54 protein-coding genes (2 of these 54 running past the window's edge) are annotated in these 57,671 nt (G+C 40.4%); 25 read left to right on the plus strand and 29 right to left on the minus strand.

Translation table 11 applies throughout. The features are described 5' to 3' along the window. Positions 1 to 1,214, minus strand: partial view of an efflux RND transporter permease subunit gene (locus QQK00_RS06205; protein WP_284216613.1) — the 5' portion only. It extends 1,135 nt beyond the left edge of the window; only the first 1,214 of its 2,349 coding nucleotides appear in the window; its start codon is at positions 1,212 to 1,214; its stop codon lies off the left edge, out of view. Between the two features lie 100 nt (positions 1,215 to 1,314). Then, positions 1,315 to 2,067, minus strand: a complete 753-nt coding sequence (locus tag QQK00_RS06210; RefSeq protein ID WP_284216614.1) for a TetR/AcrR family transcriptional regulator — start codon at positions 2,065 to 2,067, stop codon at positions 1,315 to 1,317. Between the two features lie 250 nt (positions 2,068 to 2,317). On the opposite strand from QQK00_RS06210, the gene QQK00_RS06215 reads away from it, so the two are divergent. Continuing rightward, positions 2,318 to 4,018 (plus strand): 3-keto-alpha-glucoside-1,2-lyase-like domain-containing protein, encoded by a 1,701-nt coding sequence (locus tag QQK00_RS06215; RefSeq protein ID WP_284216615.1) that lies wholly within the window; start codon positions 2,318 to 2,320, stop codon positions 4,016 to 4,018. A 133-nt stretch (positions 4,019 to 4,151) separates the two neighbouring features. Here QQK00_RS06215 and QQK00_RS06220 read toward each other — a convergent pair whose 3' ends face one another. From QQK00_RS06220 to QQK00_RS06245, 6 genes are all read right to left on the minus strand, one after another. Further along, positions 4,152 to 7,415: a methyl-accepting chemotaxis protein gene (locus tag QQK00_RS06220; protein ID WP_284216616.1), complete on the minus strand. Its 3,264-nt coding sequence runs from the start codon at positions 7,413 to 7,415 to the stop codon at positions 4,152 to 4,154. Between the two features lie 235 nt (positions 7,416 to 7,650). Continuing rightward, positions 7,651 to 8,019 (minus strand): MmcQ/YjbR family DNA-binding protein, encoded by a 369-nt coding sequence (locus QQK00_RS06225; RefSeq protein ID WP_284216617.1) that lies wholly within the window; start codon positions 8,017 to 8,019, stop codon positions 7,651 to 7,653. 18 nt (positions 8,020 to 8,037) lie between these two features. Beyond that, the gene (locus QQK00_RS06230) at positions 8,038 to 8,445 is read right to left on the minus strand and encodes a GFA family protein (protein ID WP_284216618.1); all 408 of its coding nucleotides are present in this window, start codon (positions 8,443 to 8,445) and stop codon (positions 8,038 to 8,040) included. A gap of 115 nt (positions 8,446 to 8,560) precedes the next feature. Beyond that, complete coding sequence (locus QQK00_RS06235; RefSeq protein ID WP_284216619.1) at positions 8,561 to 9,184, minus strand: outer membrane beta-barrel protein; 624 nt, start codon at positions 9,182 to 9,184, stop codon at positions 8,561 to 8,563. A gap of 142 nt (positions 9,185 to 9,326) precedes the next feature. After that, positions 9,327 to 10,097, minus strand: coding sequence for a metallophosphoesterase family protein (locus QQK00_RS06240; RefSeq protein WP_284216620.1), 771 nt, complete (start codon positions 10,095 to 10,097; stop codon positions 9,327 to 9,329). Between the two features lie 149 nt (positions 10,098 to 10,246). Further along, positions 10,247 to 10,981, minus strand: a complete 735-nt coding sequence (locus tag QQK00_RS06245) for an SIMPL domain-containing protein (protein ID WP_284216621.1) — start codon at positions 10,979 to 10,981, stop codon at positions 10,247 to 10,249. Positions 10,982 to 11,125: 144 nt separating this feature from the next. Between QQK00_RS06245 and QQK00_RS06250 the strand changes: the two genes are divergently transcribed. From QQK00_RS06250 to QQK00_RS06265, 4 genes are all read left to right on the plus strand, one after another. Then, positions 11,126 to 12,673, plus strand: coding sequence for a S41 family peptidase (locus QQK00_RS06250; protein ID WP_284216622.1), 1,548 nt, complete (start codon positions 11,126 to 11,128; stop codon positions 12,671 to 12,673). Positions 12,674 to 12,805: 132 nt separating this feature from the next. Then, positions 12,806 to 13,360 (plus strand): RNA polymerase sigma factor, encoded by a 555-nt coding sequence (locus QQK00_RS06255; RefSeq protein WP_284216623.1) that lies wholly within the window; start codon positions 12,806 to 12,808, stop codon positions 13,358 to 13,360. After that, positions 13,360 to 14,022: a hypothetical protein gene (locus QQK00_RS06260; RefSeq protein ID WP_284216624.1), complete on the plus strand. Its 663-nt coding sequence runs from the start codon at positions 13,360 to 13,362 to the stop codon at positions 14,020 to 14,022. Before QQK00_RS06255 ends, QQK00_RS06260 begins: the two co-directional genes overlap by 1 nt. A 289-nt stretch (positions 14,023 to 14,311) precedes the next feature. Beyond that, positions 14,312 to 14,665 carry a RidA family protein gene (locus tag QQK00_RS06265; protein ID WP_284216625.1) on the plus strand — a complete coding sequence of 118 codons (354 nt, stop codon included), beginning with the start codon at positions 14,312 to 14,314 and terminating at the stop codon, positions 14,663 to 14,665. Positions 14,666 to 14,737: 72 nt separating this feature from the next. On the opposite strand, the gene QQK00_RS06270 is transcribed toward QQK00_RS06265, so the two are convergent. From QQK00_RS06270 to QQK00_RS06295, 6 genes are all read right to left on the minus strand, one after another. Then, on the minus strand, positions 14,738 to 16,588 hold the full coding sequence (locus QQK00_RS06270) for a 4Fe-4S binding protein (protein WP_284216626.1): 1,851 nt from the start codon (positions 16,586 to 16,588) through the stop codon (positions 14,738 to 14,740). Continuing rightward, positions 16,578 to 17,927, minus strand: coding sequence for an NAD(P)/FAD-dependent oxidoreductase (locus QQK00_RS06275; RefSeq protein WP_284216627.1), 1,350 nt, complete (start codon positions 17,925 to 17,927; stop codon positions 16,578 to 16,580). The genes QQK00_RS06270 and QQK00_RS06275 overlap by 11 nt, the downstream gene beginning before the upstream one ends. Positions 17,928 to 18,296: 369 nt before the next feature. Further along, positions 18,297 to 19,046 (minus strand): carbon-nitrogen hydrolase family protein, encoded by a 750-nt coding sequence (locus QQK00_RS06280; protein WP_284216628.1) that lies wholly within the window; start codon positions 19,044 to 19,046, stop codon positions 18,297 to 18,299. 99 nt (positions 19,047 to 19,145) lie between these two features. Continuing rightward, the gene (locus QQK00_RS06285) at positions 19,146 to 19,403 is read right to left on the minus strand and encodes an EF-hand domain-containing protein (protein WP_284216629.1); all 258 of its coding nucleotides are present in this window, start codon (positions 19,401 to 19,403) and stop codon (positions 19,146 to 19,148) included. A gap of 96 nt (positions 19,404 to 19,499) precedes the next feature. Beyond that, complete coding sequence (gene trhO / locus QQK00_RS06290) at positions 19,500 to 20,507, minus strand: oxygen-dependent tRNA uridine(34) hydroxylase TrhO (RefSeq protein ID WP_284216630.1); 1,008 nt, start codon at positions 20,505 to 20,507, stop codon at positions 19,500 to 19,502. Between the two features lie 139 nt (positions 20,508 to 20,646). Further along, positions 20,647 to 21,180 carry a hypothetical protein gene (locus QQK00_RS06295; RefSeq protein ID WP_284216631.1) on the minus strand — a complete coding sequence of 178 codons (534 nt, stop codon included), beginning with the start codon at positions 21,178 to 21,180 and terminating at the stop codon, positions 20,647 to 20,649. A gap of 162 nt (positions 21,181 to 21,342) precedes the next feature. Between QQK00_RS06295 and QQK00_RS06300 the strand changes: the two genes are divergently transcribed. Then, entirely contained in the window at positions 21,343 to 22,992 is a 1,650-nt protein-coding gene (locus QQK00_RS06300; protein ID WP_284216632.1) for a response regulator, read from the plus strand. A 46-nt stretch (positions 22,993 to 23,038) separates the two neighbouring features. Here the strand turns inward: QQK00_RS06300 and QQK00_RS06305 are convergent, their stop codons facing one another. Continuing rightward, entirely contained in the window at positions 23,039 to 23,563 is a 525-nt protein-coding gene (locus tag QQK00_RS06305) for an SLOG cluster 4 domain-containing protein (RefSeq protein WP_284216633.1), read from the minus strand. Between the two features lie 57 nt (positions 23,564 to 23,620). Further along, a complete protein-coding gene (locus tag QQK00_RS06310) occupies positions 23,621 to 24,205 on the minus strand; it encodes an NUDIX domain-containing protein (RefSeq protein WP_284216634.1) in 585 nt (194 codons plus the stop codon). Between the two features lie 82 nt (positions 24,206 to 24,287). Here QQK00_RS06310 and QQK00_RS06315 point away from each other — a divergent pair, with 82 nt between their 5' ends. After that, a complete protein-coding gene (locus tag QQK00_RS06315) occupies positions 24,288 to 25,046 on the plus strand; it encodes a DeoR/GlpR family DNA-binding transcription regulator (protein WP_284216635.1) in 759 nt (252 codons plus the stop codon). Positions 25,047 to 25,136: 90 nt separating this feature from the next. Continuing rightward, on the plus strand, positions 25,137 to 25,370 hold the full coding sequence (locus QQK00_RS06320) for a hypothetical protein (RefSeq protein ID WP_284216636.1): 234 nt from the start codon (positions 25,137 to 25,139) through the stop codon (positions 25,368 to 25,370). Positions 25,371 to 25,519: 149 nt separating this feature from the next. Here QQK00_RS06320 and QQK00_RS06325 read toward each other — a convergent pair whose 3' ends face one another. After that, positions 25,520 to 26,440: a DMT family transporter gene (locus tag QQK00_RS06325; protein WP_284216637.1), complete on the minus strand. Its 921-nt coding sequence runs from the start codon at positions 26,438 to 26,440 to the stop codon at positions 25,520 to 25,522. 58 nt (positions 26,441 to 26,498) lie between these two features. Beyond that, complete coding sequence (locus QQK00_RS06330) at positions 26,499 to 27,356, minus strand: DUF6279 family lipoprotein (RefSeq protein ID WP_284216638.1); 858 nt, start codon at positions 27,354 to 27,356, stop codon at positions 26,499 to 26,501. A 221-nt stretch (positions 27,357 to 27,577) separates the two neighbouring features. Between QQK00_RS06330 and QQK00_RS06335 the strand changes: the two genes are divergently transcribed. Next, positions 27,578 to 28,573 carry an ATP-dependent 6-phosphofructokinase gene (locus tag QQK00_RS06335; RefSeq protein WP_284216639.1) on the plus strand — a complete coding sequence of 332 codons (996 nt, stop codon included), beginning with the start codon at positions 27,578 to 27,580 and terminating at the stop codon, positions 28,571 to 28,573. A gap of 34 nt (positions 28,574 to 28,607) precedes the next feature. Here the strand turns inward: QQK00_RS06335 and QQK00_RS06340 are convergent, their stop codons facing one another. Next, entirely contained in the window at positions 28,608 to 29,069 is a 462-nt protein-coding gene (locus tag QQK00_RS06340) for an Mpo1 family 2-hydroxy fatty acid dioxygenase (protein WP_284216640.1), read from the minus strand. A gap of 202 nt (positions 29,070 to 29,271) precedes the next feature. On the opposite strand from QQK00_RS06340, the gene QQK00_RS06345 reads away from it, so the two are divergent. The 3 genes from QQK00_RS06345 to QQK00_RS06355 all read left to right on the plus strand — a co-directional run bounded on the left by QQK00_RS06345 (position 29,272) and on the right by QQK00_RS06355 (position 33,778). Then, positions 29,272 to 29,517: a hypothetical protein gene (locus tag QQK00_RS06345; protein WP_284216641.1), complete on the plus strand. Its 246-nt coding sequence runs from the start codon at positions 29,272 to 29,274 to the stop codon at positions 29,515 to 29,517. A 209-nt stretch (positions 29,518 to 29,726) separates the two neighbouring features. Beyond that, positions 29,727 to 31,823: a S9 family peptidase gene (locus QQK00_RS06350; protein ID WP_284216642.1), complete on the plus strand. Its 2,097-nt coding sequence runs from the start codon at positions 29,727 to 29,729 to the stop codon at positions 31,821 to 31,823. A gap of 134 nt (positions 31,824 to 31,957) precedes the next feature. Next, the gene (locus tag QQK00_RS06355) at positions 31,958 to 33,778 is read left to right on the plus strand and encodes a M61 family metallopeptidase (protein WP_284216643.1); all 1,821 of its coding nucleotides are present in this window, start codon (positions 31,958 to 31,960) and stop codon (positions 33,776 to 33,778) included. Here QQK00_RS06355 and QQK00_RS06360 read toward each other — a convergent pair. The 3 genes from QQK00_RS06360 to yejK are packed head-to-tail and all read right to left on the minus strand — an operon-like array spanning position 33,770 to position 36,496. Next, positions 33,770 to 34,573 (minus strand): M23 family metallopeptidase, encoded by an 804-nt coding sequence (locus tag QQK00_RS06360; RefSeq protein ID WP_284217572.1) that lies wholly within the window; start codon positions 34,571 to 34,573, stop codon positions 33,770 to 33,772. The two genes, QQK00_RS06355 and QQK00_RS06360, sit on opposite strands and share 9 nt — an antisense overlap. 19 nt (positions 34,574 to 34,592) lie before the next feature. Then, complete coding sequence (locus tag QQK00_RS06365) at positions 34,593 to 35,468, minus strand: 6-carboxytetrahydropterin synthase (RefSeq protein WP_284216644.1); 876 nt, start codon at positions 35,466 to 35,468, stop codon at positions 34,593 to 34,595. Continuing rightward, the gene (yejK, locus tag QQK00_RS06370) at positions 35,465 to 36,496 is read right to left on the minus strand and encodes a nucleoid-associated protein YejK (protein ID WP_284216645.1); all 1,032 of its coding nucleotides are present in this window, start codon (positions 36,494 to 36,496) and stop codon (positions 35,465 to 35,467) included. Before yejK ends, QQK00_RS06365 begins: the two co-directional genes overlap by 4 nt. 167 nt (positions 36,497 to 36,663) lie before the next feature. Between yejK and QQK00_RS06375 the strand changes: the two genes are divergently transcribed. From QQK00_RS06375 to QQK00_RS06425, 11 genes are all read left to right on the plus strand, one after another. Further along, positions 36,664 to 36,882: a YejL family protein gene (locus QQK00_RS06375; protein WP_284216646.1), complete on the plus strand. Its 219-nt coding sequence runs from the start codon at positions 36,664 to 36,666 to the stop codon at positions 36,880 to 36,882. A gap of 60 nt (positions 36,883 to 36,942) precedes the next feature. Then, complete coding sequence (locus QQK00_RS06380; protein ID WP_284216647.1) at positions 36,943 to 38,466, plus strand: DUF3413 domain-containing protein; 1,524 nt, start codon at positions 36,943 to 36,945, stop codon at positions 38,464 to 38,466. 320 nt (positions 38,467 to 38,786) lie between these two features. Further along, entirely contained in the window at positions 38,787 to 39,650 is an 864-nt protein-coding gene (locus QQK00_RS06385) for a hypothetical protein (RefSeq protein WP_284216648.1), read from the plus strand. Next, positions 39,640 to 41,163, plus strand: a complete 1,524-nt coding sequence (locus tag QQK00_RS06390) for a glycosyltransferase (RefSeq protein ID WP_284216649.1) — start codon at positions 39,640 to 39,642, stop codon at positions 41,161 to 41,163. The genes QQK00_RS06385 and QQK00_RS06390 overlap by 11 nt, the downstream gene beginning before the upstream one ends. Positions 41,164 to 41,173: 10 nt before the next feature. Continuing rightward, entirely contained in the window at positions 41,174 to 42,568 is a 1,395-nt protein-coding gene (locus tag QQK00_RS06395) for an MptA/MptB family glycosyltransferase (RefSeq protein WP_284216650.1), read from the plus strand. 145 nt (positions 42,569 to 42,713) lie between these two features. Beyond that, positions 42,714 to 43,463 (plus strand): glycosyltransferase family 2 protein, encoded by a 750-nt coding sequence (locus QQK00_RS06400; protein WP_284216651.1) that lies wholly within the window; start codon positions 42,714 to 42,716, stop codon positions 43,461 to 43,463. Positions 43,464 to 43,495: 32 nt separating this feature from the next. Beyond that, positions 43,496 to 44,386: a DUF547 domain-containing protein gene (locus QQK00_RS06405; protein WP_284216652.1), complete on the plus strand. Its 891-nt coding sequence runs from the start codon at positions 43,496 to 43,498 to the stop codon at positions 44,384 to 44,386. Continuing rightward, the gene (locus QQK00_RS06410) at positions 44,386 to 45,114 is read left to right on the plus strand and encodes a TIGR04282 family arsenosugar biosynthesis glycosyltransferase (RefSeq protein ID WP_284216653.1); all 729 of its coding nucleotides are present in this window, start codon (positions 44,386 to 44,388) and stop codon (positions 45,112 to 45,114) included. The genes QQK00_RS06405 and QQK00_RS06410 overlap by 1 nt, the downstream gene beginning before the upstream one ends. Next, positions 45,107 to 46,183, plus strand: a complete 1,077-nt coding sequence (locus QQK00_RS06415; RefSeq protein ID WP_284216654.1) for a methyltransferase domain-containing protein — start codon at positions 45,107 to 45,109, stop codon at positions 46,181 to 46,183. The genes QQK00_RS06410 and QQK00_RS06415 overlap by 8 nt, the downstream gene beginning before the upstream one ends. Further along, positions 46,177 to 47,145, plus strand: coding sequence for a radical SAM protein (locus tag QQK00_RS06420; RefSeq protein ID WP_284216655.1), 969 nt, complete (start codon positions 46,177 to 46,179; stop codon positions 47,143 to 47,145). The genes QQK00_RS06415 and QQK00_RS06420 overlap by 7 nt, the downstream gene beginning before the upstream one ends. Positions 47,146 to 47,203: 58 nt before the next feature. Continuing rightward, positions 47,204 to 48,061 carry an MTAP family purine nucleoside phosphorylase gene (locus QQK00_RS06425; protein ID WP_284216656.1) on the plus strand — a complete coding sequence of 286 codons (858 nt, stop codon included), beginning with the start codon at positions 47,204 to 47,206 and terminating at the stop codon, positions 48,059 to 48,061. A gap of 115 nt (positions 48,062 to 48,176) precedes the next feature. Here the strand turns inward: QQK00_RS06425 and QQK00_RS06430 are convergent, their stop codons facing one another. The 5 genes from QQK00_RS06430 to QQK00_RS06450 all read right to left on the minus strand — a co-directional run bounded on the left by QQK00_RS06430 (position 48,177) and on the right by QQK00_RS06450 (position 54,120). Further along, the gene (locus tag QQK00_RS06430; protein ID WP_284216657.1) at positions 48,177 to 48,386 is read right to left on the minus strand and encodes a cold-shock protein; all 210 of its coding nucleotides are present in this window, start codon (positions 48,384 to 48,386) and stop codon (positions 48,177 to 48,179) included. A gap of 347 nt (positions 48,387 to 48,733) precedes the next feature. Next, positions 48,734 to 49,645, minus strand: a complete 912-nt coding sequence (locus QQK00_RS06435; protein ID WP_284216658.1) for a PEP-CTERM/exosortase system-associated acyltransferase — start codon at positions 49,643 to 49,645, stop codon at positions 48,734 to 48,736. Between the two features lie 194 nt (positions 49,646 to 49,839). Next, on the minus strand, positions 49,840 to 51,027 hold the full coding sequence (locus tag QQK00_RS06440; RefSeq protein WP_284216659.1) for an aminotransferase class I/II-fold pyridoxal phosphate-dependent enzyme: 1,188 nt from the start codon (positions 51,025 to 51,027) through the stop codon (positions 49,840 to 49,842). 151 nt (positions 51,028 to 51,178) lie between these two features. After that, positions 51,179 to 52,645, minus strand: a complete 1,467-nt coding sequence (locus tag QQK00_RS06445; RefSeq protein WP_284216660.1) for a sulfatase family protein — start codon at positions 52,643 to 52,645, stop codon at positions 51,179 to 51,181. Positions 52,646 to 52,665: 20 nt separating this feature from the next. Beyond that, positions 52,666 to 54,120 carry a sulfatase-like hydrolase/transferase gene (locus QQK00_RS06450; RefSeq protein ID WP_284216661.1) on the minus strand — a complete coding sequence of 485 codons (1,455 nt, stop codon included), beginning with the start codon at positions 54,118 to 54,120 and terminating at the stop codon, positions 52,666 to 52,668. A gap of 912 nt (positions 54,121 to 55,032) precedes the next feature. Here QQK00_RS06450 and QQK00_RS06455 point away from each other — a divergent pair. Continuing rightward, positions 55,033 to 55,419 carry a helix-turn-helix transcriptional regulator gene (locus QQK00_RS06455; protein ID WP_284216662.1) on the plus strand — a complete coding sequence of 129 codons (387 nt, stop codon included), beginning with the start codon at positions 55,033 to 55,035 and terminating at the stop codon, positions 55,417 to 55,419. A 48-nt stretch (positions 55,420 to 55,467) separates the two neighbouring features. On the opposite strand, the gene gmhB is transcribed toward QQK00_RS06455, so the two are convergent. After that, positions 55,468 to 56,022: a D-glycero-beta-D-manno-heptose 1,7-bisphosphate 7-phosphatase gene (gene gmhB, locus QQK00_RS06460; protein WP_284216663.1), complete on the minus strand. Its 555-nt coding sequence runs from the start codon at positions 56,020 to 56,022 to the stop codon at positions 55,468 to 55,470. Positions 56,023 to 56,083: 61 nt separating this feature from the next. Next, positions 56,084 to 57,250 (minus strand): enoyl-CoA hydratase/isomerase family protein, encoded by a 1,167-nt coding sequence (locus QQK00_RS06465; RefSeq protein ID WP_284216664.1) that lies wholly within the window; start codon positions 57,248 to 57,250, stop codon positions 56,084 to 56,086. 184 nt (positions 57,251 to 57,434) lie between these two features. Between QQK00_RS06465 and QQK00_RS06470 the strand changes: the two genes are divergently transcribed. Then, positions 57,435 to 57,671, plus strand: the beginning of a protein-coding gene (locus QQK00_RS06470; RefSeq protein ID WP_284216665.1) for a response regulator. The gene runs 1,386 nt beyond the window's last position; only the first 237 of its 1,623 coding nucleotides appear in the window; its start codon is at positions 57,435 to 57,437; its stop codon lies beyond the right edge, outside the window.

Genomic DNA, 57,671 nt, shown 5'->3' on the forward strand with positions numbered 1-57,671 from the left:
GTAGGCAATAAGACTCTGCGCTTAGACACCACGAAATCTGACAACTTAGACATATTGCTTACTTTAGAGCCATCATCCACTTTTACACGAATAGGTAAGACTCGTAACATTGCAGGAAATACAGTGACAGAAAAAACAAAAGCTAACATGACGCCCAATGCGACTAAATTGCCTAAATCTCGGAAAGGTGGAGAATCAGAAAAATTCATGCTTAAGAAACCAATCGCCGTAGTAACACTCGTTAAAAATATTGGTTGTAAGTTAACTTTAAGGCTACGTTTAATGGCATCCTCTTTTGATGCACCTTGACGCATTTCATAAAACATGGAAGTAAGCACATGTATGCAGTCGGCGACCGCTAGCGTCAAAATCATAGTTGGCGCAGAAGACGAAGGCCCAGTGAGATAAAAACCGGTCCAACCTGCAACTCCCATCGTTGTCGCAATACTCATAATGATAATAACAACCGTGGCAAATGTACCCGCAATAGTGCGTAGCAACACACCAATAACCACAACAACGATTAAAAACATCAAAGGCACTAAGGTGGCACTGTCTTCTAATGCCGATTCCGTAAACGAGGTGTTCATCATCACCATGCCCGAAAGATATACCTCCGCGTCAGGGTTTTGCGCAAGATAAATTTCTTTTATTTCACGCGCACTTTTTGCCACTTCAGGAACTTCTAGACCGACATCAATGCCAGGCAATTGCACGGTCACATTCACTACCGACACATGCCCACTTGGAGAGACTGTTTTATTGACTAAAAGTGGTTCATTTACTGCAACTTGTTTTATTTTCGCTAAGTCAGCGTCACTTAAGTTGCCCGTACTTAGCACAAGTTTTTCCACCGTCATATCATCTTCTTCAGCGTAGGTATGCTGAAAGTTTGTGACAGAGTCTACTCTTGTGGAATAAGGGATTTGCCAACTTGCTTTGGTCAATACCTTCAGCGATTCTAGATGCTCAGGGCTAAATACATTGCCGTCTTTGGGTGCCACAACAAACGCAACATTATCAGTCTTACTGTAGACATTCTGCATAGATTCAAAGGCGATCAATTCTGGGTTCTCATCCCCAAAAAATACGCGATAATCGCCTTTAAAAACTAAGTTTTGCGCACCTGACGCCACCAAGAAAGCGAACAATAAACTGGTGACAATAACCCATATTGGATGCTTGTTTATAAAATCAAAAAACCTGCTACCCATGACTCCGTTCTCCTTTTTTGTAATGACGAATCGTCACTTTAAAACCTTTAAAAACGACTCATCGAGTCGTCAATCTTTTTAAATTATAAGAATAAAGCTATTAAAAACGTAAATCTCTACCTAAGGCTTTTAATGCTTTTAACTCTTCTGAAAACACCAAATCAAAGTCTTTAAACATGGCGCTTTTATAATCTCTATCTTTTGACAAAGGTAACCACCCTAACCCGTCAAGTAACAAGTTGTTATTGTTAAACAACTCTAGCTCAACACTTAATCCTGCGCGCCCTTCGCAGGTTTCAACATGTTTCGACAACAAAGAGATAATCCCATAGCCCATAGACCAATTAGAAAAACAAATTTGTTGCACATCTATTGATTCAGGAAGGACTAAATAGCCTTGTTCAATTCCCTCCATAATAATACTACCAATAGTAAACATTAAATGGGTTTGCATAGCATCTTGCTTATCAATTCTGTCCTGTCCGCACTTTTCAATCACACTTGGGCTTCTAGCACATAAGTCAACCGTAAAGAGTACAGGGTGCAAAATTGAATAAATCAAATAAGCAAAATTTAATAACAACATTCTTTCTCTAGGGCAAGCATCAAATTTTGCGACACGCTCAAACAAATCACATAAAATGACTATAGCTTGATTATTAATTGCCAATATTACATCTTCTTTACCACTGAAATGCTTATATACAGTACCTTTTGAAAACGGAACCAAATCCACCACTTTATCAATGGTTAAGTTTTCAATACCTTCTCGCTCTATTACGATTAAGGCAGCGTCAATAATAAGCTGTTCTCTCGCGAGAAAACTTTGCTCGTCTAAGACTCTAGGTGGCATACGCTCTCTTTAATAATTTTACTGCTTTGTGCATATTAAAGCATTTATAATGACGAATCGTCAACATAACATTAAACCTTGAAATGAATCATGTCAAACAAAAATAGGAAAATTTAATGAACAATAAATTTTCACATATGAGAACACACATATAAGCATATTTAAAACATACTTTTTACATATAAACACACATTTGTTATGCTTAACGCTTAGTTTAGGCGCATATCTGTTTTTAATAGGTAATACTACAATGAAATTTATAACGTTAGTTATTCTAGCTGCTACCACTATCGCACTTGCTTCATGCTCAGTGGTGGATGAGCAAAGAAACGGCAGATATCAGCTCTCAGACAAATGGCTACCTTTACTCGATAAAGAGTTATCCAAATGGGAAGTTTGGATGGGTGTGCCACATGCTTCAGTCAAAGGCTTACCTTACGGCACATACACAACTAATAATATGAATGTACATGGCCAACCTGAACGAGCCATGGGCCTTAACAACGATGTAAAAAAAGTGTTTGAAGTGATTGAAGAACGCGGAAATCCAGTGCTAAAAATTTCTGGAGAAGTATACGGCGGCCTAACGACAAAAGCGAGCTATGGCAATTACCACTTAACAATGGAAGTAAAATGGGGTCAAAAAAAGTGGGAACCACGTTTAGATAAAAAGCGAGACAGCGGTGTTTTATTTCACTGCCAAGGCGCTCATGGTGCTTTTTGGAGAGCGTGGAAGGCCTGTCAAGAAATGCAAATCCAAGAATCCGATTTTGGTGACTACATTCCTCTAGCAGGACCATCTGGCGTAATACAGACGGCGACTGAAAAACCACTGCCTAACAATAATAAGTATGATCCTGACGGCAAATACAAACATATAATTTCAGGATACAGCCATGCTAGCTCTGAGCCAGATTTACCCAACGGCCAATGGAACAAAGTTGACATTTATGCTGTGGACGATAAGGCAGTGTTTGTTGTTAATGGCGTTCTGGTAATGGCGATAGAGGATTCAAAAGGTGCCAACGGCCTCCCCCTTACGTTCGGACAACTGCAAATTCAGTCAGAAGGCGCAGAAGTATATTATCGTGATATCAATATTAAGCGTATTAATAAATTACCGATGATATCAACAACACCACTCCAGTTAACTCGCCCACCAAAAGGGTTTACTGCGAATATTCCAGCGACTGAATTTATTAATCGTCAAAACCAGCAATTTCCACTGTCAGATCAACAAAACGTAGGTAATTGGACATTAAGAACTGATCTTACGGATGAATTCAATGAAAGCGAAATAAATACTCAACGATGGTTCCCAAACAACCCATATTGGAAAGGCAGGCAGCCCACTTACTTTGACAATAGCAATGTTAGTTTTAAAGAAGGAGAAGCTATTTTTAGGGTTAATCAGCATGGCGATTTGCCGCTGCCAGAAGGCTACACGCACAGCGCTGGCTTTTTGAAAAGCAAGCAACGAGTTTTGTATGGCTACTTCGAATCAGAGGCGAAATTAATGGATGCGCCATGGGTATCGGGGTTTTGGTTGACAATGGTCGAAAAAGACTGGTGGACAGAAATTGACATTGCCGAAAATTGCCCATGCGTAGACGGCCAACGTCAAACAATTAATAGCAATGTTCACGTCTTTAGAGCACCGGCAGATAAAGGAAATGTAAAAAAACATTTTTCGAAACCAAAAAAATACGTTTACCCAAAAGAACTTCAAAATGAATACCATGTTTGGGGACTTGAATGGACGCCTGATTTCATACGTTTTTACATAGACGGCTACATGTTTAGAGAAATAATTAACACGCATTGGCATCAAGCCTTAGCAATTAACCTCAATAATGAATCCAATAAGTGGTTTAACGCTATACCAGACGATAACCGGCTTGATCAAGAGTATCGCGTCAAGTATGTTCGGGTTTGGCAAAAACCCGAATAAAGTAGCTCACAGAATCTGTTACAGGCTCCAGAGATACAATCAATTTAACATTCAGTGGATTTAGACAAATGGCTGAACGTCTTTTCGCTGCATGGAAAAACTTCGAACCTAGTTCTGTTTAGTCAAACCACTCCTATTGCAGATAACAGGAGTCGGTTTCCTTATGTTCCAGACCTAAGTTATCCGCTATAAGTGGTTTAACATCATTGGTGTTAAAGAACCGCATTAGCTCTAGCAAGTTCCCTGCTTGTTCATCTAAAGATTCAGCTGACGCAGCCGCTTCCTCTACCAACGCTGCATTTTGCTGCGTCATATCGTCCATTCTTTCTATACTATGACTCACTTCTTGAATACTAGAAGACTGGCCTTGGCACGCTGAATCTATATCTTTAACGATACCTGAAACTTCGTTAACTGAACTCACAATATTCATTAACGTTTCACCAGATTGTCCAACTAAGCGAGTGCCATCTGATACTTTCGCGACACTTTCTTGAATTAGGCTCTTTATTTCTTTGGCTGCATCAGCACTTCGTTGTGCTAAAGTTCTGACTTCCGAAGCTACAACCGCAAAACCTCTCCCCTGTGAACCAGCTCTAGCCGCTTCAACCGCAGCATTCAACGCTAGTAAATTTGTTTGAAAAGCAATCTCATCAATTACGCCAATAATATCCGCAATCTTATTGGAAGAAGACTCAATCTCACTCATTGCGTCAACAGCATCACCGACAACTTCCCCCCCTTTTTGGGCGAGATCTTTAGTACTATCAGATACTTCTCTAGCCACACGCGCGTTTTGAGCGTTGTCTTTAACGGTGCTAGTAAAATTCCCCATACTCGCAGAAGTTTCCTCAAGGCTTGATGCTTGTTCTTCAGTACGTTGGCTAAGGTCTAAATTACCTTGCGAAATTTCTTTTGCCGCGCTTGCAACATGGCTCGCAGATTCAGTAATCTCAATGACCATTGATTTTAGCTTGTCCATCGAGTTATTCATTGCAATTTTTAAATCTTCAAAATCAGGATCGACGTCTTGATTAATCTTGTCGTTAACATACCCTTTAGACAAGGATATTAGTGCTCGCCGTATCACTAATATTGAATGTTTTCGAGCAGTGATGTCATTCGCATATTTTACGACTTTAACCGGCGTGCCGTTCATATCAAAAATGGGGTTGTAAGAGGCTTGGATCCACACTTCCTTTCCACCTTTACCAATTCGCTTGTATTCTCCGGATTGATACTCGCCATCATTGAGCTTTTTCCAGAAGTCTTTGTATTCCTCACTTTCTCTAACGCCAGAATCTACAAACATACCATGATGTTGACCTTTGATTTCTTCCAATGAATATTCCATTGCATTTAGAAAATTATCATTTGCATATTGAATGTAACCATTCATATCAAATTCTATCACGGCTGACGACTTACCAATGGCTTCAATTTGTCCTGAAAAATCTGCATTTCGCATTTTATCTTGCGTAACTTCTACAGCGTATTTAACCACCTTGTAAGGTTTACCATACATATCCAGAATCGGGTTATATGATGCTTGAATCCATACTTCTCGTTCACCTTTGGCAATGCGCTTATACTCGCCAGACAAAAATTCGCCCTGATTCAACCGCTTCCAAAAGTGCGAATACTCCTGACTCTCTCTCAATTCATCACTCACAAACATGCGATGATGCTTACGTTTAACTTCGTCGAGCGTGTAGCCCATCGCACTCAAGAAGTTGTCATTTGCGGTAATGATAGTGCCGTCCATTTCAAATTCTATTACTGCATACGATTTCCCTATAGCTTCAATTTGCCCCGAAAAATTAGCAAAATCCGGATCAGCCATTAAATCTTCCCATTGAACGCACGTACCTAAACGATTCTCATGTTCATCCTTTAATGCAAAAGCAGTCAATCTGAATCTTATTCCACCGATGTCTATTTCAGACTTCAACGGTAAGCTTTGCTCATTTTGAAGTATCCCGCGTTGATGCGCTGGCTTTTTATGAAAAATATCAATATTTTTACCAACTAGTTCATCAACCTTAAAATTGGGGAAAACTGATTGAAGTTGAACTTCTCTTCGCTTCAACAACTTATGCACGGCTGGATTCAGTGAAATAATATTTAAGTCGTTATCAGCCATCATCAAAGATACTTGCGCATGCTCAACAACAGAAGCCAATCGCCCCACTTCATTCATTCGATCGGACAGGGTACTTTGCATATTTTCAAATGCTCGAAACAATGTCGAAAATTCATCTCGACCACCTGAAGGTATATGATTATCTAGCCTACCTTCAGATATGTTTTTACATAAGGTACTCGCTGTAGCCAAAGTAGTTGTGGTATTTCCAACTACCATTCCCCCTATAAACAAGGCCAATAAAGTAACAATCGAAATAGACGCTATTTCAGTATTTCGCTCTGCTGTCAATGCAGCAACTCTATCGTTGAGCCTGTCATTCAAAGCAACAGTGAGCATATCTAAGTCTTTATATACTGTGCCAATCGACAAGGTCATTCTATCGAAATATGTTGAGGCGCTATAGCTAAGAGCATCTGCAAAAACGATGTTATCTTCCGTTAGGCGAATAGATTCATTAATTGCACTCTTCACCCTTTCAAAGTCATCCGCTAATTGAACTCTAAGGTTCTCTCCTTGGCTATCACTATAATCAAAAATTTTGTTTTCATAATAAACAAATGTTGCTAACAACTCTTTCAAGTTCGCTTTTTGTGATACCAATGAAATTTCCTGCTGACGGTTCATGCTACCTGACGCAAGTGCGACACTGCCGTTAGCCCGCATCTTTCCTAATGAGTTGCCAATTTTAGGAAGATTTTTTGTAATCAGGAGAGCGAGGTATTTTGCATCTGCATTCACATCAAATGTAAGCATAGATTTTGCAGACATATTTGAGGAAAGCATTAACAATTTATCTATAAGCGTATTGTGTTTCTTAATACCATCTGCTGGCGATATTTTTTGGCTGTCATTTCGCAAACTTTCCCAAACAAACTTCAGATTTTCTGCATTGTCATAAATTTCAGATGATCCCGTCGATGCACCCGAACCAAAAACAGTGCTTTCGTCTAAAACAGTCAATAAGTTAGAAAACTTTTGTGAGGTATTTTCAGCAGCATTTCGCAACTCACCTATTAGTGAGGCATCACCACCAGCAAAACGGGAGTGTAAATCTCTGTGTTCAGAGGTTGATTTAAGCAATTCATATACTGCTTTTGAACCTTTCACCCCTTCAAGTTCATATTGAGTATCGTGAATAGCGACGTTTAACGAGTGTACCAACAGATAAATTACAAAAACTAAAGGGATAAGCAAAAATGAGAATGCCGCTATCAACTTGTATACCATACTTACATTTTTTAACCAACGCATTATCTTGGGCTCCAAAAATGTTTCGACAACAAGTCATTTTGCATTTTCATGCCTGACCAACGCAACATTACACTAAAATATTTTATAAACTTTAGTATATAACGGGCAGTGCATGAGTAACTTTAGCGAAATAAGTTGCGCCTCGAACTTGGTTAGACATAAAACGCGTAAATTCAGCATTAAAAAGAGATGACAAATGTAGAACATTTATGGGGTACTAAAAGATATAAATAGGCTAAACACCTTGATTCAAGCCTAACTCGATTTGCTTTTTCTTACTCAAGCCAAGAGAGACAATACGATATGACTCCGCGATGTAATACTTAAGTTCTTCGTCTTCGGCTTCCGTGCCAAGGTACTGCTGTATCCATTTCATACCTCGTGACGCAAGATAAGGCGCGGGCCGGTAGCCATCCTTTTCACACAGAAAATAATAATTTTGTTCAGATGTCTTAAATGTAAAAGCCGGCTTGTTTTCCTTGCTCCAACCACCAACAGCAAAGACTTTTGTATCGACTTTCCAAACATGCGAATTACCCCATTGCACCACATGGTTGGTCGCCTTAAGTGACTTGCAGAAATCATTAAATTCATCGTAATTCATGCCTTATTCCTTAGCCCTTTATTCCTTTCTACCTTCCGAAAAGATAGCGACTCCATCATCCAATTTACACCAACTTGCTTTATAGCTTGTGTAAATTTGTGCGTCGATTTTTACAGGAATATCATCATCAAAAAGTGCGATGGCAATTTCCATATTTTCAATCCTTTCTCCCTTTACTCGAAAACCAATGCTCGACCCACACCGAGTACAAAAAGTTCTGATCGTGCCATTGGGTGCAACATACTCACTAAGCTTTTCAAAACCACTATTCCAAATGAGCGCTCTAACGCCAACCAATGTACCATAAGCCGCACCATGAAATTTACGGCACATTGAGCAGTAGCAATTTGCCGCTTTTTGACTAAAGTCGTCGACTGAAAAGGTAATGTCGCCGCACAAACAACTTCCTGAGTATGTTTTTGCCAATCTATTGCTCTCCCGATTTACGTTTGCTATTTATAACAACTGCACACCAAGAACAATATACCAAAGCCAGCAAGCTTTTCTAGCCTACTGACTTTATCAATTGATTCTTTATTAATTAAAATCGATAGCTTATTCCAATGTTACTAGTCGATATTTCTAAATCACCCGCATCTTGATATTGAATACCGGCGTTCATGCCAATACCATTGTCCCATCGATACTCCCAACCAGCTTCAAGAAAAAGGCCAACGCCATCATCATCTGCGACTTTAGTTTTTTGTAATGTTAATTCATAATTATAAAAATTAGCGCCTAATTTACCATATAAACTATTACGCTTAGACAACGCGATATTCCCTTTAGCGGCAATAACAAACGCGCTGTAATCTAACTTATCAGCTTCGATATTCAGTATTTTGTCATTTTTCTTCGTGCATACCCATTCATCATCGGAATTTCTGTCACATTTCCAGTTATCCACATCGGTGAGACCCGAGAAGCCTAATTCAACTGAATAGTTGTCCGCAAACTGATAGTTATAATAGATGTAAGCGCCGCCAATAACATTATCATCCGCATCACCTTTATTCTTATAGTCTGCGCCACCAGCAGATAGTTGAACGCCAACACTATGTGGCGAGTTTTTGTCTAATTTTGTTGAATCAGAAGCGGCGGTTGCCAAGCCCATAGGCAAACTTAGACCAAAAGCAAATACGGTACAAATTGATAATTTTTTCATGTTTTTTCCTGTTCATTGTTGATGAAAACAATTATCGAAAAAAACGGGCGCAAATACTGTTTAATAACTCATAGGAAAGTGTTCAACAAAATGAAACATATTGTAAGTTTTAGTAAGGCGACGTAATTTTTTTATTCAACATTTACATAATAGGCTTGGGTAGTTTTCGCCCAGTGCGTAAAAAATGTGCCCAGTCCTCTCTCTTTCTCAGTTGGCTCGCTTTAACGGCCGACTCCACATCATAAGGCACTTTAATGAATTGCACGTTCCAAGCACTCGACGGTGAGCTGCTTTGCTTTTCAATTATCGCGTAAGCCGCACAGCTATTAAAATTTTCCATTGAATGAATAACGGGTGCGTCATCAGTATACGCCTGTAAACCGACGCTACCGGGATTTACTACGATTTGACCTGAACTTAAACTAACTGCCCGCGAAATATGCGTATGGCCACAACAAATGACAGTGCTTTTTTGTCCCGCTAATAAGCCCAATATCTCTTCGTCTTGTCTAAGGATTGGCTGTCCCTCCTCAACATTTTCAAGCAAATAAATTTGATCACTAGTTGGCGAGCCATGGCACAGGTAAACTTCATTAGTAAGTTGGTGATCAAATGGCAAGTGTTTTAGCCAATTTAACGCATCCTCATTTACATCATCCAAGATGAATTGAAGCGTTGGGTTGCACTCGATTTCTTTAATGCTGGATTCATAGATTTGACGGTCTTGGTTTCCCGATATCGTTATAAAGTCATGCTTCATCAAAAGATTATATGTTGCCTGTGGTGCAATGGGACCATATAAAATATCCCCCAAGTTTACCGAAACATCTACGCCTCGTTTACGAATGTCTTCAATGACGGCCGTCAGCGCAAAGACGTTGCTGTGAATATCAGATACTAATGCTATTTTCATTCGACATTTGTCCTTTGAAGTGTCATCAATCAGTTCCCAATGCCAAATTACTCAATTTTTAGCAGAATTAAACGTAAAGTCATGTTTGGTTATTTGGTGTTGCCTATGGGCCTTTCCCATATTCACTATGGCTCAGTGAGCTGTAAATATTAGTTAAACTCAAATACCTCTAGGTCAAACACCACACTAACTGACGCTGAGAACACGATGTTTTCCTGTAAATACTGGCCTTTACTACCTGATTCATCTAACTTCATACCACTCACCGTTATCATCTCGGTTGCGCGATTGCGACCAAATCGACCCATATTATTGCTACTGTTTAGATTAATACTGTAAATATTCCCTAATTTTGCATCAAACGCTTTGGCAAATGACTTGCCTTTTTCTTTGGCATTTTTGACAGCGAGGGCATTTACTTCATCTTTTAACGCGGTTTCTTTAGATGACTTCATATTAATGTTCCCAATAGAGTTAATTTTTACGCTAAGCGCAAAATCCATTAAATCACTTAACCGGGTGATATCATTCAGGGTCACTTTTAACTCGCGGTTCGCTGAATAACCGTCCACTTGACGCTTATTTCCTTTAGCGTAGGTGTACACTGGTTGAGTGGAGATGCTCGACGCTGATACATTGTCTTCATCAATATCAAATTTATCTAGACCATCTAAAAATAAGTTCACGCGATCATCTACGTCTTTTTTGGCCGCTTGACTGCTATTTTGTTCACTGTGTAAAGAAAACGACACCACGGCAATATCAGGCTTGGCTTCAAGCTCTGCCGTGCCAACAACGGCAATGTGCCGATGATTAGGTAATGGTGAATTGGCAAAAGTCATTGCCGAAAACGAGAATAGACTAAGCAATAGCAAATATTTCATCAAAAATTTTCCCTTTATTTTTAATTAATAGTATCTGGTTTTGGGGGCTGCAGTAATTAAATAACAATTATTAGCTACTTTCTTACATTAAAAAGCCTTCAAATAAATAATAAGCTTCATATGTTAATTATAGTAGGTAATAAAATGTTTCTTCCAAATATCAAAACATCAAAATTCATGCTCTCGCTGACGGCACTCTTAGTATTCGGCTGTGGTGACAATAACAGTAAGGTGCCTAATCCAGAGCCTGTTGTCCCTCCCTCTGAGGAGAACTCTCCTGCTTCGCAGTTCCCCGAGGGTGTTTGGGTGCAGCTGGGTTTTGGACGTGCAATAAAGGTTACTGGTGACATCATCGATATTTATGACTACACGCGAGAAACCTGTTTGCTTGAAAGAAATACCACTCAAAGGGAACTTGCTAGCCTTTTAACAGTAGATTCAGTTGATGTTGATGGCTTTATCGCAACGGAAGATGCTGGAATACTCGCATTTTCTAAACGAGATTCGATGCCGCCAGCATGTCTGGATAACAGGCTAATCACTGAATACGAACCAGTATCTACACTTAACCACATCATACATAACTTCAATGATTATTATCCATTTTTTGAGCTGCGTGGCATTCTAGATTGGGAAGAGCGCGTAAGCACCGCAAGAGCTCAGGTACATAGTCTGACAACGGATGAAGAACTATTAACAATCCTTATTACACTGTTATCAGGCTTAAACGATGGGCACGTTACCATCACTGCGGGCGATGATTTCGAATATACACCCGCCAGCACGGATGGAACGTTTATCGATATTTTTGAACTTGGTTTTATTAATCAATCAGAGATTATCGACTTCAATGACTATTTGAGCTCGCAGTTTAAAATAATGGGCGACATTCGTGATAGTTATTTCGACCCTGACAGTCTAAAAATGGCTGGCGGTGAAAGTCAGGACGTTTTCCAGTGGGCAACCATTGGAAATGGTGTCGTTGGATATTTAGAAGTTAATGGTATGGCAGGTATATCTCCGGGTATGACAGAAAATGATGTAACGGCCACTGAAGAGTTGATGGATAGCATTCTCACAGACCTAGCACACACTGAGGCCTTGATTATAAACGTCATGTTTAATGGAGGGGGCGATTTAGCGGTTGCTGACGCTATTGCTAGTCGATTTTCTACAGAAAAGGTAATTGTAAGCGCCTATGAAGCGATTACTTATGATGATTCCCTAACACCACAACGCACCCCACGCATTCATCGTGAACTAGCACCGACAGAGCGTGTTTCGTATAGCCGACCCATTGCCACCATTTCAGGCCCAAATACATATAGTGCTGCTGAGCATTTCTTATTGTCAATGCGTGCACTGAAACATCCGGTATGCTTTATTGGCGAACCATCAGACGGCATTCTATCAGCTATCCTAGATAAACAGCTTCCCACTGAAGACGTAAGCTTGGGCTTATCTAATATGATAATTTATGATCATACAGGGCAGTCTTTTGAGGCAGTGGGTGTACCCGTTGACATTGAATCGACAACGTTTGAAGTGGTAGATTCAAACTCAGAAAGAAGCGGCGCTATTGATGCAGCGATGACGGCGCTTGGTTTTGGGTACCTTGTAAACCAAAGCGCACCGGCAGCCGATTGCGCATTTGTGGATGCCAGAACGCGACTTGAATCAAGTGCGCCTTAAACGTCGCCGGCTCCATTTGATTCTTAGCAATATGCGCCAAAATCAAGGTCTTGTCGGATAAAAAGATAGAAAACTTGTAAGTTTTTGCTAACTACATTTACTAATCACCATAGATAATAAAATTTGGATAGCATGGATGGTAAACTTTCAAGTAATGTTAAACATGGCTGGGCATCAAACATGGAAGTAAGCCCTTCATTCGAAGAAACGATTGCTCAGCACCATAAAATGCTAGAAAAAATCGCCGCCACATTTGAAGCAGATTCCAAATTACAACAAGACCTATTGCAAGAAATATTACTGTCAGTATGGCAAGCTCTTGAAAGATTTAAAGGCGAATGTGCAGTAAAAACTTATGTGTACAGGGTTGCCTATAATCGAGCACTAAACCATGTTGCTAAACAAAGCAGAATAGCGCTACATACTGAATTTGAGGATGACTATTCATGTTGGCAACCCGATCCAGAGCAACACACCAAAGGGCAGCAGCAATTACATCAACTACTCTTTGCCATCCGGCAACTACCGATCATGCAAAGGCAATTAGTCACGCTCAGCCTAGATGGCCTTAGCTACGATGATATCTCAGTTATTACCGGTTTGAGTAAGAACAACGTGGGAGTAAAGCTCAGCAGAGCAAAAAAAGCATTGAGAGATGTCTTGATACACAATTTTGGAGAAAAGTGATGAGTAAAATAGAAAAATATGATCAATACGCTTGGTCAGAGTTAATGGCTGATTGGCGGCAAGATGAAAAACCAATAGGTATCAATCAAACTCAAGAAGAAAGGCTGGACACATTTGCTCAAGCAATGATAAGCAAAGTAAAAAGAGAGCGCGCACGTTCAAAAGTTAGTACCGCAGTAAATGTAATTATGGCAACACTATCTGGTGCATATATAGCAAATGAAATACGTCTTGGACTACCCTCCCAATTTGATTATGCCTTGTATTCATTAATGCTCTTATTGATTGTAATTTTTAGTTTTTCTGTTACTTGGTACCAAGGCGCACACTGGAAAGCTCGCACTGAGTCCAGTGGTGACTATGCACAATTAATGCTAGACCAAAACATCAGCGCATCAAAAATTGCAAAAGCGACCACGTGGTTTGGTTACAGCATTTTGTTCATTTTTTATGGCGTCGTTTTATGGGCGTTTTTCCCAAGTATACTCGGCGGCACACTAGTTACAGACCTAAGCAATATAGCTAAGCCGATACTCGGTAGTATAATACTTGGAAGTGTCACTCTTGCAGGACTAGCGACAATATATAGTGGTCAAAAACAGCAACGTTCGCTTAAACAAAAAATTGAAAACCTGCGTAAGTTAGTGAAGGACTTTCAGTAGTACTATAATAATTTTGAGGCTGCTTAAGCTTGCTCCGCCATAGATGCAACTTATCTATCGACTCAACTGTTTATACGCAAACACCCTTTGCATACTACCTATGATAACTCTTGGGTATTTACTCTAATCACATGATAAAACAAAGAACACATGCAGATTAGCTCGTGTCTGAAGAAATAAAAGTACGGCTGGGCGCAAGCGCTGGCAAGCAAAGATTACTCAAGTTTTAGCAGAATTACACGTCAACTACTGGTAACATCCGGCGCAAAAATATTATTGGATATGAATAATGGCATCAATCATTAGAAAAGAAACTAAACAACGCATGAGTCGCATTGTTATACATCAAGGTACTGTCTATTTATGTGGGCAGGTTGCGGCGGATGCATCTAAAGGCATTGCTGAACAAACGCAAACAATGCTTGATAAAGTAGCGGCCTTATTACTTGAAGCAGGTAGCAACACAGAGCATATGTTGTCTGCCACTCTCTACATTAAAGACATGAAATATTTTGCCGAGATGAATGCCATTTGGGATGCTTGGGTACCGGCGGGTCATGCGCCAGCAAGAGCGTGTGTTCAGGCATCTATGGCGAGACCTGAACTCTTGGTGGAAATATCAGTGGTAGCGGCGCAGATATAGTCGCAACTACTGATATTTCCGAAACACCATTTTTCAGAAACACAATGCTAGAGGCAGAAAACCAGCAAATAATTAACTCACCAATGCTTTTTGTTCTTCTGCCGTCATGACTTGCACAATATTAACCGTTTCGTCTTTCTTCGATTGGTCTATCACAGCATCAACCGTGCCGTTTTCAAGTTTAAGTACGCCTCTTGGGCAAACAGAAGAACAAACGCCACAGCCAACACAGGACGAACGAACAATGTCTTCACCTCGCTGAGCGTAAGCTCTTACATCAATACCCATCTCGCAATAGGTTGAGCAGTTACCACAAGAAATACACTGACTTCCGTTAGTAGTAATGCGAAAACGAGATTTGAAACGTTGAATAAAACCGATGTAAGCCGCCAAAGGACAACCAAAACGACACCATACCCTATTCCCCATTTTAGGATAGAAACCTGTTCCTACGACGCCAGAGAATAATGCACCGATATAAAATCCGTAGGCACTTCTTAAGGTGTATGTATCAATGCCAGCTAACGTTTTAACACCAGTAAAGTAGGTATACAAAATTGCACCTGTCATCACCACCGCAAATACTAATACGCCGTGAACAACGACACGTTCTATGCGCCACGCCTTCATTGATTTGTCTGATAACTGTCTGTATGGATCGCCTGCAGTTTCCGCTAAACCACCGCATCCGCAAACCCAAGAACAATACCAACGCTTACCGAAAAAGTAAGTAAACAGAGGCACACCGACAGCAAATAAGGTGATCCCCCATACTAGTATGAACATACCAATACCACCGCTTGAACTTAAACTATCAAGGTTCCAGGCATCAAAAAAATCGTAGTCTAAGGGCCACATATTTTTTAAATCAGTAGAAGGCTGATTAAGCTTAATCAAAATCTCAGGAATCAAAAATGCAAAGCTCGATTGAAAAAAGATGAGTGAAGCAGTGCGAGCGATGTGATAGTTGCTGTGGCGATATTTGATAAACATACGTACACCCATTACCACAATGGCAAGTGTATAGATGAAACCGTAAATAGACCAAGAGCCAGCACCGCTGCCATTTAACACTTTGAACATTGGGTCAACTAACGATACCCACTCAATAATGTATTCGGGGAAAAAGTATAAGGCAATGTATACCACTACCAAAAATACGGTGACAAGTATACCAATCAACCCGCCGTTAGTGGCTGAATTGGTAAATACATTGTTATTTTTGATACCCGCTGGCCCGGTGTACTTTTCAGGAATGATGTACATCAGTGCACCTAAAGTGCCTAACAAAACCGACAATACAAAAAATAATCCGACGTTTTGTGCAACAACGCCTGAAGACGCGTTTTTGGTAATCGCATAAAGATATTGGCCTGCGTCATAATCGTAGATACGCTTTCCATTAGTTACGTCACTTACATTGACGTTAATTTCAGCCGACTTCTCGTTGACGATTTGTTCGATTTCACTCAGTGGTTTACCCTGTGGTCCAGCTAACCAACCTGTATAATCAGATAGCTTTTTAGCTTTATAAATACCCGCGTCATTTTGCCCACTAAACACGGTATCCAGTATCGCTAGTTCGTAGTGCCCCAGACTTTCAACCTCTGACATGATCGCCTCAATGTCAGTAGCAGAAATCGTATATCGATCATTAAGCGTATTATTGTATTCACTAAACGTCGAACGAAGGGTCTCAATAAAAGTGACTTTGTTCGAGACGGTTGTGTCTATTAGGTCTGACAAGTGTGGTTGTATGAGCTGGCGATGTGAGTCGTTACCTACTGCATTGCTTAAGGCACTTTCAGTTAAGGTGAAATTATTTGTAAACAACATGCCCACAAAGACGACAAACCCCACTAAAAACAGTGATAAGCCTGATTTTTTAACGGGGGCTATCCAAGTCAAATGATTATTTTGCATGTGCTTGCTCCCTAGTAAAACGCTTGGTTAACCAATGCAACGGAGATAATGACAGTTGTGAGTCGGCGTGCTGTGCATTAAACGTGTTAATCACGTCTTGCTCGTATCGACGATAAAATTCTGGGTCAAAATTAGCATCTCGTAAGTGCTGTAAAACATATTTTAACGTACAGTTATTTGCCAACCACTTTTCCCACACTTCATGACGCATACGAATACCGAATGTGTTGATACCTGTTACCACTTGCGTGTCAGTTTGATAGTTAATACGTATACATAACGCTTGTTCTGGATGCTGCCAATAAAAGGATGAGATATTGTCTAAGGGTGCGTTAGCTACAAAGCCATATGTTTGGTATTCAATGTCAAAAAACTTAGCGGAATTAAACCAAATACCGCGGATATATTCAGTTTTATCACCCGCTATTGTCTTACCTAGCGCTTCACCTTGCATTTTACCGGTGTACCACAACGGTTCGATTCTATTGCGGCCTTCTGGTACCTGTATTTCTGCGCAATCGCCTACTGCATAAACGTTAGGAATATTAGTCTCAAGATAATCATTAACTAAAATGCCTCGTCCTACGGCTACCTTGCTTTGAGAAACGACGTCAATATTTGGATGCACACCAGCCGATAAACCGACAAAATCACAAGCAATCTCGTCGCCTGATGTGGTAATAACAGATTTCGCTCGGCCATCTTCTCCTGCGATGATTTCACTTAACTCGGTTTCAAGACGAAATTTAACGCCATGCGATTCTGCATGCATCTGAACTAACGTAGCTTCCTCCGCTGGCAGAATGTTTCCCCAAAAACGGTCTTCGCGAACAAGAAAAGTTACCTCTATTCCGCGAGACAATAGCATTTCGGCCATCTCAACACCGATAAGCCCCCCACCCACTAATACCGCATGTTTAGCATGCTGGCAGTTGTCTTCCATCAATTCGAGATCTTGATAGCTAAATAAGCCCTGTACACCAGGGAGATCTTGTCCCGGCCAACCAAACTTATTTGACTTTGAGCCTGTCGCTAATACTAAGTCAGCATATTCAATCTGTTCACTTGACGACAAGGTAAGACGTTTAGCGTCGGTATCAATGTTAGACACAAAACCTTGTTTAAGATCTATTCTGTTTTTCTTCCAAAAATAATCTTCGTACGGCTTAGTATGCTCAAACTTCATGTGCCCCATAAATATGTACATTAAGGCCGTGCGGGAAAAATGGTGTTCAGTTTCTGAAGATATGATTAAAATCTCCATATCACTGCGTTTTCGGACATGACGGGCAACCGTAACGCCAGCCACTCCATTCCCAATGATTACAAGTTTGCTCATAACGCGTTGATTCCATTAATTTTGTTAGCTTGGTTTTATTAACATATAACGTTGTCTTAAAGAAAATAAGATTTCACATATGCATTGCATGCAGTCAAAGTACGATCACACGACTTAAAACGCAACGCATGGACAAAATTGTTATGAAATCGTTATGTTCAAATGACGTCAGCCACTAACGACGGACGTATACGCAGTTTATCTTCCTCAACGTTCTCTTGGTTTTCACGTAAATAATGATTGTGTAACTATCATGAAGAGCACAGAGTGCTTTAAGGGAATATCTATGTATGAAGAAACGCAGTAGGGATTTCAGCCAATAGGGTTTAAACTGACAGCAGCTTAAATTGATCACATCTTAAACTATCGCTACGAATCACACAGCTCAGCAGACAGCGAAACAATTGTGCAGCCACTTTCAAGCGTATCGTATATCAAAACTGCTTCACTACTATTGTCTAGAGTGGCTACGCATTCTCCAACGGTATTCCAAACGGCGCTGCCACCGACTGCTGTAAAGTTATCACAAGGACCAATGGCATTTGACATTATCACGTGTATGCCAAAGCGTTTGGCTACTTGCGAATAGTGCACATTGCCGCGCTCTACACCACTCATATTTTTAGCAACACTCGCTAAATAGACACGCGCGCCATTCTCATATGCCGCCTCAACATGACGATTTAACATCGATTCGTAGCATATAGCAGGCGCTAGACGCTCCTCGCCTATTTCAATGAAAACACTGTCGTCACCAGATACAAAAAATGGATACTCATCGGCATGCAAAATTTGTTTAGCGTAGATTGCTCTGGCCTTATTTGGCTGAAATATCATTTGCCCAATTTGAATTCCATGGGCTGCACGTATTGGCATACCAACGCAAATGACAATATTATTGTCGTCGGCATATGTTTGTAGAATAGCGAATTGTGGCGTCTGCTCACCTGATGCGAGGGATTCAGCTAAGTGCGGCTCGTAGTTTGTTAATGACAATTCAGGGAAGAAAACGAGGTCACATTTATGCTTAATGGCAATATTTATAAATGCAATATGACGAGAAAGGTTTAATTCAACCTCTCCCGCTGTTGATTTGCATTGTACGGATGCTATTTTCATTTTTGATGATTTGAGTTAATTGGAAAATAATCAAAAATTATTTTAAACGAACAAATTTATCGGTTTAAAAGATAGAGTAAGGCTTAACGCATTTAGGCGCTAGTATTCCCACCAGCACTCATTCCACCAAGTCAAAAACTCTTCAAAGTCGATGTAACCATCACTGTTACCATCGATAAGATTAAACCCTTCTTCAACATGACTCGCTTTAGTTTTTGGCGACAATATCGTCAACAACTCAATGAATTCTTTTAAATCAATTTGGCCATTTTTATCTTGGTCAAAAAAATCAAAGTCTTTTCTGATTGAATCAATTTGTTCTTGGTTTAATTTGTTTTCGGCTGTCGTATCACTCATCAGCGTATTCCTATAATGTGCTGTAGCCTCAAGTTTACTCTGATAAGCGAGTAAGTGTCTACAGAAAAACTGAATAGTATTCCTAAAATCAAGCAATTAGCTCGCGTCATTCTTCGATTGATTATTCTTTTCCAACGCTCTCGTTCGTTGTTCTTCTGCTTTTTCTTGGCGCTTTTGTAACATCACATCGCGTGCGCCGGTACCCACGTGTTCTTCAGCCCGCTGTTTTGCCAAATTCACCTGCTTTTCACGTTCTCTAAATCGAGCAAGTTGCTCATCTGTATGTGAACCGTAACATTTTGGACACGTTACACCTTTTTCATACATCGGGCTTTGTTTGTCTTCTTCGGTAATAGGCAAGCGACAGCCATAACACTGATCATATTCACTTTTTTCTAAATCATGATTCACTGCTACGCGGTTATCAAACACAAAACAGTCACCTTCCCACAATGTTTCTTCTTTAGGTACGTCCTCTAAATACTGTAAAATCCCACCTTCAAGATGATACACTTCGTCAAAGCCTTGTTCTTTCAAATAGGCCGTGGACTTTTCACAACGAATACCACCCGTGCAAAACATCGCAACTTTCTTATGTTTTTCTGGATTTAGTGAATTTTCAACATAATCAGGAAACTCTCTAAAAGACGCTGTTTCGGGGTTAATCGCGCGCTTAAACGTGCCAATTTCGATTTCGTAGTCGTTACGCGTATCTATTACTGTTACGTCTGGGTCAGAAATCAACGCATTCCAATCTTTTGGTTTAACATAAGTACCCACCGTTCTTTTGGGGTCGATACCTTCAACGCCCATCGTTACTATTTCTTTCTTCAGCTTTACTTTAGTGCGATAAAACGGCTGTTCATCATGCCATGAAAACTTATGAGAAATTGGGTTTATGCGTGCATCTGCATTCAAATAATCGAGGAGTTTTTGTATATTTTCACGCGTACCAGACACAGTGCCATTAATGCCTTCTAACGCCAGTAATAGCGTACCTTTTATCTTGTTCGCTTCCATAAAGTCACGAAGCGGCTCGCGAATGTCTTGATAATTTTCGAGCGTGACGAATTTATACATCGCACATACGAGGTAGTTTTTCATGTTATTTCCTTTGCTTGTTGGAACGTAAAACCAATGCAAAATTGCGGCGCGAAAAATACCATAAAGTGTGCAGCAAATCGAGAGCACTAAATAAAGAACTAATAAACAATTGATTTATGTCAAAAATATAGGGGATGAATTAGGAATCAGCGCGCATCTTCAGGGTTTGCAAGACATCGTAGAGCTTAAGTGGATCTGCTACCATGCTCTCAGATACATCCATGTTGTCGCCATGACGAATGGTTTCTTGTGCATGCACTGACGCGTTTGCCACAACCTCGTCATCCAAACGATAGGCATCGTCATATTGTGACAGTAGCATTGGCCATAACATACGGGATAGATTGAAATCCGCTAGGTGTCCTTCATTGAGCATTTCACCCAGCTTATTCTGTTGAACAATTTGTTGAGCATCCGCCTTTAGAGCGACATTATTGTGAACATTAACGTCTATGAAATCTTCGATAGAACGAAACTTTTCTTCATCCTCAACATGAATATGGTCACGTACGAGGGCATCTTGAAGCATACTCGAAAACAAACTTAAACGTGCAGTTTGTGCAGATCCCGCGCTATTTTGTCCCTCTTCACTTATGTTATCGACGGCACCAATCGCTGAGCTCACCTTTCCTTGGTGTTCAATAAATGTTCTGAGTGATACAAATTGAGCCATATTATTTTTAGAGTACAAATGGGTTGTCGACTATAAGTGTATCGACAAATATGTGATTTTCCTCAAGGGAAACCAGATTGGCGCGATATATTCTTTAACATCCATTTAAAAGTCGCGACCTCGCACTTTCCTATTTCGAGCAAATAACAAGTAAACTATTCAATGGAAAAACTGGATTATTCAGACAAACGCTGCCTGGTTGTAGAAGATAGACGGCCATTTTTACTCTTACTTAAAGGGCTATTGTCTAACCTCGGTGCAAAACGTATAGCAACAGAATTATCAGCTGAGGCGGGTCTAAAAGCGTGTAAAAATACGCGTTACGACATCATCATTTGTGATTTACACTTAGGCGCTAACCGTAAAAACGGTTTTGAACTATTAGAAGAAGTAAGAAAACGTCGACTAGTAAAACCTTCAACCGTTTTCATCATGATCAGTGGTGACAGCGCAAGAGGAATGGTATTGGGGTCGATTGAAAAGCAACCCGATGACTACTTAATCAAACCCTTTTCTCAAGCGCAGTTAAATTCACGAATCACCAGAGCAACAGCACGACGTATTACGCTAGCATCACTGTATAGCCAAATTGATTATGAGAAATATGACCTTGCTATCGAAAATTGTAAGCACTTTTTGGAGGTAGAGCCAAGATATACGTCACATTGTTTGAAAATGTTAGTCAATCTTTACTGGAAAACCAAAAAGTTTGACGCTGCAGAAAAAGTACTTCAGAAAATTTTAGATGAACGCCCCATGCATTGGGCAGCTTGCTCAATGGCAAAAACGCAATTACTGATGCAAAATTATGAGGACGCCATAGACATTGGTAAAAAGGTTATCGACAACTCTGCCAACAGTGTTGAAGCCTACGATATTGTAGCTGAAGCCTATTTACAGTTAGACAAAAAACCCGAAGCCTTAAAGTACATACAAGACGCCTTAAGCCTGTCGCCACTGTCCATTGAACGGCATTTTAGCGTATGTGAAATAGCGAGAGAGAACGACGATTATGAACTGGCAATGGCCAGCGCAAAGTCAATTTATGACCTATCTCAACGGTCTGTGCATAAAAATGTTAATCACTTATGTGGTTACGTTCGAAGTATTCTAGACGTTGCAGAAAATACTAACGACAAAAAGGCAAAAAACCGGCATATGCAAGAAACCTTGTTAACGATGCAGCGATTGCAAAACGATGACCTAGTGAATAGGAAACAAGACGACTTTGACTTCAAAATTTTTGAGTCAATTGTTGTTGCTAGAATGCAATTATTAGATGGCAAGCAAACCGAAGCCAAGCGTAGTTTAGAAGAAGCGCAAATAAGAATAGAAAAAGAATTTACCGAATATCCTATCTCAATGGCCGCCGATAGCCTAAAACTAATGATAGATATGGGTGATTTTGAAGAAGCAAACAAACTCGTAAAGTTGCTCAAAAAGAATACACACAAAATCGATGACGCAATTCAATATTTAATGAATACCGAACTTGAAAATGCGGAAGTGTCCCGCAACAAATATATTGAACATACTAAAAAAGGCATTGCGCTATATAGCAATGGTAACTTTAAAAGTGCATACGACGAATTTAAGCAGGCCAAGACAGTTGCGCCCTTAAACATTGGCGTTAACCTTAATTTGCTACAATGTACCGTTAAGCTTATAAAGTCTGTCAATAAACCTGAAGAAGGACTACTGTCCGAAGCAAGGGAAACCCATCGCTTTGTTAAAAATATGCCGCTTAAGAATACCCATTTAAAGAAATACGAAGAAATGAAAACGGAAGTAGAGGAAACGATAGGCGCTTAGTTGTACTAGCTTAGTATCGGTTTAACACGCCAACGCAGATGTGGCGTTATACGTATGAACAAAAATTAGACTCCTTTAAACATTCGAGAAGAGAATCTGTATTATCCCAAGGACTGATAGAAGAATTCTTGCGCTCGTCTGGCGGATTGTCAGGTAAACTTTCTGACCAACCGCCATGCCCTACCAATGGAAAAAGTGGTCGATTGTGGAGCCATGCTAAACATACTTCAGAAATTGTACCTGCACGCCCCCCAACTACAATACAGGCGTCACCGGAAAGTGCCATTAATAGGTTTCTAGCATCACCCATTCCACAAGGTATTAACACGTTACATGGCCAATCTTCAGCATCTATGTTCGCATTTGGTACAATACTAATTACGTTCCCACCATTCGTATGTGCCGCTTGCGCTGCAGCTCGTGTTGCGGGGCTTCCGCAACCGCTAATTAAAGTAAATCCAAGTTTAGCGATTAAAATCCCTGCTTGTTCCGCCATTAAATAGGCACTTGAGCCTCGCTCAGCACTCCCCAATATACTAATTTGCGGCGGCCGATTTCTAAAATCTCTCATGAGTTATCCTTAAGTTGTTTATTTTCCATACAAATATTACATGCATTACGGATATGGCTAATTAAACAGCCTCAACGCAGCATATTGAAGCAACATGATGGTTTTAGCATCTTTAATTAAACCACTGTCAATCTGCTCTAGTGCTTCAGCAATCGATAGTTCAAACACCTCGATATCTTCCCCCTCTTCAACGTTCCCTCCGCCGCAACTTACCCGGGCTGTAGACTCGTATGACGCAATAAAGAAATGAAGCTTTTCTGTTACTGAACCTGGACTCATATAAGCTTCCAACACTTTGACAGGCTGTTCGATAGCAAACCCCGTTTCTTCTGCAACTTCTTCTCTAATAGCGTCTTCAGGGCTTTTCTGCTCAAGTAACCCAGCAGGGGTTTCAATTAACATACCGTCTTCATTGCCATTCACAAAGGTTGGATATCGAAATTGCTTAATCAGTATTACTGACTGCGTTGAGAGGCTGTAAAGCAGTATCGTTGCTCCGTTTCCTCTATCATAGGTTTCGCGGGATTGGCGTTGCCAACTGCCGTCATTGCGTAAATAATCGAATGTCGTTTTATTTAATATGTACCAATCGTTTGACAACGTTTTCGTTTCAATGACGTTTACTCGATTTAATTTTGACATAACAAACCTTTGCATTATTTCAAACAGACATTATCATGCATTATCGTGCAATTTCATGCAAATGCAAGTAAGGAATATTAAAGTGTTAACTAAACAGCGTAAGCAAATGATTTTAGCAATCCTTGCAAAAGAGGGAAAAATCATCGCAAAGGATGTGGCTTCTAGCCTTAACTTATCTGAAGACACCATTCGTAGGGATTTGCGGGAACTCGCTAAAAATGGCCTATTACAGCGTGTTCACGGCGGAGCATTACCTGCATCTCCGGCGGTAGTAAACTTCGTCAAGCGCGAAGAGATATCTAATGAACAGAAAGTCAATATCGGAAGAAAATGCGCTTCCCTAATTAAGCCCGGTCAAATAGTTATTATCGATGGAGGAACAACAGCGGTCCAGCTAGCGCGGCATTTGCCTATTAACCTAAGCGCAACGATTGTAACTCATAGTCCAAACGTTGCCGTCGAGTTAATTAGTCACGATAAAATTGACGTTGAAATCATTGGCGGGCGCCTTTACAAGCATTCAATGGTTTCGATGGGCGTCAGGGCACTTGAAAACCTAGCACATATTCAAGCAGATGTTTATTTTATGGGAGTCACTGGTGTGCATATAGAAAACGGGCTCACCACAGGTGACTTAGAAGAAGCTTATATGAAACGAGCACTTAGCGACCATGCGGCGGAAACAATTGTTATGGCATCAGATGAAAAAATTCATACCGCTTCAGCATATTTAGTACTGCCAACCATAGATGCAAGTGCGATTGTCGTCAATAAATCTATCGGACAGCAAAAAATGAAAGCGTTTACGGATTTAGGTATAAATGTTATTTATTCTGAATAATACTAACTGTTAAGTCTGCAATTGAAACTTTTTATCAAACACTGATAACCTGCTTTTAGCTACAAAATTTGCATCCCATAAGGAATTTGTATGAAAGGATTCGTGCTTTTATTAACTTGTTTTTTCTTACTATCATGTTCGTCAATTAACGATATATTGCATCACACAGAATGTTTTGACACTGAAAGCGACGCGCAACGCATCGGTGATGAACTTTTTCAGCACGGATTTAATAATAAAGTGAGTTATTGGTTAACAGGGGATTCAAACAATAGAATTCCTGGACTCGGCCTGCAATATGGGGGATTTGATCCAAAACCTTAATGCCCAAGTGGCGGGTATCCAATTTTAGTCTATTTCGACAGCAGTAAATCCCACTTAGATACAGATAACGTTCAACGCTGGTCGAAAGTAGTATTAGATTCTATGTTGCGTGAAAGGACACGAAATTAAACCACAGAAATATACAGGTTTTACTTAGGCGTTCTGCTTGTTCTTTTACCCATACTCGCCACCATCGCGCCAATAATCACGAATATGGCACCAATGTACGCTAGGGTATCCATTTCGGCGTCAAAATAGACGTCTGGTGCAATATAAATAGCTAACTTGTTAGATAAATACGTAAAAATTGGCGCAATAGAAATAACCGCACTTACTTTAGATGTATCCCAAATGTGCATTGCACGAGTAAATGCGCCATAACCAATAACGGTGTTAAAACAACAAAATATTAGTGCTACCCACTGCCACTCAGATAAGTTAGCCAAACTCAAAAATTGGCTAAACGGGATAAGCAATAAGCCACCTAATACATAAATAACAAGCGTTAATTGACGACTAGTAAAGGAGACAAGTAAACGTTTTTGGGCAAGTGCATATGACGCCCAAGCAACAGCAGAAAATACAACTAAAACCACTCCTTCAATTGACTCTTGACTAGATGACAAAATAATTGGAATACGTTGATTAAAGAACAAACCAAGGCCACCAAATAGCATTATTGCACCAATAAGCTGTATTCGGCTAAAGGTTTCTTTATATAAAAATACCCCACCAAGCAATAATATGAATGGCGCAAGTTGCAATACTAATTGCACGGTAGCGGGACTAATATACGCCAACGCCTCGACATTGGTGATGTAATTCGCCAGCAAAAATATAGTGCTGATAAAAAGTAAACACCATATAAATCGGCTCCCCTGCCGAAGTTTAGGCATGTCTTTAGCAATCAACACACTGAACAAAACAAACAATGCAGAAAAAAGAAACCTGACAGCAGTAATCGTATAAGCATCGGTTGTTACCAACAGCAATTTCAGCACAACCGGCAACACACCCCACATAAGGGCAGTAACAAATGCTAATAAAAAACCAAGCGCAGAATTGCTCAACCTACTTGACCAAGCTCTGGCAACTTACAACGATAAAAAGCTAGTGTAGCAGCGAATATTATTTTACTTCCCATTCAATAAGATCAATGACATCCTGACGATATTCACCAATTTCTTTAACTAGTTTATTTTGTTGCTTTTCAGATGACAGTGTCAATACTGTTAATAACATTGATACCTTTGCGTGTGCGTTTTTCTCGAAAACATCTACTAGTGCCTCTGAGCGGTATTGTTCAGGGTTATTAATCAGCTCATACAACTCAGCCTTAAATACTGCTTCATTCTGACGCCCTAAAAACGCTTGCTTCAATACGGCTTGATAATCTTTGTAATAATCAAGCCATAGTTGCCTGCTAGGTAGGAAGCTTGAATAACTGTTTTTAACAAATTGTTTTTGCTCATCATTCAAGCGCCCTATCCAATCTGAAGCATCATCTTTAAACGCCTTAAACCAATTATTTTGTTGTCGAGATGCTGTTTTTGCTAACTCATCAGCAAGTTCTTCCTGTTCTTCCTCCAATTTTTCAGCCAAGGCAATAAAAAACTCATCTACTTGTTTATCATTTAATGACATTGCCATATCTACTAAGTCGCTAGAAATATGTGCTCGAATGCGTTCCCAATGCGCCCGCGCTTTATGTCGGTGATACAAAATGCGCTCAAAACTCATTTGTTGCGACCCTAGATCTGCTATGACTTCATCTAAATGTGCTAAATATTTGGGCATTTCTGTTGATTTATGCCATATCAACCAATTGTGTAGATGTTTGTCGAAAGTGGCCTCTTGCTCATCTGTAAATTCAATATAGTCGTCTAGGTACCAATAAATTAACCAATCAAAATTTTTGTAAGTGAATTTAGTTGAACACCCAGCAAGCATGAACACAGATAAAAGCACCATTAATATTTTTTTCACGCCGACATTTCCTTCAGATTTATTTTTATTGTCATTTTTTGCTATCTTATTAAGCGTAATCGTTTGAATTTACGTATGGCATACCAAAATACGAATTCATTGCAGGTAGTTAGATTTGCTTTTTCAATCCTAGTGAAAAATTAGCAACATCTGCATGTAGCAACTTGCTTCCATTTGAACTTTATTACTTAGTACGACCAAATAAAATAAAAAGGATTCATATGGCTATAAAAAAAATTGCGGTACTTACCTCTGGTGGTGACGCACCGGGCATGAATGCTTGTATTCGCGCAGTATGTTTAGCCGCTATTAGCGTTGGCGCAGACGTTATTGGTTACAAATACGGTTACAATGGTCTGTTAAAACAAGAATATATTCCATTAGATCAGTATGTCGTTCGAAATCTACTGCAACGCGGCGGCACCATTTTACACAGCGCGCGTTGCGAAAAATTTAAGCACCCTGAGCAAATAGAACTTGCTGCAAAACACTTGGAAGACATCAACGTTGATGGGCTTGTGGTGATTGGTGGTGATGGCTCTTTCAGAGGGGCAAAAAAATTACAGGCGGTCTGGGATAAACCGGTTATTGGTGTGCCAGGCACTATTGACAATGACATCACAGGTACTGATTACACGGTTGGGTATCACACAGCAATCCAGACTGCGGTAGAAAGCCTAGACAAAGTGAGAGACACCGCAGAAGCATTTGAACGTATTTTCGTCGTAGACGTTATGGGTAGAGAAGCTGGATATATCGCCTTAAACTCGGCCATTTCTGCAGGTGCTGACCATGTATTGCTGCCAGAAACATTTACATCCGCCGCAGAAGAGTTAGTAAAAATATTAGATAAATTAGACAAGCGCAGAAAAAACCGCGCAAATAAAAGCCATATTATAGTGATAACAGAAAACTTATGGCCAGGCGGCTTAAATGTGTTGGCGGATTCTTTACAAGCAGAGTCTGGTGTCGATGTCAGAATACTGACTTTAGGTCATGTTCAGCGTGGCGGCTCACCGGTTTGGCAAGATAGATTGCTAGCCACTAAATTAGGCACTTATGCAGTGGAACTCATTCAGCAAAATGAAAAAGGCATGATGTCGGCTATTAGTCATCGCTTACCCGCAGCAATACCACTAAACGATGATACTTTAACACGCAAAGAATTGAACACTTACTCAATGAAAATTAGAGACGAAATAACACTTTTAGGCTAGCTAAATCTAGCTAGCCTAAAAGCATTCGACCGCATTAATATTGGATATTGGCGCGTTTAAACCAATGTACCCACCACCACATAGGACCCACTAGCAAATAACGCAAATCTTCCAAAAATGATGGCTGTTTACCTTCAATTTTATGGCCAACAAATTGAATAACCCACATAAACACAAACAATGCGATGCAAAAATACAAAACATTAATGCCCGCATTTGCCAACGCGACTAACCCCACAAAAACTCCTATGGTTAACAGCGTCATAGCGGCACCCATGGCACCTGATAACTTGAAGTAATACATTAACACTGGTACGGCTAGTATATGCGCCCAAGTAATATTCATTGCTGCAATAAATGCTGGTACCGGAATAAGCCAAACGAGTCCAATCGTGACGAAGTAAATACTCGGTACTGCAATCGCGTGAATTAATACATTTGTCCTGTTTTGGTGGCTTTCACTATAACGGTTGATCAACCGTTCCACTTCTCTCATGACATCACCTCCAACTTTTATGGCAACACAACCACATAAAAACCATTCAACAACCGTTAACATTTACATTACATAAATAACACTGGTATGACAAGCGTATTATTTATGCTAATTAGCGAGCCGATTGAAAAATCATATGCTGCAACTTTTACCATCTAGCGGCGTAAATCGCTTATGAAAACTAACTTTAGGAGTTTTTCTGATGAGCGATACCAGAGCTGAAAGCAAATTGACATGGAGCGTATGTATTTTATTTACGCTTGCCTTTATAATGTTGTACAACGCGTTTGGCAGCAACGAAAAAAATACTCAATACCCGTCACAAGCTATTCCTCAACAACTAAAAGAAATTGTTGAACATGATACGTTGACACCTAAGAACAAGGAAACGATGCTTCCTGCCGCTCAAACACCAGAGAAAACTTTTTTAAAAGAAAGTTTAAAGTGACACCTGACAGATATTGCGGAATATCTATCAGCTACAATCAAAATACCCAAGCTATTCACTTCCCATAAGTGACCTTGAACTGACTCGCTTACCCGAGCCTTTTGAAACTAACAAGGATAATTTATGAGCTGTTTTAAATTTCTGCCGTATTAAGCCGCATGCTTACAACTATTAAAAACGACAACTATAAGAAACGACAGGGAACAACAATGACAATAAAGCAGAATAAATGGCTAAAGGCTGCAGCGAGTGCTTCACTGCTCGCTTTGGCTTTGCCCAGCATAGCTGACGACCATAAACAAACTGATACAAAACAAAGCACTGAAAGTGTTTTGACGTACAAAGACTTGTTCAATATTGAATATGCCGCCAATCTGACCATGATGCCTGATGGCGAACATGTGATCTATGAACGCCGCAGTATGGATATTATGACCGATAGCCAGCGCATCAACTTATGGAAAGTGTCGCTAGACGGTGAAACTCACTTACCTTTGTTGTCTGATACAAAAAACCACTTTAGTCCCGTGTTTTCAAAAGACGGAAAAAAGCTTGCTTATTTGTCGAGTAAAGAAGGCAACGTACAGATATATGTGCGCGACCTTGCTACGGGTAGTACTGCGCGAGTAACAGATGTCGCGATGTCACCTAGCGGGCTGAGTTTTTCACCCGATGGCAAGCAACTAGCCTTCGTGATGTTCACGCCAGATAAACCCAAGCCATTGTTTAAACTAGACTTTAAACCAAAAGACGCAAAATGGGCGAAGGACGCGCAATATATTGACCAAACATTATTTCAACGAGATGGCAGTGGTATGAAGCGCCCGGGTAATATGCATGTTTATGTTGTTCCTAGTATTGGTGGCACACCACGCCAAATTACGTCGGGTAAGCATGATTTTGCAAATACCATTGCTTGGAGTATGGATGGAAAGCACCTTGTTGTGTCGGTTAACTTGCGTGAAGACAGCGATTTTGATGTGTTTAACTCAGATTTGCATAAAGTAAATGTTGAAAGCGGAGAAATAACATCACTGACGACAAGCAGCGGTCCTGAAAGCTCACCAATGCTTAGTCCTAAAGGCGATAAGATTGCATTTATTGGGTTTGAGGACAATGGTAAGTCGAACCAAATTACTCACCTGTATGCAATGAATGCTGATGGCAGCAATATTGCGTCTTTAACACCAGATTTAGACCGTTCTGTGTCTAACATCAACTGGGCAAGTAATGGCAAAGGCTTATATTTCACCTATGATAGCGAAGGCAAAAAACACCTAGCCTACGTAAGTTTGTCCGGTAAGATGAAGGTGGTATCTGATGCCCTTGGTGGACAGAGTATCGGGCGCCCTTACACCTCAGGCGACTATGCTTTTTCAAGTAAAGGCGAGGTTGTGATTACTTTGTCATCAGGTGATCGCCCTGCCGATTTAGCACTGGTAAATAAGCGCGGAAAAGTATCTACGCTTACTGATTTAAATAGTGACGTGTTTGATCATAAAACGCTAGAGAAGCCAGAACTTATGACACTGAAAAGCACCGTTGACGAGCGCGAATTGATGGCGTGGATTGTAAAGCCACCAAAATTTGATCCAAATAAAAAATACCCGCTGATTTTGGAAATACATGGCGGCCCGCACACGGCTTATGGTCCTGAATTTTCAGCAGAAGTGCAAATGTTTGCAGCAGCAGGTTACGTTGTCGTGTATGGCAATCCACGTGGTTCGACTTCACAAGGTGAAGAGTTTGCTAACTTAATTGATAAAAACTACCCATCGCAAGACTACAATGACCTGATGGACATGGTCGATGGCGTGATTGGGAAAGGCTATGTAGACGAAGAAAACTTGTTTGTTACGGGTGGCTCAGGCGGTGGTGTATTGACCGCATGGATTATTGCAAAGACCGATCGCTTTAAAGCCGCAGTGGTTGCAAAGCCAGTGATTAACTGGGTAAGTATGATTGGTACGTCAGACATATACACCTTTATGACCCGCTATTGGTTTACGGACTTACCCTGGAATGACATAGACCAATATTGGAAGCGCTCACCCTTAAGCTTAGTTGGCAATGTAAAAACGCCAACGATGGTACTTACCGGTGAGTTAGATGTTCGAACGCCAATGGCAGAAAGCGAACAATATTATGGTGCATTGCGTTTAGAAGGTGTTGAAAGTTCGTTAGTCCGTATTCAGGGCGCATATCACGGCATTGCCGCCAAACCCTCTAATTTAGCGCGAAAAATAGGCTATATTGTTGCTTGGTTTGATAAATATAAGGATGAGGATGTAAAACAAAGCAATTAGACTTGTCGTCGTATAGTACGCAAATGCAGCCCTATAAAGATAAATAGTGTTATGTTCTTTGCTCAACGAGATGTGATTGTTACTATGCGGCACATAATAACTAACACAAATATGAGTCTGTTGGATTTATCTGTATGACTAAAGCTAAAAAAATCACACGCGACAATATCGCAGTAAAATATAAAGTTTCACCCACTAGCCTTGCAGAACATATTTTTTCTGTGTCGTTAAGCATATCTGCAAACGAGTTACGCTCGTTAACGCTTAGCCTACCTGCTTGGATCCCTGGCAGTTACATGATAAGAGACTTTGCTCGCAATATCTTAGACATATCCTGTACCAATGAAAAAGTTCACATTACACCCATTGATAAACAGACTTGGCACGTAAGCAATAAATCCGATATAGCGCTTGGCGATATCCAAATAAATTATCATGTGTTTGCGTTTGATTTGTCAGTCAGAAGTGCATACATCAACGACGAATATGCGTTTTTTAATGGCACCAGTGTTTTTCTTAAAGTGCATGAGTTTGAAAACAACAAACATATCGTCACGATTGATAAAACAGACACAATGCCTTGGGCAGAGATTGTTACGTCGATGCCATGCGATGATACATCCTCCCCTAGTGACAATTTGCGGGTGTTTTCATGTGACAACTACTGTAGTGTCATCGATCATCCCGTACTTATTGGTAAGTGCACACGAAAGTCGTTTGATGTGGATGGCGTAACGTTTCACTTAGTATTTACGGGTGAGCACGATTTAAATATGTCACGCATGTGCAATGACCTTGCGCCTATTTGCCGTCATCACATGCAGTTATTCGGTGATATGCCAGTCGATGAATATTGGTTTATCACGCTACTATGTAAAGATGGTTTTGGCGGCTTAGAGCATAGTGCGAGTACTATATTGCAATACGCGGTTAGCGCCTTGCCAAAATCTAACGAACAACAAGGCATGGACGACGGCTATCGAGACTTTTTGAGCCTATGTTCACATGAACTATTTCATTTATGGCATGTAAAACGCAATAAACCTGATGTATATGTGCAACCAGATTTAAGCCAAGAAGTGTATTCTCCACAATTGTGGATTTATGAAGGTTTTACATCGCTTTACGACGATTTGACCTTGGCCCGCACAGGTATAATATCACCAGAAGGTTACTGCCAAATTCTTGGTCAAAATATCACTCGCCTGCTACGCAATCCTGGCCGACATAAACAAAGTGTTGCGGAATCTAGTTTTTATGCGTGGACCAAGTTTTATAAACAAGACGCCAGCTCAGTAAACCATATAGTGAGCTACTATTTAAAAGGCGGTATTGTCGCATTGGCTTTAGATATTAGAATTCGTGAACTGAGTAAAAATACGTGCAATTTAGATACAGTAATGCAAGAAATTTGGAAGCAATACGGTGCAAAGGATATAGGGACGCCAAATACACTTATTCATGATATCTGCCGAGATAGTTTAGACATGGATATTGCGCCATTCTTAGATACTGCTGTCGAAACCACGATGGATTTACCCTTATCTCAATTATTAAATGCATTGGGCTTGCACTTGCACCTTCGCGCTCGTTCAGGAAACGACGACAAAGGCGGAAAGCCAGCGGAAATAGAGATAGCGAGAGACTTTGGCGCATTAAGCAAAGATCAACCGGTTGGCACCATGATAACGCAAGTGCTAGAAGGACGAGCGGCATGCGACGCTGGATTGCAATTACAGGACAATCTAATTGCAATTAACAATGTAGAAGTAAATAGCAAAAACCTAGGCAGAGAGTTAAATGCCTTACATATTGGCAGTGAATGCGACCTTTGTGTATTGCGAGATGGGCGACTACTGCATTTGAAAATGCCGGTCAGAGAAGCAATTAAAGATACATGCTACATCACTATAGATGACGCAGATACATTTAAAAAATGGCTTACTTTACTCTAGTGTATCCAACAAGAGCGCGGGATCAAGGCGCTCTTTAAACCAGTTAATACGCCAATCCAAATGCGGGCCCGTTACACGGCCGGTTGCTCCTATTTCTGCAATTAGTTCGCCCTGCTCTACTCGCTGCCCTTCTTTTACATGTATTTTACTCAAGTGAATAAAAGTGGAAGATACGCCAAATCCGTGGTCGATTAATAGGGTACCACCAGAATAATACATGTCAGCATGCGCTAAGGTAACAATACCGCCAATTGGCGCAACCACTGGCTCACCGACCTTATTCGCTATGTCCAAGCCAAAGTGTGGACGCTTAGGCTCACCATTGAAGTAACGTTGACTACCATAAACGCCTGAAATTCTGCCTTTTGCTGGCATAATTAAATCTGACAAAAAGTCATTTAAGTCACTATTTGTTTGTCTTGCTTTGGCAACAGCGGCATTGTCGTTGCGGATCCTTGCTAACACCGCCTGTGGTGGGCTAACGTATTTCTTTGCCACACCTTCAATTTTGTCTATCTTATAAATACGCTTTTCTAAATTAATAAGGTGTTTACTAGGCAATTCCATACTAGGTGATTGCCATTTTAAGACGTTTTTTAGCGTGGCATCACGACCAAACCCAATGACAAAATCACCTGTCGAAGATACTTTCACCGGCTTTTCGTTCAGCCAAATTTGCGTACCTGCTTCGACTTTTCCTCGAATTAAGCTGCCTTGTGTTAGTTTTCCGTTCAGCACTGGCTGGTGAATGTGTGCATCCGATGCATACGTATATGCATTCGTCAAAATTAACATCACACAACTGAAAAAGACGCTACGCACCGGCGACAATCGCTCCTTTCCCAACACCTTCAAATGCTCGGACTTGAATACTATCGGGGTTACCATGCTTTAATACTTCGTATACATGTTGCGCTATACATTCGACAGTTGAATCGTATTCAATGAGATCACATGCACTTTTAGGCATCGCTAGCTCAAACTTTCCTTGAGACGCTTCATATTGAAAGCATAAGTGTGTTTCGTCACTAATACCTGCTTGCTTCACATCTAATTCATCAGCGGTTATAAGATCTTCCGTCGTACCAATGTAAATATCTCGCCAACGATCTGCCCATTGTTGCTCCAACAAAAAATCACGTTCGTCATTACGATAAATCATTATTTTTGAACGATGCCCGTGCGCTATGCGTTGACAATTACCTTCATGCTTTTTAAGCCCATGCGTGTAATGATAAAATGGAGACGTAATTTCTTCAGCTCTCAGAAATATATCAATACCCTGTACATTTTCTGGTAAGTGCGTCGCAATAATATCTTTCAAATAAGCAATAACACTCGGCCTATCGATAATTGAGGAATACACAAACGCATATGCCTCTGGTGGGCAAAACAAATGAATCGTCTTATCATCAGCATATGTAAATTCAACGTTTACACGCCCAAGTTCATCATCATGCGTAATTTGGGTACCGTCATATTCTGCGGGAATCACTAGTTTGTGGTCAACGTACTCATCAATGATGCCTTTCAACTGCTTTTTTACGATACCAAAATCCTGGATCATACTTTCGTCATTTAAACCGCCATCAAGAATAATATCGACTATCCAACTTTCACCTACCATGCCACGTTCAGGGCATAAATAAGAAAAATCCATAATAGTTAAATCATTCACAAAAAGCTTCATTCGTTGTTTTCCTGCGCTTGTTGTTCAGCCTTGAGCAATTGGTCTTTTAAATTTGGTGGTATCCCTTGAATCGTAATTCTGTCGTTTACTACATCAAAATGCACCCTATCGCCCAGCAACTTACGATCAAAGCTGATATTTACGCCAGCGCCCGCGCCTGAAAACTTTTTCATCGCGGTAAGCATACTTCGGTCGGCCTGAAAGCTTTTCTCTAGGGGCTCAGCCTGCTTAGCATTGTAAGAAGAAAAGCTTGCTTCAGTAGTATCATTTTTAGGCAGAACATCATCTAACTCAGCAATATATATGTCTTCGCCAAGGTCAATTTTTTGTTTGTAATACTGTGCAACGGCTTCACGATGTTGGTGTTTTTCATTTGGATCGACCTGTTCAACCGCTAAAAACTCGTCAACTTGCTGCACGAGTCGTTTGTTCTGTTGCTTAATATCGACTAACTCTTCACAACCCACAAATTGCATGAAAAAATCAGATACTTTACGACCCATTCTTCCCTTTAAAAAGGAAATATAGCGATTAAGTTCAGGCTGTATCTCAAAATCCGTTAAATCTATGCGAATGGCAATTTGCATTTTACTCAAATCTAGATGTTGACTCTGGCTAATTTCTAAGTGCTGATTTACTTCAACATGATCCTTGGTATCAAGCATTGCGATCAATAAATAACGGGTTGCTAAGTATTCATATTGACTAAATATCACATAACCGGTTTCAACCATGCCTTCATTAACAATGCTTTCTAGTAGGCGACTACCTGCTTGCAAGCTGAATTCGTGGAAATCAACCGTTTCGGCTATGCAACTTTTAAGTAAGTCGTTAAAGTCAGGGTTTTCTTCGACAAAACCACCCACACCTTTACCCGGCTTAGCATTAAAAGTGGAATGAAGTTGTTCAGCCAAGTTACTGATGTGCTCATTAATATCGAATACACTGCCACGAGGCAAAAAATGCAATTTTCCATCATCTGATAATAAGATGCGATGTACAACGAACTGCTCAACACTCGTACTCATATATAAAGTAATAACCCTGTTTTAATTAGAATGGCGAATATTTCATCAAATTCGAACGAAATACGGCCGAAAACGACAAAAGTTGGTGAAAGCCTTAACTGGCTTTATACTATCCGACTATATTTGGGCAATTGTAACGAGTTTTCGTTAAAAAAACAGGACTATTAATGCCAATTCAGTCTCGCTATACCAATGAAGAATTTGAACGCCTTATGCAAGAAGTATTTATAACCTTGGAGCGAAACGAAGCCGATCGAGACTTGTCATTAATGGCCCTAGGTAATGTGATTGCAACTATATTTACTCAACAAGTGAATGAAAACGATAGAGATGCTATGGTAGAAAAATTCTGTCAGGTATTAAAAAAATCTGCATCATCTAAGTAATACCTTAGTTGGGCCGTCCAATATTGAAGTAATGCATTATCTGAGCAATAGAATAATAATATGATTTATACAGAATCACCGCGCCGTAAACAAATCAATAAGCACGTAAGCTGGGGACATTGGTTTGCCTTTGCCAATATTTTTATCGCTATTGGTATCTCTTCTATCTATTTGTTTTCAACCCCAATTGCAGACACACCAATTAGTTTTTTATACCTGATTACCACGTGGTTAGGGCATACCAGTTTTATCGCTTTCTTAGGTTTTATAATACTCGTATTACCGCTTTGCTATAAAGTCACAAGCATGCGCGTATTGAGAGCTGGCGCATCAACTATTTCTGCGTTAGGTCTCGCATTGCTGGCATTTGATGCCTTGGTGTATAACAAAACTGGCTTTCATATTAGCTTTAGTTCGGCTGAACTATTGCGTTCAGAAACGCAAGTGCAAGTCAGCGCCTTTGGTTGGTTGCAGTGGTTTTACCTGATATTACTGTTTATTATCTGGTTAATGTTGCAGTTAGTCATGGCAAACGCAATATATAATCGCCTATCTAGGATCAGAAACTTCAAATTTACTCCCTACCTGAGCACATTCTTAGTTTTATGCTTTGTCTCAAGTCATGGCATTCATGTATGGGCAGATGCGAGGTTGTATACTCCCGTATTGAAGCAGGACAATATGTTTCCATTGTCTTACCCGGCAACAGCTAAAACCTTGATGGCAAGGTATGGACTGCTAGATTTAGAAATGCGTGAGCAACAAGAAGAATTACAATATCAGGTAGGTAGTGGCTTTGTTTATCCGCCTAAACCGGTTTATTGTAGTGTAAATTCAGGCATCAAAATGGTGATTTTAAGCGCATTAGAAGCGTCCAATTATTCACAACTCGATGCCTTAAATAGTAATGACTACCATTTAGTGCCACAACATAACGCCAGTAGTTTTATGCGTAAATTAGCATATGGCATACCTAACAATATGGCGCGGCTAACCTCCGTTCCTCCTGTTATGACCGATCTACTCAATGCCTTTGATGTACCCAACACAACGTATCAGTACAACAGTGAATCGGCGGCCGAAAATGCCACACAACAAAAGTTTGATTTTAGTGGATTCAAAGAGAGTATCGAGCGCAACGACAGCGGGTTATTTATAGGCTTACTCAATGCTGAACAACTTGAAAGCATAGACATTCCATCACTTGGCGACAATATTGCGTTAATGGTTATTGCAAAACAAAATAATGCGCCCCATTTTAAATTGTACTCAAATTTTTTGGATACTAAACAAGCCTCTTCAAATGAGGATATTCCACCGACTGTATTACAGCATTTTGGCTGCTTGGCTGAAGTTGAACGCTTCTCTACTGGGCAAGCTTTGCAATCACCTTCTCGCAATTGGCTAGTAAGCACCAATGGTGAAAATTTAGTGATCTTTAAATACCCCTTACTGACAGAAGTATCGAGAGACGGCAGTTACAAGGTATTCGACGTAAACTTGCAAAAAGAAATTTTAATAGACATCGATACTAATATGTTAAGCAGAAGTATAAAACATTTAGAAAAATTCACCCAAAAGTAGTCACACATGCGGCGTTACAATGCGCATTGTGTTCGTTTCAGTCATTATTCTACTTCATACTTGATTAAACATTGGCACTTGCAATACAAGTATGAAGCAGTGAACCTCCTCACCATTTTTTAAGATTTTTAGGAATAAAAACTCTCAAATTACGGTCTTCCTGTCACGAATCGTTACAATTCTAACGAAACTATCAAGAAACGTTTTTAATTTGTTCACTTTGCACCTGAGCATCTTGCGCATTGCTGAAGTGCTGTTTAGAGTGCATGTCACACGCTTTTTGACAGTTACACTAATTTACTGATTAACGGAAAATTCTCATGATAGCCAAACCAATGACTTTGAAAAACATGAACTATAAAAACAAACTATGCTCTCTCGGTGTTTTGATTGCGCTGACTGGCGTTAGTCAATTTTCACATGCTGGTGCTTGGGTTGCAGACAAGGGCAAAGGGTATAATAAGCTATCTTATAATAGTTATAGTGCAGATGAATTCGAAGGTGAAAATGCGGATTTTGGTGAATTCGATAGCACTCAAATCACTTTTTATGGCGAATACGGGCTTGGCAATAATTTTGGTATTTTTGGTTCTTTGTCTCACCAAGACTTAGAACAAACTGACGCATCAGGCAACGCAACCACTGGTAGTGGCGCAAGTGATTTAGAATTAGGCATCAAATATCAATGGCAAGCAGACCCCTTTGTTTTATCAACATCACTGCTAGTTAAACTCCCTTATTTATATGATGAGAATGATCCACTACCAACGGGTAATGGACAAGAAGACGTTGAATTTAAAGTACTAATTGGTAAGAGCCTTTACCCATACGGTTATTTCGGTGTCGAAGCTGGGTACCGTTATCGTGCAGATGCACCGTCTGACGAATATCGGTATTTAGTCGAATATGGCTATGATATATCGGAGCAAGTTTATTTCCGAACTAAATTAGATGGTATCCTTAGTGCAAACAATGCGGATGTCGATACTAATGCGCCTGTCGGCAATTTGTCATTAGCTCCTGAGTTTGACTTAGGTAAGCTCGAAGTTACATTTGGTTACAATTTCGACCAAGGAAAGAGTAAATCTAAATGGGGCGTTGAGTTCACTTATACAAATGAAATTTATGGCGACAACGCATTACAAGGCGAAACACTTTCACTAGGGATAACGCGTGTTTTCTAACGATTTACCTTTATGGGGAGCAGTTCTGCTGTCTCTCCATCTCTGTTTATTAATCATCTTATGTTTTTTTGGCATGCATCGATTGTCGATGGTGTTTCGTTGGTTTAAGTACAAAGACAAGCGAGAAATCATTACGACTCAGTTCGAATCACTGCCCAAGGTAACGGTTCAGATCCCACTATACAATGAACGGATGGTTGCTGAACGTATTGTTGATGCAGTATGTGCGCTGGATTATCCATCCGAGCTTTTACAAATTCAAATCGTTGATGACTCAACGGATGAAACTATCGGTATCACCGCAACTCGTGTGCAACAATATAAAAAACAGGGCATCAACATTGACCATGTCACACGCACCAACCGCCATGGTTATAAAGCTGGCGCACTGAAAGATGCAATGGAAACCGCCACTGGCGAATTCATTGCTATTTTTGATGCTGACTTCATTCCACACCCATCAATCATTCTTGACACCATTCATGAATTTACAGATGAAAACGTTGGTATGCTGCAATATCGATGGGAACATCTAAATCGTCACAATAGTAAAATGACTGAAACACAAGCAATGATGTTAGATGCGCATTTCAGTTTGGAGCAAACGGTAAGGTGCAATAGCGGTATGCTATTGAATTTTAACGGTACAGCTGGCATCTGGCGCACTGAAACTATCATTGACGCTGGTCACTGGAGTGCAGACACGCTCACTGAAGATTTAGACCTTAGCTATAGAGCCCAACTTAAAGGTTGGAAAATGCATTACCTAAATGATGTAGTTTGTCACGGTGAGTTGCCTGCGGATATGAATGCATTCAAGAGCCAACAGCATCGCTGGGCAAAAGGTGGCATTCAAGTAATGAAAAAGATGCTCGGCACTGTTTGGCGCTCGCCCATCTCTTTGAAAAAGAAAATTGAAGCTAGCTTCCACTTATCAAATAACCTCGCATACTTTGTCATGTTGGTTGATACGCTGTTCTTCCTACTACCCAGTTTATGGTTGCGTGAGAAGTATCAGACCGACCAAATGTTATGGTTAGATGTACCTCTTTTATTGCTTAGCTCTGGCGGCCATCTCGTTTATTTGTACTTTGGGCAAATAGCGCTAAAACACTCACCTTGGAAAGCATTTTTACAAATTCCAAGGCTAATCGTTATGGGTATACGTCTGGCATTCAATAATGCCAATGCCGCTGTCGAAGCACTGCAAGGTCTTGAAAGCGAATTTGTACGTACACCAAAAAGTGGCGAACTAAGTGAAGTTGACGTGCCAGTGCCTGAAATATCCAACAAGCCTGAAAAATCTAACTTTACGCTAAATCTTTACCAAGCAGTTCCTCCTAAAGGTGCATTCTTTGAATTGGCGCTTGCAGTTATCTATTGCATTGTTTTCGCTTGGGCGATTGAACAGGGTTTATGGTTACTTTTGCCTTTTATCTTTTTACTAATGTGCGGTTTTATAAGTGCAGCAAAGCAGAGCTTTGTTGGTCAATTAAAACTGTCGAAACAGTAAGAGGATTGTCGTGCTTGCGAACTTACCATTTGGTAAACGATATTTAGGCAGTATAAATGGTGTGAGCCTTATCGCACTTTTTATCGCCATTGTCACAAGCGCGGTTAGCTTTTTAATTGCCGATACAGATTGGGCAACTAAAAATACTGTTGGACTCGGTTGGGTAACGGTTGCTCAATACCTTGCCCTCAGTTTGTGTATGTTTGTGGTCTGGAAGTTTGGACCACAAAGCAATCGACTCAGAGACTTCGTAGGCATTATTACTATAGCGATAATTATCAGAGCTATTTTAGTACCTGTTAGCCCCTACACCTCAAATGACGTGGACCGATACCTATTCGACGGCAAAGTTGCATTGAGTGGGTTCGACCCATATCGTACCAATCATAACGCGCCAACACTTAAGGCGTTGCGAGCAGAATGGCCAACACCGGAAGAACATGCAAAATACCCGACGCTATACCCACCGGGTGCTATTGGTCTCTACGCGCTATCAGCTGCCAGCGGCGCAGATAATGCTGCGTTGGTGTGGAAGTCGCTATCATTTTTTGCGAGTGCATTGACTGTCATATTTATGGCCTTGGTATTGCTATCTGTCGGCAACCTGAAACATTTATCGCTTGTGGCGCTTTCTCCTATTTTGATATTTGAAGCTGGTGTGGGCGCACATATTGATGCCTTTTCCACATTGGCTGTTGCCGCATCACTTTATGCATATCAGCGTAAGCTCTTTGTTTATGCTGGCGTCGCCATAGGTTTAGGCACCTTGAGCAAACTATTACCGGTGTTATTGCTGCTACCTTTGTTTTTTTCGATGAATAAACTTAGAGATGCTACTAAATTAGTCATTGGTGCGCTTGCAACAGTCGGCCTTGGGTATGTAATTGCAATTGTATTGGGAATGCAACCAATTGGAAGTACACCAGTATTTTTTGAAAAATGGCGTAATGCCGCCCCTTTATTTGACTTATTAAATATATTCTTAAGTGGATATACCTTAGTGTTTTTCATTGGCTTAATTACTGTGGGTGCTTTTGTTATTGTTACGCTTTGGACTTGGAATCAAAGCCCTAAAAATGAAAAAAATACCTTATTAGCAATTTCTCCTGCGCTTCAATGGGTACTAATTGTCCCATTATTACTCAGTCCCGTAGTATTTCCGTGGTATCTCATGGTATTAGTGCCTCTTTTCGCACTACGCCCAACCTTCTTTTTGTCAGCTTGGTTTACCTTGTTACCACTTTCCTACTTGGTACTAAATAAATTTGCATGCTGCGGTATATGGGCACCACTTGAATGGACCAATTACTTACTCGCCGTCGGGCTTGTCTTGGGACTGTTGTTTGATCAGCTATTTTTATCTTGTAAACCGACGGAATCTTGTAGCCATGGCCAAATTGCTTAAAAATCACTCGCGTCTTACACAAAGGGCCGATTGCAATACATACACCTTATCTACAACAGATAAGTCGGATAAACGTTCATGTAGGTTAAGCAACCTACCTCAGTCTGATGTTGATCATCAGGCGCAAGCGTAAAGGATATTTGTTATGTATCAGGGTAAAAAAATTAGTGTTGTGATGCCAGCCTTAAACGAAGCATTAGCAATTGGCAAAGTAATACGTGCATTACAAGCGCTAAACAGCAATGGTAATGCAGTTGTAGATGAAATTATCGTTTGCGACAACGGCTCAACTGACGGTACTGCCGCAGTCTGTATGCAATTAGGAGCGACCGTTGTCGAGCAAGCAATTGGCGGTTATGGCATTGCCTGTTTAACAGCGATTTCAGCAATTACGAGTACAGATATTGTGTTGTTTGTTGATGCCGACGATTCATGCGACATATCTCAGGCACGTGAGTTACTTGAGCAAATTGTACAAGGGGCAGATTTAGTTATTGGTTCTCGAGTGCTAGGTAAAGAAGAAAAAGGTGCGCTTACGCCATTACAAAAATTTGGTAATGCATTATCAAGCGTACTTATTCAGCTAATTTGGCGACATCCAATCACCGACTTAGGGCCATTTCGTGCAATCACTATGCGCGCACTACGTCAAATAAATATGCAGGATAAAAAGTTTGGCTGGACGGTCGAAATGCAAGTTAAAGCCATACAGTTAGGCTTAACTGTGCGGGAAGTACCTGTGAATTCAAAAGTACGAATTGGCGAGTCAAAAATTAGCGGCACAATCCGTGGTTCAGTGGGCGCGGGTGTCGGCATATTATCCATGATTGCAAAATTAAGGTGGCAACAGAAAGATTTTAGAGCACAGCAAATTAGTTCGTCTCAACGTTCTTAACTTTATTAAATGGCAAGGTAGTGAAAAATAAAATGAGTAATAAGCAAAGCCTATTAACAATTGCAAGTGTCTTGTTTTTGATATTGATTTCTCTAGTCGCTTACAAAGGGTACGGATTTTATAAGTTGAAAGATCCCGACCCGCTAACGTTTTGGGATGTCAGCGACGAAGACAATGGATCGGTCATTGACCATGATTTGTGGCAAAGCATCCTGACCAAATACGTTAAACCTAATAGCAGCATGGGGATTAACCTATTTGACTATGCAGGCGTATCGGATGAAGACTATGAAGTACTCGAGACGTATATAGATAACATGGCGTCCATTGACCCTCGTGAATACATGAAAGAAGAACAAAAGGCCTATTGGATAAACTTATACAATGCCATCACCATTAAGGTCATTCTTGATGAATACCCTGTAGATACTATAAAAGCGACAGGGAATGGCCTAATAGGGCTTGGCCCGTGGGATGACAAAGTAGTATCCATTGTAAATATAGAACTGTCACTCAATAACATTGAACATGGCATATTGCGGCGTATTTGGAATGATAATCGGATCCACTATGGTATCAACTGTGCAAGTATTGGGTGCCCTGACTTGGCTCCCATCGCCTATACAGGAGCACAATTGGATTCGCAACTAGCGCATGCCGCAAAGGTATTTATTAACAACCCGCGTGGTGTAAATTTCGTCGATGACACGTTAATACTATCAAGTATATTTAATTGGTTTGTTGCCGATTTTGGAGACAACGAAATTAACTTACTCGTCGATCTACAAAAACATGCGACACCCGATTTAGCAAAAAAAATTCAAGCGCATAATGGCCCAATTGAATATGACTACGACTGGCGTTTAAATGACGCAATATTAGCTAACGCAACCTCCTCTAACAACAACGGAGCAAACGAATAATGCAGTTGACACAAGTTCATGGTGAGCTCCCAACATTGGTTATCTTTTGTAAACGACCTATGCTTAATCAAGGAAAAGCTAGGCTTGCAGCCACAATTGGCGCTGACAGTGCCTTATTAATAGCCAAACAACTACTTAACTGCGCACTAGAAGACGCAAACGAATGGCCTGGTCATATTGTACTCACAGTATCCAATAAAGAAGATGCCGAGTGGGCGGAAACACTCTTAACTCGTCACTTCGATGTGTTAGCCCAAAATAGTGGCAATTTGGGCGAACGAATAAATGACATCGACGTTACTTTGCGTTCAGCTGGGCATCACTCACTTGTATTTATTGGCACAGATGCGCCAATGTTAGATAGCGACCATTATCATCAAACTATCCGAGCCTTACGCGAACATGACTACGTATTCAGCAGAGCGCAAGATGGCGGCGTAGGTATTATGGCAAATGCAGTGCCTTGGCCAAATATCTCAACATTATCATGGAGTACTTCAACCTTGGGTAAAGAGCTAGCAGATTGTTGCCTTCAATATTCTGACAAAAATACCGACAAAACTAACAGCCAAATAACGTATGTAAAAAGTAGCTACGACATAGACGAAGAGGTTGATTTAACACAACTATATGCCGACTTAAGACAAGATAAGCGCCCTGCCCGCGTAGCACTAAGAAACATAATAGAAGACTTAGACTGTATTAAGGAAGATAAGCGTTATGCGTGAACAAACAAGCAATCAACAAGTACAGGACGATGTTAAAGACTATTACGGAAAAGTACTGAGTAACTCAAACGACCTGCAAACGGACGCATGTTGTACCGATGCACACATGCCTGACTTTGTAAAAAAAGCGTTGATAAATGTTCATGACGAAGTACTGATGAAATATTATGGCTGCGGTCTGATTTTACCAGAACACTTAGCAGGTAAAACTATTCTAGATCTCGGGTGTGGTGCAGGCAGAGATTGTTACGTACTCGCGCAACTTGTCGGCGAAACGGGAAAAGTCATTGGCATCGATATGACCGACGAACAAATCGCAGTTGCTAAACGGCATCAGGAGTATCATCAAGAAAAATTTTCGTATAAATCATCAAATACGGAATTTAAACAGGGTTATATAGAACGTTTAGATGAGCTTGATTTAAAGGACAACAGTGTTGATATCATTGTATCAAATTGCGTAATAAACTTGTCGCCAGACAAAGAAAGCGTGTTAAAAGAAGCATATCGTGTTTTAAAACCAGGCGGTGAAATTTACTTTTCTGACGTTTATGCTAGTCGCAGAATTTCGCGTAAATTGGCTAATGACCCAGAATTATATGGTGAATGCTTAAGTGGTGCGCTGTATTGGAACGATTTTCACAATTTAGCGAAAAAATCAGGCTTTTTAGACCCTAGGCTAGTGACAGATAGACCCTTAGAAATAAACAACGAAACCGTTGCCGCCAAAATTGGACACATTGACTTTTTTTCTGCGACCTACCGCTTGTTCAAATTACCCGCCCTTGAAACTCACTGCGAGGACTATGGTCAAGCAGTGATATACAAAGGCGGCATACCACATCACGAAGAGTGCTTTGTGCTAGACAGCCATCATACGATTCACAAAGGTAAGGTATTTCCGGTATGCGGGAATACATGGCGAATGCTGAAAGATACGCGGTTCGCCGAATTCTTTGAGTTTATTGGTAACTTCGACACTCACTACGGCATATTTCCTGATTGTGGCGATCTAATGCCTTTTTCACAAACTAAAACGGGTACCCTTGCTGGAGGTGGCTGTTGTTAGAACGCGCTGAAGTACATGCAGTAGAAACAATTGAGATAAAAGAGTTACAGGCGGATACAACACGTTCAAACCGATGGAAATACACACCTAAAGGTGACAAAGCAGGTTATATTCAGCCATTACGACTACAAGAACTTTGGTTTCATACAGGCACAAAGTGCAACTTATCCTGCGATTTTTGTCTAGAAGGTTCATCGCCCAGTGATAAACGCCTCGCTTCTCCAAAGTTTAAAGACCTTAAGCCATATATTGATGAAGCGTTAACTTTAGGTACGCAACAGTTTTCCTTTACTGGTGGTGAACCGATGCTTGTCAAAGATATCATTGATATCTTGAACTACGCCTCTTCAAAAAAACCTTGTTTAGTGTTGACCAATGGCACAGACCCTTTAATGAAACGTATCGAGGCACTAAAACCCCTGCTCAACAATGCCCATCCAATTTCGTTTCGCATTAGCCTCGATTCATATGATGCTAAAATACATGATCAAGGTCGTGGAAAAGGTGAATTTAACAAAGCCGTTATTGGTTTACGCACCTTGCACAATTTAGGCTTTCCAGTATCGGTTGCCCGACACATAAAGCCTGGAGAAAATAGTACAAACGTTAACCAAGCGTTTGAAGATTTATTTGCCTTGAATGGCTTACCCCAAAACATACATATCGTTGCATTTCCAGATTTTCTAACACCCGGATCTTTACCCCAAGTACCGCATATCACAGAAAATTGTATGACAAGCTACCAGACTGAAGAACAACGCAATAATTACATGTGCGCCACTTCAAAGATGATAGTTAAAAAAGACGGAAAAATGCAAGTATACGCTTGTACCTTAGTAGACGACGACGAGGAATATAGCTTCGGTTCAGATCTTACTGCAAGTATGCAGCAACGCATTAGTATGAAACATCATAGGTGCTACAGTTGTTTTGCCTTTGGTGCCAGTTGCAGCGAAATGTAAGCACCATCTCATCTACACCTTTTATAATTGAACCCGTAAAATCCAAGAAGGAACACAAATGTTAGGCATTATCGGCGGCACTGGCCTCTATAACATTGAGCAAATTGTTATTAAACATGCTCACGATATCACGACCCCTTTTGGCAAACCGTCTGCGCCAATAATAGAAGGCAAGATATCAAACAAAACCGTCTTTTTCCTACCTAGGCATGGTACGTCTCATGATCTACTTCCCCATGAAGTCAATTACCAAGCAAATATTTGGGCACTCAAAAAACTCGGCGTTACACACCTTGTAGGCGTGTCGGCAGTCGGCAGTTTACAACATGATATTGCCCCTGGAGACATTGCATTACCGGAGCAATATTTTGATTTTGTAAAAGGCAACAGAAAAAAAACATTCTTTGGCAAGGGCGTTGCTGCACATGTATCTACAGCCGAACCTACTTGTCAAATACTTGCTGATAGCATAGAAAAAGCCGGTAAAGCCGCAGGGATTTTGGTTCACAGAGGTAAAACCTATGCTTGTGTCGACGGCCCAAGACTAGGTAGCAAAGCAGAAAGTAATTTTTTACGTGGTCCAGCCGCCTGCGATTTAGTGGGGATGACGAATGTACCAGAAGTGTTTTTAGCGCGTGAAGCACAACTCTCATATTGTACAATTGCTATCGCAACTGATTATGATTGTTGGCAAGATGATCCAAGCTTACATGTATCCGTTGAACAAGTTATTCAGCGATATGGTGCTAGTTTAGAAAAAGCGAAAAAATTACTACTCGCTTTTGTCGAAAATGATGACTTAATAAATTCGGCTGACGTTTGTAAATGCAGAACATCTCTCAGCTCAGCACTTTTGACTCCGCTTGACAGTATTAGCGGTAATCAGCGAATCTGGCTAGATACATTGCTGCGTTAGCGTTGCTCTTCAAAAGCATCTTAGGTTTATAGAAGTATTAAAACTAAAAAAGGCAAGTCATATAAAATGACTTGCCTTTCAAATGTGTAAAACAATCAGCTGTATTACGACACGCTTATAGCGCTACGATGTTCTCAGCTTGAGGGCCTTTTTGACCGTCAGTGATCGTAAACTCAACTGCTTGACCTTCAGCAAGCGTCTTAAAACCTGAACCAGTGATTGCACTGAAGTGTGCAAAAACGTCTGGGCCATTTTGCTGTTCGATAAAACCAAAACCTTTAGATTCGTTGAACCATTTAACGGTTCCTTTAACTGGAGTAGACATAATAATATCCTGATATTTAATTGTAAAAGTGCCACGAATGGCTATGTATGCTTAAAAATGGAGACTTAAACTTAATACACTGCAGGACGGTTTTGTTACGAATAAAACAGCGAAATGTAGTTATTAATTGTAGACTTATTTCTAGCTTGCTGCGCAGGTTATAGAGTTTATTTAGCTTTGTCGAGCATTATTTGCAGATAATGCATAAAATATTCAGAAAGTCGTAAATTCTTTGTAAATTAACGTCTTATCTAGCATTTTTCATACCTAAATTAGACGCATAAAGGGAAATAAAATTACCTATACTTTCGCGAGTAAATTTTATAAATCAATAGTAAAGATAAAATTTAGGCCATGGATGTTTCAATAACATTTAAAAAACGCTTAAATCCACCATGAAGTTTTCGCTGTGTTTTTTCACCATCAATATAATAAGGTGCTCTCATCCCAGTGTATTCGTACAAATGGCCAATTCGTTTTAATTGAATACCAAAACAAGCCAAGCTGCGCGCGAGCTGCGGTGTCGTAATGATAAAACCATGCGGTCTGTTGGTATTTTTTGCAATGATCATAGTCCCTAAATAGAGAGCAACCGCAATGAACTTGAAGTTCTTCAACTCTTGTCGGTCTTGTGCATTAACGGCTTGGAAATCTGTCGCGCTTTTTTCATATTTCGTCGTTTTATCACTGCTCTTTTTACATTGGTAATGCTTGTTTACGCGCGTTCGACCTTTAATATTTTTCTTTCGATGCTTTTGCGCAATCACTAGCCTAGAGACTTCAGCGACCTCATCGCTATTAAAACACTGAGGTAACAGGGCGCAATCTTCAAAGTAAGTATTGCAAGTTGACTCAATCGGCAAAGAGTGATTTGCTTGTTCGATTACGACAAAACGCACCGCACCAACAACTTCCCCCGTTGACTTTCTTTTTACAACACAAAATTTCGCATGCTTGTCGTACTGATCCAGCTCTTTTTCTTCCTGCGAATTAAACGCAAACCCCAACTCTTTACAATACACCTCGTGACGCAAACGACACATCGCATCAAAGTCTTCATTTGACAATTCAGACGTTACTTCAAAGTAATTCAGAAATGTTTTGGCTACGGTTAATGACTTGATATAAAACTTGATAGGCCTCAATGCTTTTTTTATTGGATATTCAGCATTCGTTTTTATCACTCGCCCAAGTCGAGCAGACATTTTGCTTGTACGGCTAAAGGTAAATCTTGAAGATGCCAGTGAAAGAATTTGCATATTACCAAACTCCATTTTAGTGTTTTACCCACGAACCAATTAGTACAAAAAACAGGCAAATAAGTTCAATATTTGTGCAAACACAGATTCACAAAGTACTTTCAGCCATTAAAGCCCACACAAACTATTTTATTAACAAGCACTAAAACCAAAAGCGCCGATACTCCCAATTACCTACAATATTCTTGCACTACTTAGTTATGCGCTAAGCCTTTTACAAATTGCTTTAGTCGATGTAAGCCTTGACCAAGCTCCGATTCAGAAGTAGCAAACGATAGGCGAATAAATTGATCGGCCTGTTGCCGACCAAAGTCATTCCCAGGTGTTAGCGCAACATGCGCTTCATGCAGTGCGCGTTCACAAAAGGTCATTGCTGATAAACCCGTCTTTTTTATATCAATATATACGTAAAAAGCACCGTCGGGCATCACTGGTATACTTAAATCCTTCAGTTCACCACCGTCAAACGCAGTTACTACCTGATTTTTTCGTTCAACAAATACTTTCCTGCGCGATTCACAGACCGCAATCGAGTCTTTTGTAAAGCATTGCAACGCCGCTTTTTGTGCGACCGTCGAGGGACATATGTAGTAATTTTGCGCAAGTTTTTCTACCACAGATATTGCCTCCGTAGGCACAATACACCAACCCAGTCGCCAACCCGTCATACCAAAATATTTTGAAAAACTATTAACAATAAATGCGTCGTTATCGAACTTTAAAGCCGTGGTAGGTGGCTGTTCGGTATCTTGGTGATGCAAATTCAAATATATTTCGTCAATTATGCGCCATGCCCCTTTTTCTCTCGCATATTCGCACATAGCTTTTAACTCAACCGCTCCTACAGACGTACCTGTCGGGTTAGACGGTGTCGCCAACATTAAGCCTTTTGTGTCCGAGTTCCAGTATTGCGACAGCAGCGATGCATTTAGCTGAAAGCCGGTATTACTAGATGTTGGAACAGACTGAATTTTTCCTCCGAACGCCGTAATAAAATGCTGATTGCAGGGGTAGCATGGATCGCCCATGATGACTCTATCATTGGAGTTAACCAGTGCAGCAGATAAAAGTAAAAGTGCAGCGCTCGCCCCCGCAGTCACGACAACACGGCGCGAATCTAAATCTATTTGCTGCGTATTACCATAAAACTCGGCAATCGCAGCCCTAAGTTCAGGCAAACCAAGTGCAGATGTGTAAGGCAAGGCTTGATTGTTAGCTAATGATGCCATTGCGCCTAATACACCTGGTGGCGCACCAAAGTCTGGCTCACCCAAATTTAGCTTAACGACATGCATGCCTTTAGATTCTAATTTCGCCGCTTGTTCGCCAAATGCCATTGCATAAAATGGTGATATTTCTTGCGATCGTTTGGAATACTTCAATGTAAATCTTCCTATGGTATCGGGCATCAAAAAAGTGCTATCTTGCCATGTTATTCATGGCAAAACAGTCTTTTTCTACAGCATCACCATTGCTGTGCTCATCTTTGCGAACAAGTTGCATTTTAAAGAGTATATTGCGCCGAAAAATAATTTATTCAATAACATACGTCTCACGACTTATAGCATCCTGCTTATTCTGCCTAAACAACTCGTCATAAAACTGGTTTCGCACTTCGCTATATTCCCATGATTGAAGGAGCACATTATTCATATTTTGACTATTCCATTGATTCCATAATCTTGCCATTTCAGATTGCGCCATCAATTTCGTGTCAACAATATTATTTTGCTCTTCAGGGTCATTCTTCATATCAAAAAAAGAACGCCCTACACCCGGAAGTGGTTGTCTCATGTATTTTGCATCAGGTGTTCTAATCGCATAAATATGATCAGCTTCTTCGAGTCTCCAGTACAATGCGTGATGAGGCGTCCCACTTTCTAACCCCGTTAAATACGGAACTAAATTTACACCATCAAGTAAACCGTCTGATGCGTTAGCACCAGAAATTTCTACTGCGGTAGCAGCAATATCTAACGAAGATACTAACCCTTCAAATATAAAGCCTTTTGGTATTTTGGCCGGCCAATGTGCAATAAATGGTACACGTATCCCCCCTTCTAACAAAGCTACCTTCCCTCGCCTAAAAGGACTATTATCAGCCCAATTAGCATTTGGCATCCAGTCCTCTGGGTATACACCTCCGTTATCAGACAAAAAGAAAATTAAGGTGTTTTGATATTGGCCGGTACGCTTTAGCGCATCAACGATTTCCCCTATTCCTTGATCCATTTCATCAATCATTGCAGCATAAATTCTGCGATTCTCGTCTTTGATATCTTTATATTTAGCGATAGTTTCTTTAGGTGCCTGTAAGGGAGTATGGGGTGCGTTGTACGCCATATACAACATGAACGGTTGTTTTTGATGATCTTCAATAAATTTTACAGCATCTTTACTCAGCGCCGACGTTAGATAATCGTCAAACTCAGCAACGCCTTCATTTCTCATAAGCGGTAAAAAATAACTTCCTCCGCCAATAGTCACCTCGTGAGGCATGTAATTATGCCCACCGCCCAAAAACCCATAAAAATAGTCAAACCCACGCTTATTAGGTTGAAAACGTGGGGCGCCACCTAAATGCCACTTACCAATAATTGCAGTTTTATAGCCAACTTCCTGTAATCGTTTTGCAAAGGTCTTTTCTGTTAATGGTAAGCCCATATGAATATCATATGGCGAGTAAGACACATTATTTTCCATACCAAAGCGAGCTTGATATCTACCGGTGAGTAAACCGGCCCGAGAAGGACCACAATATGGGTGAGTAACGTATCCATTCTTAAAGGTGACACCGGTGTTAGCTAGCATATCTAACACTGGTGTCTTAATGTCTTTAGCCCCATTAAAACCGAGGTCTGCATAACCTAAATCATCTGCTAGAATAACAATGATGTTAGTTTTATTCTCCGCTGCATAGGTTGTTGGAATTATGCAAATTGCCCCAAAAACATAAGTGGAGGCACCGAATGCAGCGATTAGCTTCACAATTGATTTCATTTTTCTGTCCTATGCTTATTTTAATCCAACGTGTGATAACGAAAATTATCCATTCTTTCCATTGCTTTCCCTTCATACTCGCGTTTGAGCTGCCATTTAGGGCGTTGCAATCCTAACTCCCACGTAAACAGTTTTTTATACAAAGACTCGACTAAGAGCGTTTTTTTTCTTGCGACATTTTGCGTTTCAGACAAATCATGCTTCAAATTATATAGCTCTGCAGGGCGGTCAGGGTATCGCAATAGCTTCCAGTCTCCATCCCTGATCGCTGCTCTATTTTCTTTTTTCCAAAAAAAAGTTCGAATCGCTGGTTCCTGATTTGAATGTAAAATAGGTAGTAAGTTTATGCCATCTAACGTAATCAACTTGTCTGGTTCGCCATGCCCAGCGGCAATGAACGTCGGTAACAAGTCTAACGTCGAAATCGGATAGCGGTACTTTGTATTTTTACTCAAAACAGAGGGCCAACTAACAATGAATGGCACCCGAATCCCTCCTTCCAAATGATTAGCCTTGGTCCCACTTAGCGGAGCATTATTTGAAGCATTTTGATCTGAAGGACCTCCATTGTCATTTGTAAAAACAATAAGAGTATTCTCACGAATACCGCGACTATCCAGATGTTTTAGTAGTCGACCTATTGCCTTATCCATTGAAAACGTCATCGCGGCCAGCGTTTTTCGTTTCCCTACTAGTTGAGGAAACTTAGCTAAGTCTGATTTTTCAGCTTCCATTGGAGAATGTACTGCGGTCAACGATAAAAAGAGAAAAAAAGGGCTGGCATCACTACTATCAATAAAGTTTATTGCCTTATCAACGAATGCACTTGTAAGATACTTAGATGGTTCGTTAAACACTCTAAAACCTTCTTCTATATAATCTTCCTGCCTATGATTCTGGTTGTTCTCACCAAATGCGTAGTAGCTTCTAGCGCCACCTCGAAAACCATAAAAGTAATCAAACCCTCGCTTAGTTGGATGGAATCTGTCTGCATGTCCTTGATGCCACTTACCAACTAATGCAGTAGAGTATCCTAAACTCTTCATATACTGAGGTAGAATCGTTTCCTCCAGCGGCAACCCCATATCATCCCCCGTTAAGCCTGATGCGCTCATATAACCAGGTACATTATTTTCTTCATATCCAAACTTTTGCTGGTAACGGCCGGTAAGAATACCTGCTCGTGAAGGCCCACAAACCGCAGCAGTCACATAAGCTTGTTCGAATAAAATGCCATGTTCTGCGAGTCGATCCAGATTGGGTGTCAGCATAGTTCGACTGCCGTGAAAACCAAAGTCGTGATAGCCAGCATCATCAGCTAAAATTAGTATTATATTTGGTTTATCACTATGGTCCGCCCCACCCATCATCATTGCGTCGGGTGTTATTACTTTTGCACCGGCTACTTTTCCAAACACAGTTAATAGTATCGCTAAGAAATATGCTTGAAGGAGCCGCTTAGTTATGATTGTCATCTTTAAACTATATATCACTCACCGGAATTGAGATGAAATAAGTCTATAGACAATCTACGTAAGGAACTTCAAATATAGGCTGAAACGCTTTAAATATCGGATTTTTTAATAAAAATACGCAATAATTGTAGAAATATTCACTGTGGGGTGGTCCCCATAACTGACAAGTAGTATGAAGTAAGGTAAAGAATGGGTATCACTGATGTTTCTTGGGACGTATTTGTTCGCGGTATATTGCCATTCACATCGGCGTTTCTATATTTATTGATATTGATATATTTCACGTTGTTACGAGAAGAAGTCAGGGCATATAAGTACTTTGCAATTTTTTTCATATGCTTTTCTCTATTCTTAATAGGGCCAATGGTAAACATGTTGCCTTTGAATGTTATGCAAAAGTACTTTGACTTACTCCGTAACATACTGTTTTTCTCTTTTGGCATACCATGCTTGGTTCTTGCTCTTCTACTTGAAGCAAAAATACATACTCCTAGGCAAATTCAAGCCCTTCCGTTCTTATTAGGTATCATATGGAGCATCTATTTTGCTGCTTCGCCGCCATTAAAAAGTGGCGTTATATTATCATTCCCTTGGGGAGTGCCTGACATCCCTGCTTCAGATATATATGTCACTCAAGCTGTCTTCATATTGCTTGTGCTATCTTCACCATGCATAGTAATCTTTAGAAACATGAATCAATACAAAGACGTATCAACACAAAGGAACATATCAATTTTGTGTCTAAATATTCTTTGGCTTTGCATCTGCATGTGCGCAGGGCTAATATTTCAAAAATGGGAGTTATATTACGGTGGTGCTAGTAGCACGGCTATAATTTGGGCGTACGCACTATTTCGTAATATTCACCTCAATCGACTGAAATTCAAACAGACTCCTAATTTGCAATACTCTTTGCAAAAGAGAGATATTTGTGATGAAAATATAAATACTGGTATATCGTCAGAACAGATGCTTGTCGATAAAATAACTAACTATATTCTCAGCAACTATCAGAAAAACATTAATTTGAACGACGTTATTGATGAAACAGGTATAAGTAGGTCAAAAGCGACAAAAGTATTTAAAGAAGTAACTAAATCTACAATAAATGAATATCTAACAATGGTGCGCATAGAGCATGCAAAATCATTATTGTTGACTAAAAGTGTTACGGTAACGGCATTTGATGTAGGTTTTAACAATCCATCATATTTCACGACTGTATTTAAAAAATATACAAAACAGTCTCCGACGGAGTATCAACATCGCGCAAAAAAACCCAATGCCATTAGCGTTTAACATCAAACTACCTAATATATAAAGGGCATTGCATTCGCTGACCTATTGTTAAAGTTTCACGTCAGTGAACGATTGAATGCTAGAAACTGGGATTGCTATACGACGCAAGACGTCTAATGTTGTGGAAGGTGCTTCGTTATTTCTGAACAAATAAGCGTTAGCCAAACCCGCAGACTCTGCGGCCAGCATATCACTCAACTTGTCACCAATCATTATGCTATGGCGCAAATCAATATTAAGCGCTTTTGCTGCGTTTAAAAGCATTCCTGGTTTAGGCTTGCGGCAATGACATTCTCTCAAGTATGGACCATGCGCCTTTGTTGGATGATGTGGACAGTAATACACTCCATGAATTGTCCCTCCTTGAGCAGAAATTTTTTGGCACATCCACTCTGATAAATTTAAGAAGTCACTCTCTGAGTAATACCCTCTGCCAATACCAGATTGATTTGTCACCACCACAACTTTGTAATCTAGTTTGGCTACTCTTCTAAGCAACTCCCAAATACCATCTACCCAGTCAAACTCAGCACGTGCGGACACGTAACCGTGATTTACATTAACAACGCCGTCACGGTCTAGAAATAAGGCTTTTTGCTTCACAAGAATATTCATTCAAAGAAAATATGCAGATAGTTTACCCTCAGCGATACTCACAACCAAACTAAAGCGACATTTTATCTAAGGGATTTAAAGGCAAATCGTTGTTTTTGAAGTAATCGAAATGTGCATTTATAAATGCATGTGGCACTTTCGCCAACTGTTGGTAGCGCCATTTTGGTGTTTTATCCTTATCAACCAATAAGGCCCGTACGCCTTCTTTAAATTCACCAACGGCCATGCAGCTATACGCCATACTTAATTCCATTTTAAAACAATCGGCTAAACTCATTTTATCCCTTCGCGCACGCAAAAGTTGCTGAAACACCAAATGTGCGGTGGTCGGGCTACCATACTGAAAACTCTTGAGAGCACGGTTGATGTAGTCACTTTGATTCAACTGACCTAGCGCTAGTAGTTCATTAGCGGCTGCTTCGGCGTTAATCGCTTTGTCTAACACAGATACATGATCCAAAAAGGGTAAAAGAGCAGCAGGCGCAAACAACGACGTTCTTTCGGCATTGGATACTTTTGAAATAAATGCATCCAATGATTGGTGAAACGCATGACGATCATTTACGTTTGCTTGAACTAAGAAGCTTAAAAACACGGCTTTATCAGAATTTGCCAATAAATGGGTGGCAAAATTAAGCGCAATTGCATCTAACGCATTTATCTCGGCACCAGTAAACCCTAAAAATACACCCACACCTGCAGGCAACTCATTTAAGAAGTAACTTGCGCCAACATCTGGAAACAAGCCAATACTAATTTCCGGCATAGCGATACGCGTAGTTTCAGTTGCAATACGAATACTCGCCCCCCGAAAAAGCCCTAAACCACCGCCCATCACAACACCATTCCCCCAAACAATAATAGGCTTTGGGTAAGTATGTATTAGGTAGTCTAACTGATATTCTTGCATGAAAAAATCAGCAACCGATGCAGGAACATTTGTGGCATCAGTGACCTTGTTGACGCTCTCTTGGCATAGTTCATTGTACAGACGCACAATGTCGCCACCGGCACAAAACGCTCGTTCGCCAGCACCGTCGAAAAAGACAGCAGACACTGAATCATCATTTTTTGCTTGTTGCAAATAGTTGGTCAGCATTATTACCATGTCTAAATCTAACGCATTTAATGCTTTTGGTTTATTCAGTGTTAAACACAATATTTGGCTATGTCCTTTGGACGCTATAAACCTTCGTACCACCGTTTTTTGTTTCAACGACCTCTATACCCTACTTTAAATTAAACGTGCAAAGTGCCAAATGCTTAAGAACGCTCAATTAAACATTGTCTTTATAAATAATATACACACTATTTAGCGAATGAACGAATAACTAAAGAAATTGGCATTTTGGGCGCTAACAGAGAGTAGAATTATAGGATAATTTTTTGAGTCGGAACCTTTGAGTGATTTAAATCCCTTAAGAATTGCAATCGTAGAAGACAATGCTACCGCAAGAACCAACCTTCGTAGTCATTTGTTAAGCTTAAAAAGCTACGACATTGCCAGTTACAGCAACGGAAAAGAACTGCGCAACGGCCTACGCACGGCCGATTTTGATGCAATTTTTATCGATTATCATTTGGGACAAAACAAAAATGGCGTGGAGTGGATTCAAGAACTACGAGACACTAACTTA

Origin of the sequence: Agaribacter marinus (genome assembly GCF_030160655.1) — a bacterium.
In the GTDB taxonomy this organism is placed as follows: domain Bacteria; phylum Pseudomonadota; class Gammaproteobacteria; order Enterobacterales; family Alteromonadaceae; genus Glaciecola; species Glaciecola marina.

Excerpts from the sequence above, each read along its gene's own strand:
- QQK00_RS06210 (WP_284216614.1), bottom strand. The coding sequence starts at position 2,067 with ATGCCACCTAGAGTCTTAGACGAGCAAAGTTTTCTCGCGAGAGAACAG.
- QQK00_RS06215 (WP_284216615.1), top strand. The coding sequence starts at position 2,318 with ATGAAATTTATAACGTTAGTTATTCTAGCTGCTACCACTATCGCACTT.
- QQK00_RS06220 (WP_284216616.1), bottom strand. The coding sequence starts at position 7,415 with ATGCGTTGGTTAAAAAATGTAAGTATGGTATACAAGTTGATAGCGGCA.
- QQK00_RS06225 (WP_284216617.1), bottom strand. The coding sequence starts at position 8,019 with ATGAATTACGATGAATTTAATGATTTCTGCAAGTCACTTAAGGCGACC.
- QQK00_RS06235 (WP_284216619.1), bottom strand. The coding sequence starts at position 9,184 with ATGAAAAAATTATCAATTTGTACCGTATTTGCTTTTGGTCTAAGTTTG.
- QQK00_RS06240 (WP_284216620.1), bottom strand. The coding sequence starts at position 10,097 with ATGAAAATAGCATTAGTATCTGATATTCACAGCAACGTCTTTGCGCTG.
- QQK00_RS06245 (WP_284216621.1), bottom strand. The coding sequence starts at position 10,981 with ATGAAATATTTGCTATTGCTTAGTCTATTCTCGTTTTCGGCAATGACT.
- QQK00_RS06250 (WP_284216622.1), top strand. The coding sequence starts at position 11,126 with ATGTTTCTTCCAAATATCAAAACATCAAAATTCATGCTCTCGCTGACG.
- QQK00_RS06255 (WP_284216623.1), top strand. The coding sequence starts at position 12,806 with ATGGATGGTAAACTTTCAAGTAATGTTAAACATGGCTGGGCATCAAAC.
- QQK00_RS06260 (WP_284216624.1), top strand. The coding sequence starts at position 13,360 with ATGAGTAAAATAGAAAAATATGATCAATACGCTTGGTCAGAGTTAATG.
- QQK00_RS06265 (WP_284216625.1), top strand. The coding sequence starts at position 14,312 with ATGGCATCAATCATTAGAAAAGAAACTAAACAACGCATGAGTCGCATT.
- QQK00_RS06270 (WP_284216626.1), bottom strand. The coding sequence starts at position 16,588 with ATGCAAAATAATCATTTGACTTGGATAGCCCCCGTTAAAAAATCAGGC.
- QQK00_RS06275 (WP_284216627.1), bottom strand. The coding sequence starts at position 17,927 with ATGAGCAAACTTGTAATCATTGGGAATGGAGTGGCTGGCGTTACGGTT.
- QQK00_RS06280 (WP_284216628.1), bottom strand. The coding sequence starts at position 19,046 with ATGAAAATAGCATCCGTACAATGCAAATCAACAGCGGGAGAGGTTGAA.
- QQK00_RS06285 (WP_284216629.1), bottom strand. The coding sequence starts at position 19,403 with ATGAGTGATACGACAGCCGAAAACAAATTAAACCAAGAACAAATTGAT.
- trhO (WP_284216630.1), bottom strand. The coding sequence starts at position 20,507 with ATGAAAAACTACCTCGTATGTGCGATGTATAAATTCGTCACGCTCGAA.
- QQK00_RS06295 (WP_284216631.1), bottom strand. The coding sequence starts at position 21,180 with ATGGCTCAATTTGTATCACTCAGAACATTTATTGAACACCAAGGAAAG.
- QQK00_RS06300 (WP_284216632.1), top strand. The coding sequence starts at position 21,343 with ATGGAAAAACTGGATTATTCAGACAAACGCTGCCTGGTTGTAGAAGAT.
- QQK00_RS06305 (WP_284216633.1), bottom strand. The coding sequence starts at position 23,563 with ATGAGAGATTTTAGAAATCGGCCGCCGCAAATTAGTATATTGGGGAGT.
- QQK00_RS06310 (WP_284216634.1), bottom strand. The coding sequence starts at position 24,205 with ATGTCAAAATTAAATCGAGTAAACGTCATTGAAACGAAAACGTTGTCA.
- QQK00_RS06320 (WP_284216636.1), top strand. The coding sequence starts at position 25,137 with ATGAAAGGATTCGTGCTTTTATTAACTTGTTTTTTCTTACTATCATGT.
- QQK00_RS06335 (WP_284216639.1), top strand. The coding sequence starts at position 27,578 with ATGGCTATAAAAAAAATTGCGGTACTTACCTCTGGTGGTGACGCACCG.
- QQK00_RS06340 (WP_284216640.1), bottom strand. The coding sequence starts at position 29,069 with ATGAGAGAAGTGGAACGGTTGATCAACCGTTATAGTGAAAGCCACCAA.
- QQK00_RS06345 (WP_284216641.1), top strand. The coding sequence starts at position 29,272 with ATGAGCGATACCAGAGCTGAAAGCAAATTGACATGGAGCGTATGTATT.
- QQK00_RS06350 (WP_284216642.1), top strand. The coding sequence starts at position 29,727 with ATGACAATAAAGCAGAATAAATGGCTAAAGGCTGCAGCGAGTGCTTCA.
- QQK00_RS06355 (WP_284216643.1), top strand. The coding sequence starts at position 31,958 with ATGACTAAAGCTAAAAAAATCACACGCGACAATATCGCAGTAAAATAT.
- QQK00_RS06360 (WP_284217572.1), bottom strand. The coding sequence starts at position 34,573 with ATGTTAATTTTGACGAATGCATATACGTATGCATCGGATGCACACATT.
- QQK00_RS06365 (WP_284216644.1), bottom strand. The coding sequence starts at position 35,468 with ATGAAGCTTTTTGTGAATGATTTAACTATTATGGATTTTTCTTATTTA.
- yejK (WP_284216645.1), bottom strand. The coding sequence starts at position 36,496 with ATGAGTACGAGTGTTGAGCAGTTCGTTGTACATCGCATCTTATTATCA.
- QQK00_RS06375 (WP_284216646.1), top strand. The coding sequence starts at position 36,664 with ATGCCAATTCAGTCTCGCTATACCAATGAAGAATTTGAACGCCTTATG.
- QQK00_RS06380 (WP_284216647.1), top strand. The coding sequence starts at position 36,943 with ATGATTTATACAGAATCACCGCGCCGTAAACAAATCAATAAGCACGTA.
- QQK00_RS06385 (WP_284216648.1), top strand. The coding sequence starts at position 38,787 with ATGATAGCCAAACCAATGACTTTGAAAAACATGAACTATAAAAACAAA.
- QQK00_RS06400 (WP_284216651.1), top strand. The coding sequence starts at position 42,714 with ATGTATCAGGGTAAAAAAATTAGTGTTGTGATGCCAGCCTTAAACGAA.
- QQK00_RS06405 (WP_284216652.1), top strand. The coding sequence starts at position 43,496 with ATGAGTAATAAGCAAAGCCTATTAACAATTGCAAGTGTCTTGTTTTTG.
- QQK00_RS06410 (WP_284216653.1), top strand. The coding sequence starts at position 44,386 with ATGCAGTTGACACAAGTTCATGGTGAGCTCCCAACATTGGTTATCTTT.
- QQK00_RS06415 (WP_284216654.1), top strand. The coding sequence starts at position 45,107 with ATGCGTGAACAAACAAGCAATCAACAAGTACAGGACGATGTTAAAGAC.
- QQK00_RS06425 (WP_284216656.1), top strand. The coding sequence starts at position 47,204 with ATGTTAGGCATTATCGGCGGCACTGGCCTCTATAACATTGAGCAAATT.
- QQK00_RS06430 (WP_284216657.1), bottom strand. The coding sequence starts at position 48,386 with ATGTCTACTCCAGTTAAAGGAACCGTTAAATGGTTCAACGAATCTAAA.
- QQK00_RS06435 (WP_284216658.1), bottom strand. The coding sequence starts at position 49,645 with ATGCAAATTCTTTCACTGGCATCTTCAAGATTTACCTTTAGCCGTACA.
- QQK00_RS06445 (WP_284216660.1), bottom strand. The coding sequence starts at position 52,645 with ATGAAATCAATTGTGAAGCTAATCGCTGCATTCGGTGCCTCCACTTAT.
- QQK00_RS06450 (WP_284216661.1), bottom strand. The coding sequence starts at position 54,120 with ATGACAATCATAACTAAGCGGCTCCTTCAAGCATATTTCTTAGCGATA.